Annotated in this window: 53 protein-coding genes and 15 pseudogenes (1 of these 68 only partly in view); 32 read left to right on the forward strand and 36 right to left on the reverse strand. The window is 49.8% G+C overall.

Annotated features, from left to right (window positions below; all coding sequences use genetic code 11):
- Nucleotides 1–2 precede the first annotated feature (2 nt).
- The 3 genes and pseudogenes from KQP84_RS00005 to arsC all read left to right on the forward strand — a co-directional run bounded on the left by KQP84_RS00005 (nt 3) and on the right by arsC (nt 2,197).
- On the forward strand, nt 3–338 hold the full coding sequence (locus KQP84_RS00005) for a metalloregulator ArsR/SmtB family transcription factor (protein WP_252515060.1): 336 nt from the start codon (nt 3–5) through the stop codon (nt 336–338).
- Between the two features lie 98 nt (nt 339–436).
- Nucleotides 437–1,719, forward strand: a pseudogene (locus KQP84_RS00010) (arsenic transporter).
- A gap of 49 nt (nt 1,720–1,768) precedes the next feature.
- A complete protein-coding gene (gene arsC / locus KQP84_RS00015; protein ID WP_069730056.1) occupies nt 1,769–2,197 on the forward strand; it encodes a glutaredoxin-dependent arsenate reductase in 429 nt (142 codons plus the stop codon).
- A gap of 58 nt (nt 2,198–2,255) precedes the next feature.
- Here arsC and arsH read toward each other — a convergent pair.
- From arsH to KQP84_RS00035, 4 genes and pseudogenes are all read right to left on the reverse strand, one after another.
- A pseudogene (gene arsH / locus KQP84_RS00020) lies at nt 2,256–2,977 on the reverse strand (arsenical resistance protein ArsH).
- Nucleotides 2,974–3,309: an ArsR/SmtB family transcription factor gene (locus tag KQP84_RS00025; RefSeq protein ID WP_215844726.1), complete on the reverse strand. Its 336-nt coding sequence runs from the start codon at nt 3,307–3,309 to the stop codon at nt 2,974–2,976. Before KQP84_RS00025 ends, arsH begins: the two are co-directional and overlap by 4 nt.
- A gap of 417 nt (nt 3,310–3,726) precedes the next feature.
- Nucleotides 3,727–4,613: pseudogene (locus KQP84_RS00030) on the reverse strand (EamA family transporter).
- Nucleotides 4,610–5,819: pseudogene (locus KQP84_RS00035) on the reverse strand (MFS transporter). The pseudogenes KQP84_RS00030 and KQP84_RS00035 overlap by 4 nt, the downstream one beginning before the upstream one ends.
- Nucleotides 5,820–5,946: 127 nt before the next feature.
- Between KQP84_RS00035 and KQP84_RS00040 the strand changes: the two are divergent.
- Nucleotides 5,947–6,408 carry a winged helix-turn-helix transcriptional regulator gene (locus KQP84_RS00040; protein WP_215844727.1) on the forward strand — a complete coding sequence of 154 codons (462 nt, stop codon included), beginning with the start codon at nt 5,947–5,949 and terminating at the stop codon, nt 6,406–6,408.
- A gap of 416 nt (nt 6,409–6,824) precedes the next feature.
- A complete protein-coding gene (locus KQP84_RS00045) occupies nt 6,825–7,688 on the forward strand; it encodes an alpha/beta fold hydrolase (RefSeq protein WP_215844728.1) in 864 nt (287 codons plus the stop codon).
- A 204-nt stretch (nt 7,689–7,892) separates the two neighbouring features.
- Here KQP84_RS00045 and KQP84_RS00050 read toward each other — a convergent pair whose 3' ends face one another.
- The 6 genes from KQP84_RS00050 to KQP84_RS00070 form a co-directional block, all read right to left on the reverse strand.
- On the reverse strand, nt 7,893–8,186 hold the full coding sequence (locus KQP84_RS00050) for a YicS family protein (RefSeq protein ID WP_215844729.1): 294 nt from the start codon (nt 8,184–8,186) through the stop codon (nt 7,893–7,895).
- Between the two features lie 111 nt (nt 8,187–8,297).
- Entirely contained in the window at nt 8,298–8,552 is a 255-nt protein-coding gene (locus KQP84_RS24760; RefSeq protein WP_252515061.1) for a hypothetical protein, read from the reverse strand.
- 227 nt (nt 8,553–8,779) lie between these two features.
- Nucleotides 8,780–8,974 (reverse strand): hypothetical protein, encoded by a 195-nt coding sequence (locus tag KQP84_RS24765; protein WP_252515062.1) that lies wholly within the window; start codon nt 8,972–8,974, stop codon nt 8,780–8,782.
- A 182-nt stretch (nt 8,975–9,156) separates the two neighbouring features.
- Nucleotides 9,157–11,133 (reverse strand): alkyl/aryl-sulfatase, encoded by a 1,977-nt coding sequence (locus tag KQP84_RS00060; protein ID WP_215844730.1) that lies wholly within the window; start codon nt 11,131–11,133, stop codon nt 9,157–9,159.
- A gap of 747 nt (nt 11,134–11,880) precedes the next feature.
- On the reverse strand, nt 11,881–12,621 hold the full coding sequence (locus KQP84_RS00065; protein WP_215844731.1) for an SDR family oxidoreductase: 741 nt from the start codon (nt 12,619–12,621) through the stop codon (nt 11,881–11,883).
- 273 nt (nt 12,622–12,894) lie between these two features.
- Complete coding sequence (locus tag KQP84_RS00070) at nt 12,895–13,401, reverse strand: GNAT family N-acetyltransferase (RefSeq protein ID WP_215844732.1); 507 nt, start codon at nt 13,399–13,401, stop codon at nt 12,895–12,897.
- Between the two features lie 115 nt (nt 13,402–13,516).
- Between KQP84_RS00070 and KQP84_RS00075 the strand changes: the two genes are divergently transcribed.
- Nucleotides 13,517–13,798: a hypothetical protein gene (locus KQP84_RS00075; RefSeq protein WP_215844733.1), complete on the forward strand. Its 282-nt coding sequence runs from the start codon at nt 13,517–13,519 to the stop codon at nt 13,796–13,798.
- A gap of 256 nt (nt 13,799–14,054) precedes the next feature.
- Here the strand turns inward: KQP84_RS00075 and KQP84_RS00080 are convergent, their stop codons facing one another.
- Together KQP84_RS00080 and KQP84_RS00085 are read right to left on the reverse strand one after the other, a co-directional pair.
- Nucleotides 14,055–15,173 carry an MFS transporter gene (locus KQP84_RS00080; protein ID WP_252515063.1) on the reverse strand — a complete coding sequence of 373 codons (1,119 nt, stop codon included), beginning with the start codon at nt 15,171–15,173 and terminating at the stop codon, nt 14,055–14,057.
- Nucleotides 15,170–15,697 (reverse strand): GNAT family N-acetyltransferase, encoded by a 528-nt coding sequence (locus KQP84_RS00085; protein ID WP_215844734.1) that lies wholly within the window; start codon nt 15,695–15,697, stop codon nt 15,170–15,172. The genes KQP84_RS00080 and KQP84_RS00085 overlap by 4 nt, the downstream gene beginning before the upstream one ends.
- Before the next feature lie 98 nt (nt 15,698–15,795).
- Between KQP84_RS00085 and KQP84_RS00090 the strand changes: the two genes are divergently transcribed.
- Nucleotides 15,796–16,701 carry a LysR family transcriptional regulator gene (locus tag KQP84_RS00090; protein ID WP_215844735.1) on the forward strand — a complete coding sequence of 302 codons (906 nt, stop codon included), beginning with the start codon at nt 15,796–15,798 and terminating at the stop codon, nt 16,699–16,701.
- Nucleotides 16,702–16,815: 114 nt separating this feature from the next.
- Here the strand turns inward: KQP84_RS00090 and KQP84_RS00095 are convergent.
- Nucleotides 16,816–17,690, reverse strand: a pseudogene (locus KQP84_RS00095) (MBL fold metallo-hydrolase).
- 127 nt (nt 17,691–17,817) lie between these two features.
- Here KQP84_RS00095 and KQP84_RS00100 point away from each other — a divergent pair.
- The gene (locus KQP84_RS00100) at nt 17,818–18,738 is read left to right on the forward strand and encodes a LysR family transcriptional regulator (RefSeq protein WP_252515064.1); all 921 of its coding nucleotides are present in this window, start codon (nt 17,818–17,820) and stop codon (nt 18,736–18,738) included.
- A gap of 456 nt (nt 18,739–19,194) precedes the next feature.
- Entirely contained in the window at nt 19,195–19,644 is a 450-nt protein-coding gene (locus KQP84_RS00105) for a bleomycin resistance protein (protein WP_215844736.1), read from the forward strand.
- Between the two features lie 316 nt (nt 19,645–19,960).
- Here KQP84_RS00105 and KQP84_RS00110 read toward each other — a convergent pair.
- Nucleotides 19,961–20,631, reverse strand: a pseudogene (locus KQP84_RS00110) (DeoR/GlpR family DNA-binding transcription regulator).
- Nucleotides 20,632–20,865: 234 nt separating this feature from the next.
- Between KQP84_RS00110 and KQP84_RS00115 the strand changes: the two are divergent.
- Nucleotides 20,866–22,029 carry an MFS transporter gene (locus tag KQP84_RS00115; RefSeq protein WP_215844737.1) on the forward strand — a complete coding sequence of 388 codons (1,164 nt, stop codon included), beginning with the start codon at nt 20,866–20,868 and terminating at the stop codon, nt 22,027–22,029.
- Nucleotides 22,026–22,409 (forward strand): VOC family protein, encoded by a 384-nt coding sequence (locus tag KQP84_RS00120; protein WP_215844738.1) that lies wholly within the window; start codon nt 22,026–22,028, stop codon nt 22,407–22,409. Before KQP84_RS00115 ends, KQP84_RS00120 begins: the two co-directional genes overlap by 4 nt.
- A gap of 353 nt (nt 22,410–22,762) precedes the next feature.
- Here KQP84_RS00120 and KQP84_RS00125 read toward each other — a convergent pair.
- Nucleotides 22,763–23,631: pseudogene (locus KQP84_RS00125) on the reverse strand (LysR family transcriptional regulator).
- Between the two features lie 129 nt (nt 23,632–23,760).
- On the opposite strand from KQP84_RS00125, the gene KQP84_RS00130 reads away from it, so the two are divergent.
- Complete coding sequence (locus KQP84_RS00130; RefSeq protein WP_215844739.1) at nt 23,761–24,507, forward strand: SDR family NAD(P)-dependent oxidoreductase; 747 nt, start codon at nt 23,761–23,763, stop codon at nt 24,505–24,507.
- Nucleotides 24,508–24,626: 119 nt separating this feature from the next.
- A pseudogene (locus tag KQP84_RS00135) lies at nt 24,627–26,083 on the forward strand (MFS transporter).
- A gap of 93 nt (nt 26,084–26,176) precedes the next feature.
- Here the strand turns inward: KQP84_RS00135 and KQP84_RS00140 are convergent.
- Entirely contained in the window at nt 26,177–27,010 is an 834-nt protein-coding gene (locus tag KQP84_RS00140; RefSeq protein ID WP_215844740.1) for an oxidoreductase, read from the reverse strand.
- Nucleotides 27,011–27,114: 104 nt separating this feature from the next.
- Between KQP84_RS00140 and KQP84_RS00145 the strand changes: the two genes are divergently transcribed.
- The 3 genes from KQP84_RS00145 to KQP84_RS00155 all read left to right on the forward strand — a co-directional run bounded on the left by KQP84_RS00145 (nt 27,115) and on the right by KQP84_RS00155 (nt 29,861).
- Entirely contained in the window at nt 27,115–28,035 is a 921-nt protein-coding gene (locus tag KQP84_RS00145; protein WP_215844969.1) for an AraC family transcriptional regulator, read from the forward strand.
- A gap of 447 nt (nt 28,036–28,482) precedes the next feature.
- Nucleotides 28,483–29,073 (forward strand): TetR/AcrR family transcriptional regulator, encoded by a 591-nt coding sequence (locus tag KQP84_RS00150; RefSeq protein WP_215844741.1) that lies wholly within the window; start codon nt 28,483–28,485, stop codon nt 29,071–29,073.
- Nucleotides 29,074–29,165: 92 nt separating this feature from the next.
- Complete coding sequence (locus KQP84_RS00155) at nt 29,166–29,861, forward strand: aspartate/glutamate racemase family protein (protein WP_309140095.1); 696 nt, start codon at nt 29,166–29,168, stop codon at nt 29,859–29,861.
- Between the two features lie 156 nt (nt 29,862–30,017).
- Here KQP84_RS00155 and KQP84_RS00160 read toward each other — a convergent pair whose 3' ends face one another.
- The 6 genes and pseudogenes from KQP84_RS00160 to KQP84_RS24775 form a co-directional block, all read right to left on the reverse strand.
- On the reverse strand, nt 30,018–30,293 hold the full coding sequence (locus KQP84_RS00160; protein WP_215844742.1) for a hypothetical protein: 276 nt from the start codon (nt 30,291–30,293) through the stop codon (nt 30,018–30,020).
- 74 nt (nt 30,294–30,367) lie between these two features.
- Nucleotides 30,368–30,906: pseudogene (locus KQP84_RS00165) on the reverse strand (cytochrome b).
- Nucleotides 30,903–31,956 (reverse strand): annotated as a pseudogene (locus tag KQP84_RS00170) (catalase family peroxidase). The pseudogenes KQP84_RS00165 and KQP84_RS00170 overlap by 4 nt, the downstream one beginning before the upstream one ends.
- Before the next feature lie 78 nt (nt 31,957–32,034).
- Nucleotides 32,035–32,619, reverse strand: a complete 585-nt coding sequence (locus tag KQP84_RS00175; RefSeq protein ID WP_252515065.1) for a DUF308 domain-containing protein — start codon at nt 32,617–32,619, stop codon at nt 32,035–32,037.
- 352 nt (nt 32,620–32,971) lie between these two features.
- Complete coding sequence (locus KQP84_RS24770) at nt 32,972–33,703, reverse strand: amidase family protein (protein ID WP_252515107.1); 732 nt, start codon at nt 33,701–33,703, stop codon at nt 32,972–32,974.
- Nucleotides 33,586–34,380 carry an amidase gene (locus KQP84_RS24775; protein ID WP_252515066.1) on the reverse strand — a complete coding sequence of 265 codons (795 nt, stop codon included), beginning with the start codon at nt 34,378–34,380 and terminating at the stop codon, nt 33,586–33,588. Before KQP84_RS24775 ends, KQP84_RS24770 begins: the two co-directional genes overlap by 118 nt.
- A 119-nt stretch (nt 34,381–34,499) precedes the next feature.
- On the opposite strand from KQP84_RS24775, the gene KQP84_RS00185 reads away from it, so the two are divergent.
- The 3 genes from KQP84_RS00185 (at nt 34,500) to KQP84_RS00195 (ending at nt 36,426) form a co-directional block, all read left to right on the forward strand.
- Complete coding sequence (locus KQP84_RS00185; protein WP_215844972.1) at nt 34,500–35,072, forward strand: TetR/AcrR family transcriptional regulator; 573 nt, start codon at nt 34,500–34,502, stop codon at nt 35,070–35,072.
- A 470-nt stretch (nt 35,073–35,542) separates the two neighbouring features.
- Nucleotides 35,543–36,046 carry a DUF1543 domain-containing protein gene (locus KQP84_RS00190; RefSeq protein WP_215844743.1) on the forward strand — a complete coding sequence of 168 codons (504 nt, stop codon included), beginning with the start codon at nt 35,543–35,545 and terminating at the stop codon, nt 36,044–36,046.
- Between the two features lie 98 nt (nt 36,047–36,144).
- Nucleotides 36,145–36,426, forward strand: coding sequence for a hypothetical protein (locus KQP84_RS00195; RefSeq protein WP_215844744.1), 282 nt, complete (start codon nt 36,145–36,147; stop codon nt 36,424–36,426).
- Between the two features lie 219 nt (nt 36,427–36,645).
- On the opposite strand, the gene KQP84_RS00200 is transcribed toward KQP84_RS00195, so the two are convergent.
- Nucleotides 36,646–36,939, reverse strand: coding sequence for a YciI family protein (locus KQP84_RS00200; protein WP_215844745.1), 294 nt, complete (start codon nt 36,937–36,939; stop codon nt 36,646–36,648).
- A 211-nt stretch (nt 36,940–37,150) separates the two neighbouring features.
- Here KQP84_RS00200 and KQP84_RS00205 point away from each other — a divergent pair, with 211 nt between their 5' ends.
- Entirely contained in the window at nt 37,151–37,747 is a 597-nt protein-coding gene (locus tag KQP84_RS00205; RefSeq protein WP_215844746.1) for an AraC family ligand binding domain-containing protein, read from the forward strand.
- 44 nt (nt 37,748–37,791) lie between these two features.
- Nucleotides 37,792–38,028, forward strand: coding sequence for a helix-turn-helix transcriptional regulator (locus KQP84_RS00210; protein ID WP_215844747.1), 237 nt, complete (start codon nt 37,792–37,794; stop codon nt 38,026–38,028).
- Here the strand turns inward: KQP84_RS00210 and KQP84_RS24780 are convergent.
- Nucleotides 37,915–38,283, reverse strand: a complete 369-nt coding sequence (locus tag KQP84_RS24780; protein ID WP_252515131.1) for a hypothetical protein — start codon at nt 38,281–38,283, stop codon at nt 37,915–37,917. The two genes, KQP84_RS00210 and KQP84_RS24780, sit on opposite strands and share 114 nt — an antisense overlap.
- Here KQP84_RS24780 and KQP84_RS00215 point away from each other — a divergent pair.
- The 3 genes from KQP84_RS00215 to KQP84_RS00225 all read left to right on the forward strand — a co-directional run bounded on the left by KQP84_RS00215 (nt 38,195) and on the right by KQP84_RS00225 (nt 40,369).
- Complete coding sequence (locus KQP84_RS00215; RefSeq protein ID WP_309140111.1) at nt 38,195–38,758, forward strand: LysE family translocator; 564 nt, start codon at nt 38,195–38,197, stop codon at nt 38,756–38,758. The genes KQP84_RS24780 and KQP84_RS00215 overlap by 89 nt on opposite strands.
- A gap of 232 nt (nt 38,759–38,990) precedes the next feature.
- Nucleotides 38,991–39,731, forward strand: coding sequence for a metallophosphoesterase family protein (locus tag KQP84_RS00220; RefSeq protein ID WP_252515067.1), 741 nt, complete (start codon nt 38,991–38,993; stop codon nt 39,729–39,731).
- A 182-nt stretch (nt 39,732–39,913) separates the two neighbouring features.
- Complete coding sequence (locus tag KQP84_RS00225) at nt 39,914–40,369, forward strand: GNAT family N-acetyltransferase (RefSeq protein ID WP_215844974.1); 456 nt, start codon at nt 39,914–39,916, stop codon at nt 40,367–40,369.
- A gap of 142 nt (nt 40,370–40,511) precedes the next feature.
- Here KQP84_RS00225 and KQP84_RS00230 read toward each other — a convergent pair whose 3' ends face one another.
- Entirely contained in the window at nt 40,512–40,994 is a 483-nt protein-coding gene (locus KQP84_RS00230) for a glutathione peroxidase (protein ID WP_215844749.1), read from the reverse strand.
- 26 nt (nt 40,995–41,020) lie between these two features.
- Nucleotides 41,021–41,185 carry a hypothetical protein gene (locus KQP84_RS00235; protein WP_215844750.1) on the reverse strand — a complete coding sequence of 55 codons (165 nt, stop codon included), beginning with the start codon at nt 41,183–41,185 and terminating at the stop codon, nt 41,021–41,023.
- 386 nt (nt 41,186–41,571) lie between these two features.
- Here KQP84_RS00235 and KQP84_RS00240 point away from each other — a divergent pair, with 386 nt between their 5' ends.
- Nucleotides 41,572–42,636, forward strand: a complete 1,065-nt coding sequence (locus KQP84_RS00240; RefSeq protein ID WP_215844751.1) for a mechanosensitive ion channel family protein — start codon at nt 41,572–41,574, stop codon at nt 42,634–42,636.
- 137 nt (nt 42,637–42,773) lie between these two features.
- Here the strand turns inward: KQP84_RS00240 and KQP84_RS00245 are convergent.
- Nucleotides 42,774–43,561 (reverse strand): annotated as a pseudogene (locus KQP84_RS00245) (sulfite exporter TauE/SafE family protein).
- Between the two features lie 108 nt (nt 43,562–43,669).
- Here KQP84_RS00245 and KQP84_RS00250 point away from each other — a divergent pair.
- Nucleotides 43,670–44,436, forward strand: a pseudogene (locus tag KQP84_RS00250) (AraC family transcriptional regulator).
- Nucleotides 44,437–44,734: 298 nt separating this feature from the next.
- On the opposite strand, the pseudogene KQP84_RS00255 reads toward KQP84_RS00250, so the two are convergent.
- Nucleotides 44,735–45,353, reverse strand: a pseudogene (locus KQP84_RS00255) (LysE family translocator).
- Between the two features lie 466 nt (nt 45,354–45,819).
- Between KQP84_RS00255 and KQP84_RS00260 the strand changes: the two are divergent.
- From KQP84_RS00260 to KQP84_RS00270, 3 genes are read left to right on the forward strand one after another with little or no spacing between them, the layout of a single operon-like run.
- A complete protein-coding gene (locus KQP84_RS00260) occupies nt 45,820–46,653 on the forward strand; it encodes an SUMF1/EgtB/PvdO family nonheme iron enzyme (protein WP_309140096.1) in 834 nt (277 codons plus the stop codon).
- Nucleotides 46,650–47,198, forward strand: coding sequence for a carbapenem self-resistance protein CarG family protein (locus tag KQP84_RS00265; protein WP_215844753.1), 549 nt, complete (start codon nt 46,650–46,652; stop codon nt 47,196–47,198). The genes KQP84_RS00260 and KQP84_RS00265 overlap by 4 nt, the downstream gene beginning before the upstream one ends.
- Nucleotides 47,158–47,739, forward strand: coding sequence for an SEN1982 family lipoprotein (locus KQP84_RS00270; protein WP_252515068.1), 582 nt, complete (start codon nt 47,158–47,160; stop codon nt 47,737–47,739). Before KQP84_RS00265 ends, KQP84_RS00270 begins: the two co-directional genes overlap by 41 nt.
- Nucleotides 47,740–47,947: 208 nt before the next feature.
- On the opposite strand, the gene KQP84_RS00275 is transcribed toward KQP84_RS00270, so the two are convergent.
- On the reverse strand, nt 47,948–48,178 hold the full coding sequence (locus KQP84_RS00275) for a pyridoxal-phosphate dependent enzyme (RefSeq protein WP_243079644.1): 231 nt from the start codon (nt 48,176–48,178) through the stop codon (nt 47,948–47,950).
- A gap of 414 nt (nt 48,179–48,592) precedes the next feature.
- Between KQP84_RS00275 and KQP84_RS00280 the strand changes: the two genes are divergently transcribed.
- Together KQP84_RS00280 and KQP84_RS25870 are read left to right on the forward strand one after the other, a co-directional pair.
- Nucleotides 48,593–49,216: an aspartate/glutamate racemase family protein gene (locus KQP84_RS00280; protein WP_252515069.1), complete on the forward strand. Its 624-nt coding sequence runs from the start codon at nt 48,593–48,595 to the stop codon at nt 49,214–49,216.
- 740 nt (nt 49,217–49,956) lie between these two features.
- Nucleotides 49,957–50,730 (forward strand): helix-turn-helix domain-containing protein, encoded by a 774-nt coding sequence (locus tag KQP84_RS25870; RefSeq protein ID WP_309140112.1) that lies wholly within the window; start codon nt 49,957–49,959, stop codon nt 50,728–50,730.
- A 331-nt stretch (nt 50,731–51,061) separates the two neighbouring features.
- Here KQP84_RS25870 and KQP84_RS00290 read toward each other — a convergent pair.
- Nucleotides 51,062–51,399, reverse strand: a pseudogene (locus KQP84_RS00290) (cupin domain-containing protein).
- Nucleotides 51,400–51,724: 325 nt separating this feature from the next.
- Between KQP84_RS00290 and fos the strand changes: the two are divergent.
- Nucleotides 51,725–52,150, forward strand: a complete 426-nt coding sequence (gene fos / locus KQP84_RS00295) for a fosfomycin resistance glutathione transferase (protein WP_215844754.1) — start codon at nt 51,725–51,727, stop codon at nt 52,148–52,150.
- 269 nt (nt 52,151–52,419) lie between these two features.
- On the opposite strand, the gene KQP84_RS00300 is transcribed toward fos, so the two are convergent.
- The 6 genes and pseudogenes from KQP84_RS00300 to KQP84_RS00325 all read right to left on the reverse strand — a co-directional run.
- The gene (locus KQP84_RS00300; RefSeq protein WP_009089453.1) at nt 52,420–52,710 is read right to left on the reverse strand and encodes a Bor family protein; all 291 of its coding nucleotides are present in this window, start codon (nt 52,708–52,710) and stop codon (nt 52,420–52,422) included.
- Between the two features lie 201 nt (nt 52,711–52,911).
- Nucleotides 52,912–53,046, reverse strand: a pseudogene (locus tag KQP84_RS00305) (molecular chaperone DnaJ); the annotation flags it as partial.
- Between the two features lie 350 nt (nt 53,047–53,396).
- The gene (locus KQP84_RS00310) at nt 53,397–53,774 is read right to left on the reverse strand and encodes a hypothetical protein (RefSeq protein WP_215844755.1); all 378 of its coding nucleotides are present in this window, start codon (nt 53,772–53,774) and stop codon (nt 53,397–53,399) included.
- Between the two features lie 606 nt (nt 53,775–54,380).
- Complete coding sequence (locus KQP84_RS00315) at nt 54,381–54,800, reverse strand: bleomycin resistance protein (RefSeq protein WP_215844756.1); 420 nt, start codon at nt 54,798–54,800, stop codon at nt 54,381–54,383.
- Between the two features lie 287 nt (nt 54,801–55,087).
- Complete coding sequence (locus KQP84_RS00320; RefSeq protein ID WP_215844757.1) at nt 55,088–55,798, reverse strand: ArsR/SmtB family transcription factor; 711 nt, start codon at nt 55,796–55,798, stop codon at nt 55,088–55,090.
- A protein-coding gene (locus KQP84_RS00325; RefSeq protein WP_215844758.1) for an amino acid-binding protein crosses the window boundary here: on the reverse strand, nt 55,795–55,965 show its end. Its footprint extends 222 nt past the window's final position; only the last 171 of its 393 coding nucleotides appear in the window; its start codon lies off the right edge, out of view; it ends in the stop codon at nt 55,795–55,797. Before KQP84_RS00325 ends, KQP84_RS00320 begins: the two co-directional genes overlap by 4 nt.

Raw genomic sequence — 55,965 nt, forward strand, 5'->3', positions numbered from 1 at the left:
CCCTGCAACTTTTCAAAAACCTGTCTGACGAAACCCGGCTCAGCCTTGTGCTGTTACTTCGCGAAAAAGGTGAGCTCTGCGTCTGCGAGCTTTCGTCCACGCTAAAGGAATCACAACCCAAAATTTCCCGACACCTGGCTTTACTGAGAGAAAGCGGCCTGCTTATCGACAGGCGAGACGGCAAGTGGATCCATTACCGTTTGTCTCCGCACATGCCAGCCTGGGCATCAGCAGTAATTGAACAGGCTTACCTGTGCCAGCGAGATGACATCCTTAAGCTCAGCCAGCAGGCTGAACGCGATAACGCAACCACCAACGGCAAGCCTGTCTGCATTTAAAAAATTTCACCATCATATATGCGATTTTTTGAATGTGTTTTGTGCGGGATAATTATCAACCCGGATTAACGGGCAACTTTATTTAAAAAGGAGAAAGTATGTTTCTGGCGGGTGCGATTTTCGTCCTGACGCTGATACTGGTTATCTGGCAGCCGAAGGGCTTCAGTATTGGCTGGAGTGCAGTCATCGGTGCGGCTCTGGCGCTCCTGACCGGCGTAGTACAGATTGGGGATATTCCGGTGGTCTGGCAGATTGTCTGGAACGCTACGGCTACCTTTATTGCCGTCATCATCATCAGCCTGCTGCTCGACGAATCCGGCTTTTTTGAGTGGGCGGCGCTGCACGTTTCCCGCTGGGGAGGCGGAAAAGGCCGGCTGCTGTTCACCTATATCGTTCTGCTGGGTGCGGCGGTAGCCGCCCTGTTCGCTAATGACGGGGCGGCGCTTATTCTGACGCCGATCGTCATCGCCATGCTGCTGGCGCTGGGCTTCAGCCCCGGCGCCACGCTGGCGTTTGTGATGGCAGCAGGTTTCATCGCCGACACCTCCAGCCTGCCGCTCATCGTGTCGAACCTGGTGAACATTGTCACGGCGGACTTCTTTAAGCTGGGTTTCAGCGAGTATGCCTCGGTGATGGTGCCGGTAAATATCGCCTCCGTGGCCGCCACGCTGGTGATGCTGCACCTGTTTTTCCGCAGGGACATCCCGGCCACCTACGACCTGACGAAACTGAAGGCGCCGCGTGAGGCCATTCGCGATGCGCGCACTTTTAGAACCGGCTGGATTGTTCTCATCCTGCTACTGGTCGGCTTCTTTGCTCTCGAACCACTCGGCGTGCCGGTAAGCCTGGTGGCAGCGGTGGCGGCGTGTATTCTCTGGCTGGTTGCCCGCAAAGGACACGTGATTGATACCGGCAAGGTGCTGAAAGGCGCGCCTTGGCAGATTGTTATCTTCTCGCTGGGCATGTATCTGGTGGTGTACGGTCTTCGTAACGCCGGCCTGACTGATTACCTTTCTGCCGCCCTGAACCGGTTTGCAGAGCACGGCGTCTGGGGCGCAACGCTCGGCACCGGTTTCCTGACGGCGGCGCTCTCTTCTGTCATGAACAACATGCCTACCGTGCTCGTTGGTGCGCTTTCGATTGACGGCAGCACCGCACAGGGCGTGGTGAAGGAAGCGATGATTTACGCCAACATCATCGGCTGCGACCTCGGCCCGAAAATCACCCCCATCGGCAGCCTCGCTACCCTGCTGTGGCTGCACGTACTGGCGCAAAAAACATTACTGTCAGCTGGAGCTACTACTTCCGCGTGGGCATCGTGATGACCCTGCCGGTACTTTTTGTGACGCTGGCCGCGCTGGCCCTGCGCCTGTCTGTTTAACCTTAACCCCGGTGTTGCGACTGTGCAGCGCCTTTACGGAGTACCGCTTATGACTGACATCACCATTTATCACAACCCGGCGTGCGGGACGTCCCGCAACACCCTGGCGCTTATCCGCAACAGCGGCACCGAACCCAAGGTTATTCTGTATCTGGAAACACCGCCGTCACGCGACGAGCTGAAGAAGCTGATTGCGGACATGGGCATCAGCGTACGCGCTCTGCTGCGCAAGAATACCGAACCGTACGAGCAGCTCGGCCTGGCAGAAGACCGCTTCAGCGATAACGAACTGCTCGATGCCATGCTGGCTCATCCGATCCTTATTAATCGCCCGGTGGTGGTGACGCCGCTCGGCACGGAGCTCTGCCGTCCGTCCGAAGCAGTTCTCGACATTCTGCCAGATCCGCAGCAGGGAGCGTTCACCAAAGAGGATGGCGAAGTGGTCATTGATGAGCACGGTCACCGCGTCAGCCACTGATTTTTCACCAGGCTGCAGACATAACGAGTGTGAAAAAAGCCGGCATCTGCCGGCTTTTTTATATGCTGCGCTGATTGACCCGCTCTGAGAGCTGAGCGGCACTCTCTTTTCTTTCACTGTAGCGGTCGGTCAGGTAGTTGCTTCGCCCGCGCGTCAGCAGGGTGAACTTCATCAGTTCCTCCATGACGTCCACGATGCGGTCGTAATACGGTGAAGGTTTCATGCGATCGTCCTCATCAAACTCGGCCCAGGCTTTTGCCACGGATGACTGGTTCGGGATGGTGATCATTCGCATCCAGCGCCCGAGAATGCGCATCTGGTTTACGGCGTTGAACGACTGTGAGCCGCCGCTGACCTGCATGACTGCAAGGGTTTTCCCTGCGATGGCCGGACCGCCCCGGACGTCAGGGGTATCCAGTCAATTTGCGTCTTCATGATGCCGGTCATGGCACCGTGACGCTCAGGAGAGCACCAGACCATCCCTTCTGACCAGAGTACCAGTTCGCGCAGCTCTGCAACCTTCGGGTGCGTTTCAGGTACATCATCCGGCAGAGGCAGGCCGGACGGATTAAATATTTTCACCTCCGCGCCCATAGCCGTCAGCAACCGGGCAGCTTCTTCCGTGGTGAGCCGGCTGTAAGAGCGTTCCCGCAACGAACCGTAGAGCATCAGGATGCGGGGCGGGTGCGGCACTTCTGCGGCCTTCAGCTTCTCTTCCGTAAGGGGCGCATCCAGGAGCGTCGGATCGATATTGTTCAAGGCATCATTCACGTTATTCACAATGGAGTCTCTTTAAGGGGGATCGCGGCAGTCAGGCTGCAGTCGCTGCCGCCGGCGCAGCACTCTTCAGTCAGAAAAGCCATCAGCTGCTCAAGCTGTGAATAACAGGGCCTGCAGAACAGGGTTCGGCTCTGACGTTCCTGACTTATGAGGCCAGCAGACATCAGCGCAGAAAGATGATGGCTGAGCGTGGAGGCAGGAATATCAAGGTGCTTCTGTAGTTCGCCAACCGGCAGGCCGTCATGACCCGCCCTGACAAGCTCCCGGTATATGCTGAGACGGGTCGGGTGGCCCAGCTCCCGAAGTGCGTTTGCTGCTGTATGTAAGTCCATACTACCTCCAATAACTATATTTCCAGAATAATGGAAATTTAGTTAGCGTCAAACATTGATTTAATCAACTTGGCACTCTATTGCTGACTTAAAATGACTGGGTTGTTTCTGAATAGGTAATGCATTAACGTCCGCTTCAGGCACACAGCGTCAGGCGCTACTCTGAGTCTGCTGTGAGCGTAAAGCGGACGTTAACTTCACTCGGATATAATCAGTTTGTCGGAAGCGCTTTAAAGGTGAATGATTCGAATTAAAGGAAGACTTCGATTTCAAGTGCAGCAAGAATTGCAGCTTCCATTTTCTCAAGGTAGAGCAAGTAGCCGGGCTTCCGGGCCGCTTTATTTAATTGATCCCTGATGGCTATAAGGACTTTTCAAAATAGTTCTTGTGCCGTCAGCCGGTAAAGAACGTAACGTGTCAAATTGATGCGTTTTCCCGCAAAAAAGAGGTTAGCCGATGACCATACAGTCCTACAGCCAGTCCGGAAATAATCAGCAGCAGGGCGAGAATCTTCACCGACGAGACATCTTCCCCAAATATCACCATGGATCCCAGAATTCCGAACACCGGTACCAACAGCGACAAGGGCGCCACGGTAGAGATCGGGTATTGCTTAAGCAGGGAATTCCACACCCAGTAGCCAAACAGCGTATTGGGATAGACCTGGAACAGTATTGACAGCACAGAGCGAGCGTCAAGGTGGTTGACTAGCGCAGTGTATCCATTGGCACCATTGACCAGCCAGTCCAGCAAGAAAAGTGGTATCGGAGAAAAGGCGCTCGACCAAACCAAAAAGGCAAATATCTGCTTCGTACCCGAATGTTTAATAATGATATTGGCGATACTCCACGCCATCGCACCTGCCAATACCAGCAGCGTACCGAAGAGAGTAACGGAACCATCAGTAATAAAAACAATACTCAGTAAGCCCGTACAAGCGAGAGTGAAGCCTGCGATTTGATAACGGTTGAGACTTTCTTTAAATACCAAACTTCCCAGTAGGATGGTAAAGAAGGCGCTGAATTGCAGCAGAAGTGATGCAATTCCGGCAGAAAGCCCGGTTTTAATCCCCAGGTTGACCAGCCCCCATAAACCAATGCCAAAAACCAGACCATAGCTGATGATATAGCGCCATTTGACGTCAGGTTTTCTTATGAAAAATAATGCAGGCAAGGCGCATAGCATGAAACGTATACCTGCCAGAATTAAGGGATCCACGGCATTCAGCCCCAGCTTGATAACTGAAAAGTTAACCCCCAGATTGCTGTTATTAGAATCGCAAGCAGCAGATGATGTAATTTCATGATTTAGGTAATCCTGACCATAAGATAAAAGCACAGGCACTCACGAATGCACCCGCGAAGCAGACGGGCTGCCACCCCAGAGCGCATAGAGCTGAGTTGCGACAAGCGCGCCAAAGGCGCTGCCCACGGAATAAAAACACATATAAGCTCCGACGAGGCGGCTTGCCTCTGAGGGCATGGCTGAAATGATGATGCTCTGATTGATCACATGGACCGTCTGTACCGCAAAATCCAGCGCGATGACGCCGATAATCAGCCACAGCAGGGATTTTTCGGCATACGCGATGGGTAGCCATGAGAGTGTCAGCAATGCCAGAGCTGATCCGGTTGCGCGCTGCCCCTTGCCTCTGTCTGCCCATAATCCGGCTTTTGATGCCGCCAGCGCACCCGCTATGCCAGCTAAACCAAACATGCCTATTTGAGTATGCGAAAGCGACATAGCAGTGAGTGGCATGACCATCGTGGTCCATAGCATGCTGAAAGCTGCAAAGATAAGCAGAGCAAGGACTCCGCGCTTCCTCAGTTGAGGTTCAGTGATGTACAGACGAAAAATAGAGAGGAGTAGAAAGGCATAGGTTGGTTTTTCGCCTGCGGCGGGGAGGGCGGCATCACTTTCGCAACGATTAATGTGATCAGCAATATCAGGCAGGCAGCAATCAAATAAACAGCCCGCCAACCGGCAAGATCGGCAATGATTCCTGAGACGAAGCGGGCCAGCAGGATCCCCAAAACAATGCCGCTGGTCACCTTGCCTACAACCTCTCCGCGTCTATGGGGAGCTGCCAGTATCGCTGCCCATGCAACCATGAGCTGAACCACTACCGCCATCAAGCCGATCAACAGCATAGCGCAAAGCAGGATCGCCAGATTTTGTGATAATCCCGCCATTATCAAAGCCAGTACTGAAAGTATCAGTTGAGTAACAATGAGGATTTTTCGGTTCACCCGATCTCCGAGCGGAACCAGAAAGAGCAAGCCGGCTAGATAGCCTGTCTGGGTAAGGGTGACTACGCTGCCAATTATACCAGGTTCAACATCCAGGGTGGCTGCCATAGATTCAAGTAAAGGCTGAGCAGAATAGACATTTGCCACCGCCAGGGCACAAGTCACTGAGAACAAAAAAATTATCCAGGGAGAGAGCACCGGGTCATCTGCTAACGATGTCTGTATCGCGACGTCAGAATTCTTGCCTGCTTTACACTGCATACTTGCCTCATCTGGTTTCTTTTTAAAACTATATTGCGAATAGAATCTACAGTGGTGGTTTTTTTTGCAACCTCTTTTAAGAGGGGGTATGGTTGGATCACTAAAAGCAAACTGAGAGATAAAACGGATGGCAAAACAAGAATCACTCAGGACCAGCGAATGTCCCGTTGCCAGGACATTAGAGTCGATTGGTGAACGTTGGTGTTTGATGATTATCCGTGAGGCATTTGATGATGTACGCAGGTTCAGTGAGTTTCAGAAGAATTTAGGACTAGCCAAAAATATTCTGGCTTCCAGGCTAAAACAACTGGTCGATATCGGTGTGTTTGAGATCTGTCCTGCTTCAGATGGCAGCGCGTACAGGGAATATGTCCTTACCGATAAAGGGCGAACCATTTTCCCCATTGTTGTGGCTATACGTCAGTGGGGAGAGCGCTATATGTTTGAGAAGGACGAAATACATTCAGTCCTTGTGGATAACACGCACGGACAGCCTGTCCAAACATTGGAGGTACGTTCATGTGATGGAAACATACTGCAGCCTACCGACTGTCATCGTCGGCGTGTGATTTCAGGCAAAAAGGAGTGACAGGCCTTTTGTTTTGAGCCGCCGGTTTGTTAACCAAGGTCCAGCGTTGTCTGCGGGGAAATGATCCGTGAAGCCCTTATGCTGGTGGGAGCGGTCCCTGTAATGTTAACCCGCTGCCCGCCGATCAGCAGGTTAATGACATGTGAGCTTTCCGGCCTGAAGCTTTATTTGTGAAGTGTCAGAACGGCACAACGCAGTTTGCCACGGACACTCTGTCCTCTATGAGTGAAAAGCGGACGTTAAGCCTGAATATCTTCCCTGACGGATGCCTGTTTCTGTCTTGTAACCCTGAGTGAATTTCTGGTTGCCCTCGGGTGCCATGATTTATCTCAGCCTTCCCGTTGCTTACCCGTCATCGGAACTTTGCGAGCAGAAACTGCCTATAATTTTTACTACTCAACTGGCAGGGGAAAAACATGTTTAAGGGATTTACGCACACAGTAATCAACGTTTCAGAAGCAGAGCTTAATGTACGTTATGGTGGTAATGGCCCTCCGGTTTTGCTGCTGCACGGTCATCCTCGTACTCATGTAACCTGGTCAAAAGTCGCCCCGGAGCTTGCCAAATCATTTACCGTTGTATGTCCTGATTTACGTGGTTTCGGCCGCTCATCTAAACCTGCCGACCGGCCTGATCATGCGGGTTCTTCCAAAAGAGCTAAGGCAAAAGATTGTATTGAGTTGATGAGTCAACTGGGCTTTGAACAGTTTGCACTTGTTGGACATGACAGGGGCAGCTACACGGCTTACAGGGCTGCCCTTGACTATCCGGAACGAATCACCTGTCTTGCCGTTCTGGATTGTATCCCAATACTTGAAGCTCTCAGCCGGTGTAATGAGAAATTTGCCAGACAGTGGTATCACTGGTTCTTCTTTGCTCAGCCAGAGAAACCAGAGCGGGCCATTCTGGCTGACCCGGACAAATGGTACGGAAGCCAGCCGGAATCAATGGGAGATGAAGAATATGTTGAATTCAGGCGAGCCATACACGATCCGGAAACAGTACACGGAATGATAGAAGACTATCGCGCTGGTTTATATATAGATAAAGAGCATGAGCTTCAGGACCGTCAACTCGGCCGGATAATTGAATGCCCGACTCTATGCTTATGGTCAAAATTTGATGATCTGGAAGACATATACGGTGACGTGTTGGGTATCTGGAGAAGCTGGGCGCCAGATGTCACGGGTAAAGCCATAGGTAGCGGTCATCATATGGCTGAAGAGGCGCCAGAAGAAGTTACAGCCGAACTTAGAGATTTTCTTTTACAACATATTTAGCAGTTCAACTTTTCCTTGTTGATTAACTTACCTACGGGCCAGGCGCATCCGTTTCTGGCATGACGCTTTCCACATGTAAGTAGTCCACGTCAGTTATGAGCGAAAATCGGTCATAAAACATGTGACTACTCGCTATTCCGATGTGTCTGGATTGACCCTGGTGAATATGCACAGCGCCTCCGGGACGATATGGCTGTGGCAGGTCTATTTCATGTCGGGACACTGAATCTGCTCTACAGACTCAGTGTAAACCTGCTGATTACCCATCGAGAGCGCGTCAGCTGCAGCCAGAATCAGGTCATGACTGCTTTCATTACTGAGGAATACTGATCGGATTTTTTCATCGGAAATACTGTTCCCCAACGTGCAGTGTGTGCGCAGGTCAGTGATGATTTTCTGCTCCTTCAGCGCGTACTCCAGATTTTTGTACGGAGCCGCCGCTGCCGGTAGCACTGAAATGAGTAGCATAAAGCCGGTAACCACAGTCACAGTGTTCATATTCAGACTCCCTAAGCCGTAAATTATTTCGAACGTTCGTAAAGCAGCAGACCGATTGCGCTAATCCATATGCTACCAAGGTCCGTAAAATTCAGAAAATAGTCTGGTGTATCAGTTCAGGAACTGCAGGTTAAGGCCGGCAAAAATCTGCCAGCGCGGCTGTCCCGGCCCGTCGTCAGCGACGGATGCCTGCGGCTCAATGAAGAAGTTATAGACCGTTTTGCCCTGCTTGATGACCTGGCCCACGCCCAGCCCCAGCGGCACGCCGTAACTGTCATTCTGGAAGTTGTAATTCCAGATAGGTGCAGCGCGCAGGTAAGTCCCGCCGCCCAGCTGATAAAAAACGAACGGCTGAAAAGCGCCCACGTTTACGTCACTGCGGTCATCTTCACCGGCAAAGCTGTGCTGCCAGGACGCCAGATAGCCGTACTGAATTTTGGGCGTACTGGCGTTGAACAGGACGTTAACCAGCCCGGCGGACCATTTTTCGCTACCGAGAGCATTCTCCGTCGCGGTGGGCGCCGTTATTTGCGGGCCAAAACCAAAACTTACTGCCGGGTTGCCGGTATCGATCAGATAAGCGGTAAAAAGGTTCAGGTCGCCCAGTCCGGTCTGATGCCCCCGGTGGGCGGAGAAGGATAGGTATTAACGGGCAGGGAGGCGCGCAGCAGCCACTTACTTTCGCCCAACGAAAAGGGCTGCGCATAGCGGAACCAGAACTGGTTCGCGTCTTTGTTACTTTCGCTGACGTCGCCGATGTAATAGTTCTGCATGTTAAATGCAGTCATGTTCGCCAGCGGGTTGTTGGCCTGTGCCGCGTCTGCCGGCGGGTCTGCCGCAAAAGCATTACTGGCAAGGGTGGAAAAAATAAGCAGGTAAAGGTTTTCTTTACTCTCTTCATCGGCTGTTCCCCGAAAAACGTGGTCCCGGAAATAACAAAGCCGGTAGCGAAAGGCTACCGGCTGCGGGTTTACGGCGTCACCATGTTGAACCAGAAGTCGAACTTATCCATGTAGCCCAGCAGTTCATTCACCTTACCGGCATCACCGGTAATTTTTACCTCGCCTTTATCCTGCGCCTGCTTCAGCGTTTCCTCTTTCAGAATGACCTTGTTGAGAGTTTCACGTGACAGGGTAAGAGTGGCGTCGGCGTTCTGCGCTTCCGAGTTTGCGGTGTGATTAAGCACGCCATTTTCCAGTTCCAGTTTGTACTTACCACCGTCACCGCCAAAATCAACGTTCAGCACGGCTTTCGCATTCGCGGCCTTCTCGCCGTTAATGTGCAGCGCCAGGTAGTCAAAGAACATTTCCGGCGTCATGGCGCGAACAGTATCTGGACTCGCGGTGTTTGGCGTCGGCAGCTGTTTCACGCCGTTACGCAGCTCCTGCGCACCGGTCAAATAGAAGTTACGCCACGGGCCGGACTCGGCCTGATACCCCATCTGCTCCAGCGCATCCGCCTCCAGACTGCGTGCGGCCTTGTTGTCCGGGTTGGCAAACACAACCTTACTGACAACCTGCGCCACCCATCGGTAATTTCCTTTGTCATAATCGGCTTTCGCCTTCTGCAGGATGCTGTCAGCGCCACCCATGTACTCCACGTATTTCTTCGCGGCATCTTCAGGCGGAAGCTCATCAAGCGTCGCCGGATTGCCGTCAAACCATCCGAGGTACAGCACGTAGGTTGCCTTCACGTCATGACTGACCGAGCCGTAGTAGCCGCGGTTCGCCCACATGGTGGCAAGGGACGGCGGCAGCTTAAACTGTGCGGCAATCTCATCGCGGGTCAGACCTTCGTTTGCCATGCGCAGCGTCTGGTCATTAATGTAGCGGTACAAATCGCGCTGGCTCTTCATCAGTTTGTTAACATTGTCATTTCCCCAGGTCGGCCAGTGATGTTGAGCCATCAGCACCTCAGCCTTGTCACCCCAGAGGTTGATGGCGTCATTGATGTACTTAGACCAGGGGAGCGGTTCGCGAATTTTGGCACCGCGCAAGGAATAGGTGTTATGCAGCGTGTGGGTCACGTCTTCTGCCGTCTGAATGACCTTTTTCTCTTCAATAAACCACAGCATCTCTGCCGGCGCTTCGGAGCCAGGCGCCATCATAAAGTCATAAGTTAAACCGTCTATAACGTGCTTTTCACCCGTTTTCGTCACGTAATCAGTTGGCGCAATCAGCGTGACCGTGCCCGCTGAGGTGGTGGTGCCCAGTCCGGCACCGACCTGGCCTTTCGGGTCTGCCTTGAGCAGATTGCCGTACATATAGCTGGCGCGCCGGCTCATGACGTTACCCGCCATGATGTTTTCTGAAACGGCGGATTCCATAAAGCCCGCTGGCGCATAGATTTTTACCTTGCCGGCTTTGACATCTGCTTCATCCACTACGCCGCGAACACCGCCGTAGTGGTCAACGTGACTGTGGGTATAGATAACCGCCACGACAGGTTTTTTGCCGCGATTTTTAAAATAAAGATCCATGCCAACCTTCGCCGTCTCGGCGGAAACCAGCGGATCGACAACGGTGATGCCTTCCTTGCCCTCAATGATGGTCATGTTGGACAGATCAAGATTGCGGACTTGATAGATACCGTCAGTGACTTCAAACAGGCCGCTGATATTGATCAGCTGTGACTGACGCCACAGGCTGGGGTTAACGGTGTCGGGCGCTTTTTCACCCTCTTTTATAAATGCGTACTGTTTAGGGTCCCAGATAACGTTACCCGATTCCCCTTTGATAACGGTATCGGGTAAAGCCGCAATGAAACCTTTATGAGCATCCTCAAAGTCACTTTTATTGTCGAACGGCAGTTGCTGATAAAGCGCATCGTTGGCCTGTTTGGTTGCAGGCGCTGCGTCTTTCGGCGTTTCATCCGCCAGTACGCTTATCGAAAAGGTAGTAAGCAAGCCGGCCAGGGCAAAACTACGGGCCAGGGGTGTTAGTTTCATGTGAGTCCTCAGGGTTTCAGGCTAATGAAAACGAGCTCTGGTATAGCGAAATTTAATTAAGGTGTTTGCCAGGAAAATTTTGTGTGCATGAAAAGGATGAAAAATTAAGAAGGAGTAAGGTTCGTTAACAATTTGATATAACCATAGCGAAAGTCTTACATTTCACCAGTTTGAGTTAAGTCGCGCTTCGAAATTTATACGGGAATGTTGATAGGAGTCAAAAAATCGACATTTAAGGATATTTGTTGAATGATGTAATCGTTTGATTTTTATTACTTTAATAAATAAAAGTGTTACAGGTCACAATTAAATAAAAATATTACATTAATTATTCATTTTAATAATTAGGAATATCCTCATGCCGGATGGTTCTGCCTTGAATACTCCTGTTTCGATTGCGATGAAGAGGCTTTATTAAGAATGCTTAAGATCATTAGTTTTTGCAGCCGCGCTAACGTTACCTCGGAATGAGATGTTTTTAAAAATTCACCGCTGCAGAACAATGCCCATATTAACCAAGAGGGCTGAAACGTTTTGCAGAGTGTATGTCGGCTTAATATAAGGTTGCCCACGTTTAACTAAAAAAACAGACAACAAAAAGGCCGCATGTTTGGATATTAATATCCGCTTCTGGCACAAAGCAGCCCGATGCGAACGAACTGTCCGCCATGTGCGGTCAGCGGACGTTACATGAAAATTTCAGCTGATTATGTTACACCAGCCGCTTTCCTGAATTCTGACTAACAATCAGTAATGTACCAGTCCGCCATCTACGGCGTACTGGCTACCGGTAACATAGGATGCGTCATCGGAAAGGAGGAAAAGCGCAACTGCAGCGGCCTCTTCTGCTTTTCCTGCACGGCCAAGAGTGACCTGACTTACCACAAAATCTTCAAACTGCTGACGCGACTCTTCCGGCATAAAATGCCTGAAGTTTGTTTCAATCGGACCTGGCACCAAAGTGTTGGCGCGTATACCGCGTTCAGCCAGCTCAGTAGCCCAGCTTTTAACCATAGCGACAACGGCACCTTTCGTTGCTGCATAAAGGCTTGTCATTGCCGCACCTTCGTATACAGAAGAGGATGAGGTTACCAGAACAGATGCCCCTGAATTGAGTGACTTAGAAAGGGCTGCCAGCTGCAGCATCGGACCACGTACATTAGCGTTCATCATGCGATTAAAAGCATCTGCCGTTACCGACTCCAGAGAACCTACCTCTGCAAAGCCAGCATTAAGCCACAATCCATCAAGCGAACCCCAACCGCTTATAGCTGTCCGAAGCTCACTTATGTCTGCTTCGCTTGTAGCATCGCTTTTTAGAATGAGAGAAGTCACAGGCAGTGAGCTGCGGGCGCGATCCAGCCTTTCTTCATTGAGCCCTGTAATGGCAACATAACCACCTTCACTGACAATGCGCTGAGCACCAGCCAGTCCCATGCCGCTGGTACCGCCAGTGATCAGTATGCGTTTCCCTTGGAATCTATTCATGAATACTGCCTTTAAGCTTTAAGATCAGCATTTACCTTACGAAAAATAAACATCAGCCGTCATCTGTATCATCATGCAAATATGTCATTACTGCTTCAATGTCCGCTTTGGCACAAAGCAGACAAACACATGGTCAAGTCCGCTTTGAGCGACAAGCGGACGTTAAACCAGTGACTAATAGCTATTCTGATGTGTCTGGATGGATAGAGCGTGGTGATTCATTTGGATTCCCTAACGCCCTTTACGGCCAGCCGGTTTTTCCAGATATCCGGGTCACGAACTGGATTCAGCATCCAGCCTCATAAGAAGTTCGTCATAAAAAACGCCATCAACGCATAATGCAGCGGTATCGGTTGCCCATTCTCTGAATCCAAAGGATCGATAGAGAATCTGGGCTGCATGATTTGTTGTAATCACTGAAAGTTTTATTGTTTTAGCTCCGCTGGCAGCTTCTATTGCCGCTGCCATAAGCGATTTCGAAAGACCCGTGCCTCTCATCTCAGCGCGCACATACATTCCCCAGATAGTGGCAACATGACAAAGTTTTGGTGCGGTACTGCGACTAACGCCTATCATGCCTTGTAAGGAATTTTGAAGATCGAATCCTCCAAATACATTTTCAACACGCAACCTTTCAGCAAAAAACTCTGCAGATTTCTGTTTCCAGTCTTCATAGGAGGCACCAAAGGCATCTGGATGAAGTCGCAGGGCCTCAAGTCTTATTCTTATGAAATCGTCAAGGTCACTGTCGTTAATGCGGCGCACTGTAAATGCTTTCATCCTGAGCTCCTTGCTGTCGTAAATTTTTCAAACACTTAAATATATTGAATTACCTTAACTTCTGACTCACGAACAGAAGAAACACAGATGTGAACAGAATCAAGCCAGATGAGATATGTTATCTCATGAAAAACTGTCTTTTCTCGGGAGCGACAGATGCCGGATTACATTTTTTAGAAAGGGTGAACAAATTGCTGTGCTGGAAAGATCAGAAGCCGAGAAAGCCCCTCTGCTGACCGATCAGGGTTATGAAAAGCAGTATGAAGAGATTGATGCCCCAAATGCTGAGCATGCTCTTGCACGCTATGCTGACATACGCAAAGAAGAACGCACAACTGAACATGCTTTTATAACGGGCACAGTATTCAGCACAATTGTGACAGCAATCCTAAGATAAGACGGCTGAAAGGCGGTTTTTACTCATCTGATAAGGTCCGCTTCTGGCACAAAGCAGACAGGCACACGGTCAAGTCCGCTTTGAGCGACAAGCGGATGCACAATATTTTGATTAATCTGGATAAAATTTTGATGGTATCGCGGACTGTATCAAACGTTTTTCCCGGGAAGGGGAGGCGTTTCTTCATCACGGCTCTGTACTACTGAGCCGGAATGGCGTCGCCAGATCACCACGGAAATCGCCGTAATGAACAGGGTCAGGATAGCGGAAACAAGCAGCGTGCCGGGTATACCGTACCGCTCCAGCAGCATGGCATACGCAGACGGGGCAAGCGCCGCGAGAAAAATCCTGGTGACAGCAGTACGCCTGTTTTGCGGGCGTACTGCTGTGGATCAAACAGCACAAGAGGAAGTACGGCCTTCACAACCGTGCACAGTCCGTTCACGGCCCCATAGCCCAGGACGAAGAGGGCTGTAGCCACAGGCGTAACGCACCCCGCAAGGCCGGCCAGAAAGCAGAGTGGCAGCAGGACACCGATAATAAGGTTTAGGCGTAGCGCGGAGAGGCGTGCGCCGGAGGCCACATCCAGCAGGCGGGCACTCACCTGTCCCACGCCCCAAAGCATGCCAGCCAAGGCGGGCAAGCCATAAGCGGCCAGTATCCGGGGAAAATGCGTGGACACGCCCGTGGAGACAAAGCTGATCAGCGCAATCAGGGCGGCATACCACAGGCCGCTGATGAAACCTTTTCGATCTTCTGCCGTCCCGGCCGCCGGAAGACCGGACCGACCAACCATGGGAGGGTTTACCCGACGGCCTGCCGGAACGGCGGTCAGAAAAAGCAGGCCCACCAGACCCGCACAGCCGTAAACGAGTAAGGCATGCCGCCAGTTGGTAATGTGCAGCAGGGCAGCGCCAGCAGTCCAGAACACGGCTGACGCAAGACCGCCCAGTAGAGTAACCAGAGAGACTGCTCTGCGGGCCCCTGCGCCTGCGGTTTCCACAAGCAGGGCAAACGCAGCGTCATACAGGGCAAGCCGCATGCCGACTCCCGTCAGGACCCAGACCGCAACCCATGCCGTTGTGGAATGAGTAATCGCCATCAGAAAACACCCGATAGTTATGGCGAAGGTTCCCGCCATCATCATCATGCGTCCGCCGGCTCGAGCCATAACGGAACCGGTCAGCGGCGAAACCAGCCCCATAACCAGCATGGCAACGGTCAGGCCAGAGAATGTCACCACGGGAGACCATCCCGTTTCCGCCATGATGGCGGTTCCGAAAACGCCCGGCATGTAGAACGTAATACCCCAGTTGATAAGCTGCGTCATGCCGATGCAGAAAATGCTGCGCCCTGTCAGATGTCCGTCTGTCAATCTGTGCTCTCCGCAAGCGTGGTGTCGCCCAGCCCGAGCGTGCGCTGCAGGATGACCGTATCGAGCCAGCGCCCGTGCTTGAATCCTACCGATCTGAGTGTGCCGGTGATGCTGAAGCCTGCGGCGCGGTGCAGGGCAAGGGAGGCAGTGTTTTCGCTGTTACCCACCACGGCCACGAGCTGGCGGAAGCCACGGGCTTCTGCCCAGGCTATCGCTCGGGATAACAGCATTTTGCCGGTGCCCCGCCCCTGACAAGTGGCGTCAATATAGACGGAGTCTTCCAGGGTAAACCGGTAGGCGCGGCGTTCCCGGTAAAAAGACAGGTAGCAGTATCCCCGCACTTGCCCTTCATCAATCGCCACAAACCAAGGCAGTCCTGCTGAACGCACCTTTTTCAGGCGGGCTGCCATTTCAGCCGCATCCGGCGGTTCGGTTTCAAAAGTGGCAGTGCCATGTAATACGTGATAAGCATAAATCTGCTGGATAGCAGGAATATGTCTTTCATCTGCTTCAGTTATTTCCATCGGTATGGCTCTTTTTCTGGTGAGAAACAAAGACTAACCCGGATGAATAATTTCAGACAGGCCGCGGGACTTATCAGCGGTATAAGGAAAACTTTGGCATGGCAAACCTGAACCTTGATCATCTTGCTACTTTCAGGATGGTCATCAGCCGGGGCAGTTTCTCAGGAGCGGCAGAAGCACTCGGACTATCACAGCCGGCTGTCAGCCTGCAGATAAGACAGCTGGAGCAGGCGCTTCATGTCCGGCTTATTGAGCGAACCAGCCGGGGGATAAGGCCCACTCCTGCCGGGCTGACTTTTTCTGAGCACTGTATGAAAATTGATTCCGTGGTAAATACAGCCATTGAATCGGTGTCTCGGCATTCAGACGAGATAACCGGTACCGTTACTGTCGGCACGGGTGCAACGGCCTGTATTCATCTTCTGCCTCCCTTACTGCAACAGCTGCGACAGGCACATCCTCTGCTGAAAGTGGACGTACGCACAGGCAATACTTCCGATATTGTCCGGAGCGTGGAGGAGAATCGTATAGACATTGGACTTGTAACACTTCCAGCAGCCGGCAAATGCCTGAGCGTAAGCCCGCTGGGTACGGATGAGTTTGTTGTCATCATGGAAAAGGATGCATCAGAGCAGAGCGCGAACCCGCTGCCTCCCGACGCCCTTTTGTCACTGCCGCTGATTATATTTGAACCCGGAAGCGGGACACGCGCCTTGATCGACGAATGGTTCCGGTATGCCGGGCATACTGCCAGCCCCATGATGGAGCTTGGCAGCATTGAAGCCATTAAAAGGATGGTACGTTCCGGTCTGGGCTACAGCATCGTTCCCCGCATGTCCGTTGCGAGTATTGAAGAAAGGCAGGGTCTCAGTCTTTACTCTGTGACGCCCTCGCTTCATCGGACTTTGGGGACAGTAATGCGGGAGGATCGGATTGTCAGCAGGGGCATAAGTGAAGTGCTGAAAAGACTAAACGGCAGTTTTGCAAAAGAGGAAAGCAGATAAATATCAATTATCGTTAGCCCAGGTTCTGTCAATACAGAGTCACTCAGAGCCGCCTTTGGAGAAAATGCCAAAGAAGAGCTTGCTTTCTTACTTCAAAAAGCTCGCCGGGGCGCATTATACCGTTATACCGCGGACGACGTTCTGCTGTTCTGAACATGACGTCAGAAAATACCCCCTTTCAGGAGAACCGGAAACATATGCGAACCCGGGTTCACCGAAGTGCATGCCAGCAACACGTAAATTTTGACGAGCGGCCTGTTCAAGAATGGTTTTTCTTGTTTTCTCTGCCTGGGCTGGATCACAGTCAAATGAAATTGAAACTTCAGGCCGGGCTGACTGAATATGCGGATAATGCACAATATCACCCCAGATCAGCAGGCTTTCATCGCATGAATTTATCAGAAACCCGGTGTGTCCAGGCGTATGTCCCGGCAGACTTACAGCCTTGATCCCCTCACTGATTTCTGCTTCATCAGTAAAACGCAGCACAGGGCCATAAGCTTCCAGCGTGCGACGAACCAGCGACCCGGTCATCTGTATGCGCTCACCCATGAGTTTCAGCTTATTTTCATCCTGCCAGAATGCTGCTTCATCACGACTCAGGAAAAGTTTCGCGTTTCTGTATGCAGGCTGACCATGCTCATTCAGCAAACCGCCGATGTGGTCTGGATGTCCGTGAGTCAGAAGCACGGTATCTATATCGCCTGGATTAACGCCTGCCGAGAAAAGGTTTTTTTAAATTCGCCACCAGCATAATTCAGTCCTCCCATCCCGGAATCCACCAGTATGACGCGTCCCTGTCCGCGTATGAGGTAGCAGTAAATGTGAATATCATCGGGAGCTGTTACTCCTGACTTCTCCTGAATTTTTCCTGCTTCGGTTAAATCAATTCCTGACAGTAAACCCAGGCTGGCTTTCATTCGCCCGTCGCTTATTGCGGTTATCGAGTAATGGCCAATTTTTTGCGAAAGAAAAGGTGACGTATCCATACTGTCCTCGCTTAATGAAAATAAAATTATAATTTGCAGCTTCATTCGGTCCGTGATGTTTAAACCAGCCAGTAACAGTCGCTGGCAAGTCAGTGTTACGGTCACGGCCTAAAGATATTGAAGTTAAATGCCTGATGAGACTATGATAATTTTCGACTCAGTTGAGACCAAAATTGTTGTGGACATAAAATTACTGCGTTCTTTTGCCACCGTTGCCTTATTCGAACATGTCGGACAGGCAGCAGAAAGGCTTCATATTTCTCAATCTCCACTCAGCAGACAGATCCAGCAGCTTGAAAGTGAATTAGGTATTACGCTCTTTCATCGTGATAAAAAGCGGTTAAAGCTAACTGAAGAGGGAAGAAAATTTCTTAATGAGGTAACGCCTTTTTTACAACATCACGATCGCCTGAAAGATTACGGCCGGCATCTCTCGCATGATTATGCAGGGCGACTGGATATAGGCTATGTAGAAGCGGCACTCCATTCCCGGCTTCTTCCTGAGGCAATTGCACGGCTTGGTATGGGGCATGAAGCGGATATCCGCCTACATGCTATGCGTTCAAAGCAACAGATTGAACATCTGAGGGAAAGAGCCATTGATCTGGCCCTGCTGCATACGCCACCTGATGCTAATGGCATGTTCCGTCAGGAGAAAGTTTTGACGGAACCTGTGATACTGGCTATGCCAAAAGAAAGAATGCTACCGGCTCCCGGCCCTGATGATCTCAATGGCCAGCCGTGGATAGCAGATCAGGAAAACCTGAATCCTACGGCGCGGGCGCGATTGCTCGCAGCATGTCAGAAAGGCGGTTTTCGCCCCAATATCTGTCTGGAAGTCAGCGGGCCACTGGCTGCGCTGGCCTGTGTGGAGGCCGGGTTGGGTTTCACATTCATACAGAAAAGCCTTGCGCGGATTGTTCCGGATAATGTCGCTCTAGTATCTCTCCCCTGGCTGCCGCTTGAAATCACCCTTTTTGCCGTATGGCGGAAAGAGGAAACAAGACCGCTGACAAAACGTTTTCTGGCAACGCTGGGGCTGTACTGATGTAAGAATGTGATGTCCGGACGCATAAATGCAACGAAATGACAATTTTTGTGTTCCTGGATAGGTAATAAAACGACCTTTGCCAATTCATTACAATAAAAATCTGACCGGGAAGTTTGCTGTTATATCTAACATTCAGGAGCATGTATTCACCGTTTCGCTTCTTACTCTACCCGCGCGCTTTTTCTCTGTGAGGCTTCTTCCTACTTTCATTTTATCGGGTCAACGATTTTCCATTGCTGGTGGTACACAGCAGTTACACTGGTTGCTGATGATTCAGAACCAGTGGAGGGAAGTCTGAATGGCCCCTCTGGCTTCCCGGCAAGCCGAATTATCAGCGCGATAGCCTAACCGGCAGAGTCGCCAGGTTCTGCCGAACCGCCGGAAGCCAGTTTGCTCAGGCATTCACCTTGGTTCCAGATGATTAACGTTGAGATTGAAAACGGAGTTATAGCCATGAGTAATGCACTTGTACCTGAGTTTTCTGTATCAGATTGGCGCAATTCAAAAAGATTCTACTGCCAAATCCTGGGCTTCGAATGTGTATATGAGCGCGCTGAAGAAGGCTTTTGTTACCTGAAACTGGGGGAAGCTGAACTCATGATCGACCAGATAGGAGAAGGCCGGACATTTGAAGGAGGGCATCAGCCGACTGGTTACCCGTTCGGAAAAGGGATGAATGTTCAGATTTTGGTTCCCTCAGTTACTCCCCTGATAAACTCATTGGCACAGCATGGCATTGGTCTTTTCCTTCCTGTTGAGGACCGCTGGTATCGTGTTGAGGCAGTGGAAAGCGGAAACCGTCAGTTTATTGTTGCCGATCCTGATGGATACTTACTACGGTTTTATCAACATCTTGGAACACGTAAAGTCAAAAATTCCGAGCCGGATACTCCCCATCGATAGTTCGGCCATCACATTAGTCAATTAACCGCCTTTCTAACTCCCCCTTTTGTCCACTTCCGGCACAGAACAGACATTTACGCGGGGCAAGGTCCGCTATGAGCGAGGAGCAGACGCCCGAATGAATAGTAATTATTCATTATTACTTTTATCAACCGAATCAACTTCTCATTGCATTAACTCACTCAAGAAATTAATCCTATTTTCAATAAGGTAACACCGCACCGTTGCAAACTCATCTTTTTTACTTCTGGCATAATATCCTTGTAAGTAGTGATGCAACCCCTTCTTAATATTAATTATTTAATCTAGTTAATAATTAAACGGTCAAGATGGTTATATTCTCCGCGAGGAAAGATGAATGGAAATTTTTATCAAGATTTTCTTCAACCACAAGAATGTCTATATCTTCACAGCTGGCAACAGAGAACCTTGCCACGCCTGGAATTTTCTCTGAGGTCAGCCCGACAATAACTTGGCTACTCTGCGCTATTGCCGCTTTCTTAAACTCACAGTCATCAAAATTAAAACCCGTCAGCCCGGCTTCTGGACTCATGGCACACCCTCCCATGAAAGCCTGATCGAACATGATGTTTCTTAATTGCTCAATTGCTGTGTTCCCCACAGAGCCGCCACTATCTTTCTGAATACGCCCCCAAGCATAATAACTTCTATATTGGGATGTTTTAAAAGCGCAGCAGCGATATCTGGCGCGTTTGTTACCACCGTTATGGTGAGTTCATCAGGCAGAGATTTTGCCATTGCCAGGTTTGTGCTGCCTGCATCAATAAATATGCAGTTCTCACTTGTAATCAAGCTTGCACACCTTTGCGCGATTGTGTTTTTTGCTGATAGATTTTGCTCTTTTCTTGAATCCAGTGTTCCTGCATCTGGAAGCTGCAATACTGCCCCTCCGTAGACTTTTTTGCATACTCCTTCTTTACTTAATTCATGAAGATCACGACGAACTGTGTGCTCTGAAACTCCCATCTGCTGGGCGAGTTCGATACAGACCACTCTCCCTGGTCACGCAATATTTTCCTGATCAAGTCTTGTCGTTGTTTGGGGAAAGCTGCATAATCGAGCATGTAACACCTCTTAAATCATCACAAACGAGCATTGGTGGGCATGGTCGCGCAGGATTAATTCTTTGTCAATCACTTACTGGCTTGTATCAAACGCTCTGCCAGTAAATAACTTCCAGCTTTCAGGATAGGGAATAAAATGAATCAGAAGTCACACAGGATCTCTTCCAGTCGGGCGACACGGCTGGCCTTCTTCATCGCCGGCTTTGTCACGGCGACGTGGGCGGTTCTCGTGCCATATGCTCGTGCAAATACGGGTGTTAATGAAGCAACACTTGGAACCTTACTCCTGTGTCTTGGGGTTGGAGCTTTGATTGCGATGCCAGTAACGGGCTCACTGACCGGCAGGTTTGGCTGCCGTACTGTCATAGTTGCAGCCATTGCGATAGTTGTAGTAAGCACACCTTTACTGGCGGTAATTAGCAATCCTGTACTTCTGGGGCTTACTTTACTGGTCTTTGGCATTGGCGTTGGTGTGACAGACTGCGCCATGAATATCCAGGCAATCCTTGTTGAAAAGGAATCGTCTGTTCCGCTGATGTCCGGTTTTCATGGCATGTACAGCTTTGGCGGTATAGCTGGCGCGGGTTTGATGACCCTGCTTCTGGCTGCAGGTCTTAATATTATTGCTTCCACTGTGCTGATAACGCTGACTGTTATCGTCTTAGCCATATTGAGTTATCCGGGATTACTGACTTACGCCAACCCTAAAGAAGGTTCCGCCTTTGCCGTGCCGCGTGGGATCGTACTGATCTTGGGAATGGTCTGCTTTGCGGTGTTTCTCACCGAAGGTACTGTGCTGGACTGGAGTGCCGTTTATCTGACGCAGGTCAGAAATATGCCTGAAACGCTGGGTGGTCTTGGGTATACGTGCTTTGCTGTGGCTATGACAGCAGCCAGACTGATGGGTGATCGGATTGTCGGAAATCTTGGTCGTTTAACCGTAGTTGTTGGCGGATCACTGACTACGGCAGTCGGTCTGGCTTTGATTACTTTCATTCCTTCATGGCATCTGTCGCTTCTTGGTTACATTTTGATGGGGGCTGGGTGCGCGAATATCGTCCCGGTGATGTTTTCGGCGGTGGGCCAGCAAAGCGTCATGCCTCAGTCCGTTGCTGTTCCTGCAATTACTACGATGGGTTATCTCGGCGTATTAAGCGGCCCGGCTATTATTGGATATGTCGCTCATTTCAGTTCGCTAGCACTAGCTTTTTCACTGATTATGGCATTAATGCTGTTTGTCGGTGCGATATCATTCTCTCTTAATCTTAGACAGAATAATTCGGCGAAGGAAAATGCATGAAAATTTCACATGTAGCTTTGTGGACGACAAATATTGAAGCACAAAAAGAATTCTGGCGTGATTATTTTGGTGGAACATCTAATGAATTATATATCAGTACAAACAGGCCTGGTTTTTCCTCTTATTTTGTCAGCTTATGTGATGGGCCGACTATTGAGTTAATGAGCCTGGATGGTTTGGAAAAGGGGCTGCATGGTAAAGAGCTTACGGGATGGGCGCATATCGCTATCAAACTGAACTCTCGTCAGCAGGTTGATGAGATGGTCATTAAAGCATTAAATAATGAAATTTTAGTGAGCCCAGCCCGCGTTACGGGAGATGGCTATTATGAGGCGATTATTCATGACCCTGACGGTAATTTAATTGAAATAGTAGGTTGAGTGTAATAGTCAGTGTTTTGATTACTGTGCATCTATACACGCTAAGGATTTCTATGTCCGCTATTGGCACAAAGCGGAAGTTCACGCCTACTGGCCTGTTTGAGTACAGGCAGTTTTTTATTTGTGGTAGGAGTGGGGTACAGCACATCCAAAAGTAAGGGGAAACGAAACTGGCAAAGTTTGTTGGTAAGGGACGCAAACAAGCCAGAAGGTTACGACGCGAGTAACCTTAAAGTCGTTTTAAGCAGTGATCACGCGATACCGGAAGGTTTTTAGGCGTAATTGCCCCTCCTTCTGCTGCCACATGAACTCCTTCAGAACATCAGCATAAGTGAACGGGTGGGGGAACAGGCTCACGGAGCCACCATTGTGGGATCCGTAAGCAACGCATCGGCGATATCCAGCATGGCGCGTAAGCGATCCATGTGCCGAAGATCTTGATGGTAGCCTACCCAGATATCTCTTGAGGGGGGAAATCAGGCGTTGCAATGCGCTGCAGCCCAGTGGTGGCATCGCCCAACGGTTGTGGTAGCACGGCGATCCCCATCCCGCGCAGACACATTTGCGCCTGAATCGCCCGACTCGTGCTTTTGAAGGCACATCTGGAGTGCGGAAACCGCTCGAGCAGCCATGAGACGTCAGGAAAGTGTGATTGCTCGGTATTCATCAAAATTAGCCCCACCGAAGAGGGATCGGTGAGCATTGTCTGTGCATTTTCAGGCGTGCCATAGAGGGCGTAGGGCATGCTCATCAGACGTCGCTGGACAATGTCCGGCTCGGTAAAGGGCACAATGCGAAACGCTATGTCGGCATCACGGCGCGCCAGATTGATCAAGCGATAGCTTGCGATGACTTCCGGCACAATTGCCGGATGGCGGCGCGTCAGTTCGCCCAGAATAGGGGCCAGAACATAGTTAGCAAACCACTCTGCTGAAGATATCCGCAATATCCCTTCAAGACGTTCGTGATTACCTGCCAAGCGGCGTTCCATCGCCAGCGCGGAGTTTTCCATCGCTTCGGCCAGCTTCATAACCCCGTCGCCGGCGTCCGTCAACACCAGCCCCTCCCTGGTCCGGCGAAACAGCGCTTGCTGCGCCTCATCCTCAAGCGCCTTTATGCGCCGCCCGACCGTCGGATGGCTCACGCCAAGCCTTCGGGCCGCCTCCCCGAAAGAACCGTTACGAATGACTGCAAGAAATACCCGGACGTCACCCCACTCCATGTCATCGCCTCACCGTTCAAAAATGAACATTGAATATACAAAAGTGGCAGTTCCCAAACAATGATGTTGGTATCACCATAGCCTCCACCACCAGACCGCGCCAGGCGGCCCTATCAGGAAGCTGAAAATATGAACAAATTGAAAGGTAAAGTTGCCATCGTAACTGGCGGCTCCAAAGGTATCGGAGCAGGCATTGCCCGCCAGCTGGCGGCTGACGGTGCGAAGGTCATCGTTAATTATGCCACAGGCAGAAGCGGTGCCGATAAGGTCGTTGCCGATATTGAAGCCGCCGGTGGGCAGGCCTTAGCGGTAGCGGCGGATGTCACCAACCAGGCAGAGGTTGAAGCGTTGATCAACGCGGCCATCGGCAATTTCGGGCGGCTGGACATTGTGGTGAACAACGCCGGTGTTTACCAGTTCGTCAAAATTGAAGAGAGCACCGAAGCGCTCTACCGCAGGCAATTCGACATCAATGTTCTGGGACCGCTGTTAGTGAGCGCTGCCGCCACGCCGCACCTGGGTAAAGGCAGCAGCATTATTAATATCAGTTCGTTCGTCACCCGCGTCTTTATTGCTGAGAGCGCCATCTACAGCGGCGCCAAAGGCGCGATTGACGCCATCACCGGCGTACTATCACGAGAACTCGGCCCTCGAGGAATTCGTGTCAACGCCGTCAACCCCGGGCTGATCGAAACGGAAGGAAGCCACAGCGCTGGCGCGATGAACTCGGACTTCCAGACATGGAATGAAGAGCAGACGCCGCTCGGCCGCATCGGTCAGGTGAAGGATGTTGCCCCGATCGTTTCATTTCTCGCATCAGACGAGGCGGGGTGGGTCACAGGTGAGGTAATTCTGGCCTCCGGCGGCATGCGCTGACACCCAGCGCAGTCGGAATCCCTCGGGGTGACGCGCCCCGTCCTGACAGGTTAACTGCACATTTTGCCATCACAAAACGCCCCTTACCGGGGATTGTACCGTTTCATAAGGAGTGCTTTATGTCGGCACATAGCATCCCGCAAGCCGAGCCACGTCGCTGGGCAATGTTTGTCATTTTACTGGTTGGGGCATTTTTGCCGCCGCTCGATTTTTTATCGTTAACGTGGCGCTGCCTGCCATTCAGAACGAGCTGGGGGCATCATCTTCCGCTGACCAGCTGGTCATTTCATCCTATGCTGCCGTGTATGCGGTAACATTAATTACCGGCGGCCGCCTGGGCGATATTTATGGTCGTGGAAAGATGTTTTTTCTTGGGCTTATCGGGTTTGCCGCTGCATCGTTGCTGTGCGGGTTAGCCTGGTCACCTTGGGTACTGATTACCGGACGCATGTTACAGGGTGCCACCGCCGCCATTATGGCCCCTCAGGCGCTGGCTTCCGTGCAGGCCATTTTTCCCGAAGCGGAGAGACCGTTAGCGCTGAGTATCTATGGTGCAGTGTTTGGTCTGGCCTCCGTTATCGGACAGGTACTGGGCGGCATCCTGATTTCAGCGGACCTGTTTCACTTGGGATGGCGGGCTATTTTTCTCGTTAACCTGCCTGCGGCGCTGCTGGTCATTCTTTTTGGCCTGCCATTGCTGAAAGAAACGCGGGTGCAATCTGCACAGCGACTGGACCCCGTCGGCATGCTGCTAGCAACAGCCACGCTGTGCACGCTGATAGTGCCGTTGATTGAAGGCCGTGAGGCGGGATGGCCCTGGTGGACGTGGCTGTTGTTTCTTACTGTCCCGCTGCTGGCCTCGTTGTTATGGCGTTATGAGCGTCGCCTGAGTCAGAAGGGAGGTTCGCCATTGCTTAATCCGACCGTGTTACGCGCGCCAGGGCTGGGCCAGGGACTTGTGATTATTTTACTGTTTTATTCGATCGGCGCGTTCTTTCTTCTGTTTTCTGTTTATCTGCAAGGTGCGTTGCATTTTAACGCCCTGAACGCGGGCACGCTTTTTCTGCCCTTTGGCATCGGCTTTCTGATTGGTCCGTTACTGACACCTTACCTGAGGCGCTTTGTCGGAAATTACCTTAGCGCAATCGGGATGGGATGCGAAACCGTAGGGCTGGCGGGCATGGCATGGTTGATCGCCACGACGCTGACGGGCAGACCTCCCGCCATGCTGCCGCTCGCAGTTCTCCTTTTTGTTACTGGTCTTGGCCAGGGGCTGGCGATGCCAACCCTGGTGCGGATGGTGACAGGCCGGGTTGCGCCACAGTTTTCAGGTATGATTGCTGGCGTAACCAGCTCGGTATTACAAATTAGCACTGCGCTGAGCGTCGCCGTCATCGGCGGTATTTTTTACAGCATGTTGGGCAAGGGTGACAGCGGAGCAGTCATTACACATGCCTTTATCGTCGCGCTTCTGGTGATGGCAGTCTGCCTGGCTACTGGGGCAGGGTTAAGTATCCGGTTAATCCGGCGCTCCTTCGATCGCTCTACAGCCCCAGCCAGCTTTTCCCTCAAGTAACACAACAAATCTCAGTTGGCTGCGAACTTCCGCGTGATTCGGCAGCCAGCTGAGAACCCGTTATTTTTCACTTCAGCTCTCCTTACAGGCCGCTCAGTCATCCGTTGAACGAGTGAGTTGTTCCCACTGTTCTATTTCATTATTTAATGCAATCAGCTTTTGCCGCACTAAGCTCAGTGCATCACTGCCTAACAACAAATGCACGGGGGGACTCTGGCTTTCAATCAATGCCAGCATGGCATGGGCGGCTTTAACGGGATTACCGAGTTGCTTACCGCTTTTTTCCTCACGAGCCCGGCGAATGGGGTCGAATAAAACGTCATAGTCCGGGATACTGCGAGCACTGCGTACCATTGAGCGCCCGGCCCAGTCCGTGCGAAACGAGCCGGGTGCTACTGCGGTCACGTGTATGTTGAACGGGGCAAGCTCTTTGCTTAACGTCTCTGATATCCCCTCCAGTGCAAATTTGCTGCCGCAGTAATAGCTGATGCCTGGCAAGGTAATGAAACTGCCCATCGAAGTGATATTAATAATGTGCCCACGACGGCGTTGGCGCATGCCCGGTAGCACGGCTTTGATCATCGCCACCGCGCCAAACACGTTCACGTCAAACTGGCGGCGCATCTCTTCGAGGGACGATTCTTCAAGAATGCCTTCATGGCCATAACCGGCGTTGTTCACCAGCACATCAACCGGACCGACGGTTGACTCAATCTCCTCAACTACCTCATCAATATGCTCAAAGTCCGTGACATCAAGCAGTCGGCCAAAAGCCCGCTGCGCATTGAGCGCCTCGAAAGCCTGCTGCGCTTCACGGTTGCGTACGGTTCCAACGACCCGATGGCCTGCGGCGAGGGCTTCCTGTGCAAGCGCACGACCCATGCCGCTGCTGACGCCGGTGATTAAAATCGTTTTTGCAGATGTCATAAAAGAACTCCCATGAACAGTGAGGGTTGCATGGTATTCTCTGTTCTGCTGCATTTTTAGGCCTTATCTTCTCTTTTTCTTGCCTGATTTTATGAGGTGTTATGATGACCGTAATGATTGCCTTGATGAAGGCACTTGCGGTGCAGGAGGGGTACAACCTTACTGCCTTGCCTGATGTGCGAATTTTGCGTTCCGATCGTCCGCTTGCCAGAACGCCTGTGCTTTACGATCCGGGGATCGTGATTGTCTGTCAGGGCAGCAAGCGCGGCTATTTTGGTCAGCAAACTTATTTATATGATGAACAGCACTATCTGGCGGTTTCGGTACCGGTGCCGTTTGTGATGGAAACCGACGCGTCGGCAGAACATCCGTTGCTGGCGATTTATATGCATCTGGATCTTCAGCTGGCCGCTGAACTGATGTTGCAAATTGAACAGCATGACGCCCCGCATCCTCCCGCTGCTCCACAAAGCATGATGTCGAGCCCGATGGACGACGCAGTAAAAACGGCCGTGCTGCGCTTGCTTGAAGTTCTGATCAATCCGCTTGAAGTCGCTATCCTCGGCCCTGCGCGGGTACGTGAGCTCTATTTCCGCGTATTGACGGGCGCACAGGGCAACGCAATGCGTGCCGCGCTGGCCTTGCAGGGGCAATTCGGCAAGATAGGCAAAGTGCTTCAGCGCATCCATGCCACCTATGCTGAGCCGTTAACGCTGACGCAACTGGCTATGGAAGCCGGCATGAGCGTGCCGACGTTTCACAGCCATTTCAAAGCGATAACCCGGATGCCGCCGATGCAGTATGTGAAATCGGTACGCCTGCACCAGGCGCGAATGTTGATGGTGCGCCAGCAGATCACTGCCGCCGCCGCGAGTTACGCTGTTGGCTATGAAAGCCCATCGCAATTTAATCGCGAGTTCAAACGCCTGTTTGGTCTGCCGCCGGCTGAGGAGATAAAACGCATGCAGCGTAACTTCGCCGTTCCGCCTGTGCAGCAAGCGTCGGTATTTGTTTCATCGCATTGAGGTTTATTCGGCATAGCTGAATAGGCCGTGAGGTATGTAATGTCCGCTTCTGGCACAAAGCCGCTTGCCGTGGCCCCCATGTTCGCTATCAGCGAAAAGCGGATATCTGCGAGTAAGCTGTTGCATATTTTCGTAGCCCAACGCACATGCACGCTGCACAACTGAAAGAAACGCGAAGTTATATATGCAGGTTCAAGAGGCTGGCTCACTATTCTGTCGTACGGAATCGGAAAGAATCTTATCTTCTGACCCGGTTACCGTTTCGGAAGCCACAGGAAGGTAGAGAGCATAGAGCTATAGACAGACTTTTAAGGCTGTAAAGGCGTGAACCACATGAAAAGCGCTGCCTTGACAAACTGACTACCTACAGATAGGTTGGATGATGCAATATTTACACTCGATACAAGGGCTATCCTTTTCTTTCGTATCGGTAATCCGAGACTATTTATGACTGAACTTTCACAGAAAGCTAACGAAATTGTTGCCCATACGCGTCGCCTGCTGACCACCGGCGGCTATAAGAGCTTCAGCTATGCTGATATTGCCGAAGTCGTGCAGATTCGTAAGGCCAGCATTCACCATCACTTTCCCGGTAAGGCGGATCTCGTGCGCACTGTGGTGGCGCAGTATTGTGAAGAAGCGCGTGCGGGTATGTCAGCTCTTGATCGTCAGCTCAACGACCCACTGGCTGAGCTTAAAGCATATATTGGCTACTGGTCCCAGTGTATCAAGGATGGTTCTTCCTCATTCTGTATATGCGTGATGCTTGCTGTGGAGTTACCTACCTTACCAGCCGAAGTGGCTGCTGAAGTCTCCCGTCACTTCCACGACCTTTCCAACTGGTTAACCTCGCTGCTCGAGAAGGGGCAAAGCGAAGGCACATTTCAGCTACAAGAAACGCCAGCCGTAGAGGCGAAAGCCCTGATGGCCACGGTACATGGTGCCATGCTGGCGGCTCGAGCTTTTGATAATGCCGATATGTTTCAACAAATTATAGAGCCTGTTTTTAATCGTCTTATTGCTGAAAATTCGCCATAACGGTAAATGGAGATGCAGCATTTTATGTCTCCTCCTTTTTAATTACTTCAGCTGTTTATCCTCGAAATATTCCTCTATAACTGAGTGGAAATATGATGCAAACGATTGGAATCCTGGGGGGCATGTCTGCGGCCTCAACGCAAATTTATTACCGAAAAATGTGTGAGTTGGTTCGTCAGCGCTTGGGTGGCTTGCATTCTCCTGAGCTGCTGATTCGTTCGCTAAATTTTGCAATCATCGAAGATTTACAGATCAGAGGCCAATGGGACGAAGCCGGTTCACTTTTGAACACCGAGGCAAAGGCGCTGGAACGCGGAGGCGCTGATTTTATCGTTCTGGCAACAAACACAATGCATAAACTGGCTGAGCAAATGATGGACGGTATCAGCATCCCGCTGCTGCACATTGCGGATGCAACGGCCGCCCGGGTTGTCAAAGAAGGTCTGCAAGCGCCAGGTCTGATGGCGACCGCTTTTACAATGGAGCAGTCCTTTTATCTTGATCGTCTCAGGGCGGCTTCACTTCAGCCTGTTGTTCCCGATACTGCCGATCGGGCAGAAGTGCATCGCATCATCTATGAGGAGTTGTGCAAGGATATAATAGTCCCAGCCAGTCGCTCTGTTTATGAAGGCATAGCGCAGCGTTTAGCTGAAAAGGGTGCAGATTGCGTGATTCTTGGATGTACGGAAGTGGGTATGTTACTAAATCAGGACAACGTCCCCGTGCCCGTTTTTGATACCACGCTGATTCATTGCGAAGCAGCGGTTGAGATGGCGTTACATCCCTGATTACACACATCCTGATTCTATTAATGCATTATCCCGGTCTTGCCAGCTTCATGCATGAGTCAGGAGTATGAAGTGTTGGCCATCATACCGGCAAAGCTCATAAATAATGCATTCGCAAAGCTCGCAGAAACTCTGTTCTTGCGAGCTTTGCCCTCGTTAAGGTTTATCCTGTATATAACAAGATTCATTAACCAGCATCCTGACAATTGTATCCACCAGGAATGGTGCAGCATGGTTAAGTTCTCTGTCTTCTAATAGTTTTTCAGCTATTGTCAGCGCGAAATGGCGAACCGCTTCCTTTTCACCAGCGATTACAGACTGAGAAGGCTTTTCAACCGCCTGCGAGTTTGGGGCGCCGGATTCATTCGGCATACAGGCCGGACATGCATAAATTTCAAACAATTTCCTGTCAGGAAAACGGATAACCGTCATTGCCTTTCTCCATCAATGGGATTGCGTTCATGGTGGCAACCTTTTTCAGCAAGGTTGCGCCATAAACCGGACAGTCAGGGTTTACGCATGCCGGTCATACTGCGGAACACGCCATCTCGCAGTACAAAAGCATGGAGCAGCGCAGCGGCCAGATGCAGCATTACCGTAGCGAATAGCGCGAGCGCAAACCAGGTATGCAGGGGCGCAGTAGCGCATACAAGTCATTATTCACGGGCACAACAGGCGGCAGGACAATTCCGGCACCGAGAGTAACAGGATAACCCGCCGCTGAAAGCATCGCCCAGCCAATAAGAGGCTGGGCCAGCATCATAAAATAAAGTATCCAGTGTGAAAGATGCGCCACGCCACGCTGCCATGCGGGTAATGTCGCTGGCAAAGCGGGCGTTACGGTTGCAAAACGCAGCCACAAGCGAACCACGACTAAAACCAATATCATCACGCCGAGCGGCTTATGTATCGCCACCAGTAAACTATGCAGGGATGATACGCTGGCAACCATGGCTACGCCGATAAACAGCATTGTTAAAATCGCTGCGGCCATAAGCCAGTGCAGGAAGCGCATAGCTGGATGAAAATATTCGACATGCTTCATAATTTCGCTCCTGCTTGTTGAGCTTGTTCCCGAGTGCGCAAATTGTACGACCTGGCATAGGCCGACGAACGCGCATTCAATATCGGATCGTCAGAGGCGGCTATACCATCGGGCAAAATCAAAGGATCAAAATTGATGTCATTGCAGGGGCCTTGCTGCTGAGGAGTGGCCTGGTTTATCACCAGCGTGCCGGCATTAATCGTTTGACGATCGGCTGGCCATGCTTTAGTGGCATCATTACTTTTATCGCCAGCCTGAGCCAGTGTGATGACTAAATTCCACCTGAGCGCGCCCTGACCAAGGCGTTGTATAAGATCTTTCTGCAAAAAATCGCTGTCATGTTTATTGGCATCGCTGACAGGGTCTGCCTTGATGGTCGGAACCACACTCCAGCGGACCAGATGTGAGTTGCCCGATTTATCAATCAAGCGGAAGGCATTGAGACTGTTAAAGCGATCGCTGGCCCAACTGGAGGACGGCGTATACTGCTTAGCCCATGCAAAAAAGGTTTTACTTCCGGATGATTCGTTATGAAAGCGTTGAGTTTATTCGGGTTTACTTTTCCGGTACTGGTATCAGGCAGTGTAGCCGTCTGAAGTTGATAAAACGCTTCAACCGAAGAGACAGGAAAGAAGGGCATGGCATTCATACCCGTGCGCCACTGTTCACCATTGGCTTGTTGAAAAAGCAGAGCCATGCTGCGTACCGGCACAGCGTAATCGGGTGCGAGGGATTACCACCCGCAATGGCGAAACGTCCCGTTACGGCTGTTTCTCCTCGGGAAAACAGTGACGCACGCGATAAAACGCTGGCATTACCATTTGAGATAAAACTGCCAAGCACGCAAATGCCTTTAGCATGATTCCGACGATAGGTCGGATGCACGCCAGATGACTTTTCTAATACATTTACAAGCTTGTCTGAGGTAAGACGTTCAGGTGCCAGCCAGCCGCCAGTCCAGAGAAATAACAACGTTACAGTTACCGGAATAACACCAGCCAGCGCAAGACGCAGCAATATTCTTCCGGTGAAAATTGATTGCATTTTCATATTTCACTTAGCGTTTACATAATGGATTCAATGTAATTTATCGAAATTTAAATCTGAATCGATAAAACCCCTCTTTGATTAAGAAAAGCTAACCGGTTTATTTTTTCTGATGATCGCCGTGAGTGATACGGCTGAAACAAGAAAATAGAAAGCGCCAAAGGCCGCATAACCAGCAATGTTAATAATGGAAGGTGGAACAGGCATTTGAGCCTGAAAAATAAAAAATGTCCCGGCCAGTGCGGACTGCGCACCACTGAGAGCCATACTCCACTGAGCGTTATTATTTTTCCAGCGTTGAATCGCCGCCCCAAGCTGCAATAGTCCTGATAAAATTGCCCATCCGCCAAATACAGCGATGACTGCATTCATGCTTTTTGTGATTGTTAATATCACTGCCAACGTAGTGATTATGCTGACAATAATATTGCTGGTCTGCATGAGATTTTTTCCGAAGCCGCCGCTCTTAGTTGAATCAATATAATTGGCTAACGCATCCCAGGCAGGATAGATAACCAGTAAAATGGCGGCAAAACCAAATGAGTGCTGACCAACAGTAAAAGCGGCTGCAACCCACATTAATGAAAATCCGGTACGTAAATAATAATATTTTTTTAGCCAGTAATGAGAGGGTATATTTTGCATCGGCTTAATATTTAGTGACATTTTATTCTCCAGCATGTACGTATGCTTCAAACACATTATTAACACAGAATTAACCAGAAATGCCATCCTACTAGTAGGATGGCATTTCTGTCAACGCGGTTATCTTTTTTCCAGAGGCTTTGCCACAAAAGGATAAAAAGCATGCTATTTATGCTGTTTGGTGCCGGCTATCTGATTGGGCCGTTGCTGGCGCATTATCTGAGGTGCTTTGTAGGAAATTACCTGAATTCAGTTGGAATGAGATGTGAAACCGTTGGGTTAGCTATGAGCGAAAAGCGGACCTTGATTGATAGCGTCTCTGTGAGCATGAGCAGATTAGGCCCCACGATACTTCGCGAGGCCTTTAGCCATTTTACAGCGACGGATGTGCCCCTTTTACCGGGCTGACTTCTTCAAGCAGGGATGCGATATGTAAAATGGTTCTCTCTGCATGCCATTTGCCAACAATCTGAACGTTAACTGGCATTCCCTCGCGACTTTTTCCAAACGGAAGCGCTATACCGGGTAATCCCGTTACGTTAAGTGGGACCGTGGCACCCTGAAGATAAGTTGCATCAACTTCTTTGCCGTCAATAACAAATCGGTCAACGCCATGTTTGTGTGCCGGAATGGGAAGGACATGCGTTATAAGCGCATCATACTGAGAAAAATACTCTGCAAAACCATCCCGCAGTCTTTCTGCTGCCTGCTCCGCATCAATAAAATCAGACATGGAAGTGTCTGGCAGTGACAGCATAGTTTTGGCCATCTTATAAAGCTCATCAGGGCTACGACCTGCTGTTGCTGCCGCAAATGCAGGCTTCATTTCCATGACGTGTATCCGGTTGAAGACATCCAGCGCAAAATCCTGCTCCAGCGCCGGGATACTCACGTGCTCCACAACCACGCCGGGTCCCTGTAACGCTTCAGCTGCTGACCTGACTATTGCTGCCACTTCAGGGTCAACAGGACCAAAGCCCGGCCCGGTCATCCAGCCAATACGAAGCGGACGTAATGATGCAAACGACAGTCCATCTGGGTAAACCGGCGCATTGCTGGAAAAAGCATCGTGCCCGTCCGGCCCAGACAGTTGTGAGAAGGCCAGGGCAATATCGCGCACAGAACGGGCCATTGGACCCACATGCCAGAACCGGCGGGGGCACGCGGCCAAATGCCCGTCATGGGCACGCTACCGTGCGTTGCTTTCATGGACGTGATTCCAGTCTGCGCAGCCGGTCCGCGCACTGAAATGGCCAGGTCTGTACCCAGCCCAAGCGGAGACATTCCTGCAGCAATAGCGGCTGATTCACCCCCGCTGGAGCCACCGGGCGTGCGTGTCAGGTCCCATGGGTTATTGGATCGACCGGAAAGCAGATTATCGCTCTCAATCCAGTATGAAAATTCCGGCAGGTTGGTTTTCGCAAGCAGGATGCCACCTGCATTTTTGAGACGCGCCACGCTGGTAGCATCCTTATCAGGAAGACGATTTTTAAAAATAGGGGAGCCACGCTGTGTCAGTACGTCGGCCGTATCTATCGAATCTTTCACCGTGAAGGGAACGCCATGCAGGGGACCGAGAGCGTCTCCTCTTATCACTGCGGCTTCCGCTGCAACAGCATGTTTCATTGCATCATTTGCCATTGTCACAATGGCATTAACGTCTGGGTTTATCGCTTCGATACGGTCAATGTGCGCCTGCATAACTTCAACAGGTGAGATTTCACGACTGCGAATCATTGCGGCCAGTTGGGTTGCGTCTGAATAAAAAATATCTTTGCTCATGATGATCATTGCCTTATCTAACTAACGTTTGGTAGGTAAACAGTAGGCGCATAAATTTACCCTGTCAACACCTACCTAACACATGTTAGAATTAAGGCGTATTCTTCAGGAGAGACATGATGAGCAAGACATCTAAAGACGAAATATTAAAAGCAGCCCGTCTGGCGGCACAGGCTCATGGTTACACCGGGCTGAATATTCGCGGCCTGGCTGATGAGGTCGGTATCAAAGCCGCAAGCATTTATTATCATTTCCCCGGCAAGGCGGAGTTAGGTGCGGCAGTTGCACAGCGCTACTGGGAAGACACGGCGCACGACCTCGAAGCAATACGTGAAGCAGAGGGCAATGCGCTTAAAAGTCTGAGCCGTTATCCGCATATATTTCGCCGCTCGCTTGAAAGCCAGAACCGGCTATGTATGGGCAGCTTTATGGCTGCTGAGTATGATGATCTGCCGGAGCCGGTGAAAAAAGAGATACAGAAATTCGCTGACGTGAATGTGGTGTGGTTGAATACGCAGCTTCAGGAAGCAGGTATCGCCAGTGCTGAAGACGGGGAAAAACGCGCGCGTGCTATTTTTTCCGCTATTGCCGGCGCACAGCTAATGGCCAGAAGCCGGAACGATATTCACCTCTTTGACGAAATTATTGAAGGATATGCACAATCGGGCTTGCTGCCTTCCGTTACGAAATGAATATGATAATGCGGGGATGAGGAGTTTAAATCAGGCATCTGGCCGATTGGCAGTTCCTTAACCGGCAGAACCGGTAAGCTCCGCCAGAAGCGGAGTTTCGGGCCTAACGGCTGGGGGCTGATGGCAACGGCAAGTACCAGCCCTGAATCTGGCCGCGCCAGTTAGTCTTATAACCTCAAATAAGGTCGAAAAAAGGGAAAGCGAGGGACCTGCTGAAGATAGCGGAAGAGGGGTTAGGTAACCGTTAAGTCTGGGAAAGGTGCGCTATGAGCGAAAAGCGGACGTTCTGCCTGCAAAATTTATTACGATGCCGGTGGTTGGCAGTGCTAAAGCAGTAGTAACGAAAGGCAGTCTTCATCCACTTGTCAATGTCAGTGTTCATAAACGCGGCAATATCCTTTATGAGATTGCAATACAAATCGTTATATATTCAAATGCATAACGATACTCATGCTTGAAAAGGATGTTAAATGAATCTGTATATGTTCTATATCGGTGGCAATGCTGGGAAATCCAACATAGAAGTGCACGACATTCAATTTGTTGCGGCAAACAGACCAGAAGATGCCTGGCCCGCTCTTCGTGATGTATGGTTCGGGGATAAGGATAAAATTCATATTGACGGCTACAGCCGTGTCACCTGGGCTGACGGATATTCTGTTACCCTCTCCGCTAAACCTTCCCCTTCAGCAAACAGGTTATTTTTCGTCAATGCAGGCGGCTACCGACCTGATACGCTCGCTGAGTTACATGAATTCGATTTATTTGTGGCCGAAAATGCGCAGCAGGCTAAGAAAAAAGCGTTACAGACGCTGCTCTGTGGCACCGACCATCAGCATAAAGATAATTTGAAGGACGTGGATGATTGCCTGTTACTTGAAAAGGTAGGTGAGTTCTTTATTCATTTGGTTCCCTGTGATTCCGGACGTCGTGATCAACCAGAATGGCAGGGCTATCAACCCATAGGTATCTGACATTGGCCAGACTGCAGGTGCGGCAGTAATGGCTAAACATTTGTTAATCCGGCAGGTTATATTTATTCCTGCGGAATCAACGGAATAAGGACAATACCGTGAAAATCTACTGGACCCTGAAAAGCATTCCTGAACTCGCCGATTTATCCCTGCGGGAACGCGGAAGGCGCTGGAGGAGCGCATATAAGTCCGCTTTCCGGCACCGGGAAACCTGGTGCGGGATGGCGCTATGCGGTAGCTGTGCGGGCGCGGGCGTCTATTTCTTCGGTATGGTGGGCGGCGTACTGATGGCCGCACTGGGCGGTTTCCTGTACGGCCAAATAGTGACATACGTTGCTCTTAAATATTGCCGCCACCAGCTGCGCGGCGAAGCCGGCTGATTTTTGGAGATACAGCTTTCCCGCTATGTGACTTCGCAATTGCATGCGGTTTGGCTATCCGGTCGTATTTTACTTGACCATCGGCAACCAACAATCCAGGCAAAGTTGACGGGCAGTGACCTGCCCGCAGGTTAATATATTTCAGTGTTAGCAATGTCCGCTTCTGGCACAAAGCGGACATTGAGTAGGGCAAGGTCCGCTATGAGTGAAAAGCGGACATCAATCTTTAAGCATGTCCTCAAATGCCAGGTTCCACGATAAAACCTCAACTGATGCTCGCAAGCCATGGACCCAAAAAGGATCATCGGAAAATATGGATAAGGCCTCTTCTTCATGCTCAGCCTTCACGACCCATAGCGCTCCGACAGGTTGATCGTTATGCTTTTCACGTAATGAACCGGCAGCAAGAACCACACCTCGTTTTTGCTTTAACCAGTCTAAATGAGGATTGAGATAGTGTTTTCTGACATCGTATTCACTTGGGTGATCGGTGAACCTTATTGCGAAAAGCATTTCTTCCCCTTTTCTAGCATTCTAGTTGGCGATTTCTGGAAGTTAATAAAGATCAGAGCCTGATTTCATTGAATGTTAAAACCCGCGGCAACACATCTGTGCAAACTAAGTGCAGGCTGCATAGTTCTCTCTCCTTAAATTAATGACATCATGGATGACTTTACGCCATGCTGGCATGACCCGGTCCACTGGCATCAGGAAGGAAACAGCCATGATCATCAGACCCAGGCACACCGCTAAGGATTCGAGCCACAGCAGTAACGATAACGTCAGCACAGACAGCCGGACAGAATTCTGGCGCGATCCGTCCGTTAACTATGTAGAAAGTCGCCGCGCCTGTAACAGCCGCGCGTGCTATAAGCCACACAGTCATCCGACTTTTTCTATAGGCGCGGTTGATGCAGGCGGTAGTACTTTCACTGGCGCGACATCTGGCCCGTGCTCGTTGCGGCCCGGAATGATGGTTTTTATTCCGGGTGGCTGTGTTCATGCCTGTAATCCTCTGCCTGACCAGAGCTGGAGCTATCAGATGCTGCACCTGGATGCCGGCTGGTTAAGTGCTTTAGTTGCAGAAATGAGCAATTTGTCGGGTGGGTTCATCAGTGAAAGTGAAATTCGACTGGTTGATAAAGACGTTGTCTATCGTCGCTTCTGTGAACTGAATAACCTCCTGTTTTCAACCGCCAGTAATGAAGATAAAAATGCTGCGCTGATAGAGTTTATTGGCGATTGTGACTGCGGCGAAAATATGGTTGAAACATTCCCGGCCGTGTCGCCCTGTGCCAGCCTGGCAGTAAAAGCGTTATAGATGCACTGCAACAGACCGAGCGGCAGCCATGGGGGTTAACAGAGTTGGCAAACCTCTCAGGGCTGAGTCGTTATCAGCTGATAAGGGCGGTTCGCGTTGCGACCGGAATGACGCCGCACTCTTACCAACTGAATGTTCGCATTAATCAGGCGCGCAGCTGGCTTCAGTCAGGCCATGAAATAACCGATATTGCCTACCGACTGGGTTTTGCCGATCAAAGCCACTTCCAGCGTGTATTTAAGGCTCATACTGGTGTAACGCCGGGCTGCTATCGGGCTTGAGCAAAATGCAATTTTATTCAATACAATGCTGTTCCAGTTTTGCATCCTGTTAAAAATTTTTTTAAGAGGATCATACTGTGATGCAACAATTTTTTTCGTGGCAGCGGCACATTTTCTGGCGCTGCTGTCGCCCGGTCCGGATTTTTTCCTGGTTGCGCGTACCTCAATAAGAGCCGGTTGGCGGCGTGCAGCAAATGTATGTCTGGGAATAGCGATCGCGAACGGCGTATTTATTCTCGCCGCTTTCAGCGGCATAACGCTTTTCCGACCGGACAGCATCAGCTTTATTGCTATTCAGCTCGCAGGCTGTGCCTATTTACTGTACATCGGTCAACTTTTTATCCGCTTTGCTGGCAGGAATTCCATTGCTGAACACAATGTCGAAGTAGATGCTCGTATGACAGAATCTGCGGACGTAATGAGTCCTTACCGTGAATCAGGCATGGGCTTTTTGTCTGGTATTCTCAATCCTAAAAACGCGCTGTTTTACGTCAGTCTGGCCACGCTGCTCGGCGGGACCCATACGGCGATGAGTCTTAAAGTCGCCTATGGCGTGTGGATGTTTAGTATCGTGCTGCTGTGGGATTTGCTGGTGGCAATATTCATTGGCAATCGCTTGTTCCTGAGGTACTTTTCGCAAATGTTGCCCTGGCTGGAACGTATCTCAGGTGTCATCCTGATTGGCCTGGCCGTGAGTGTTATCGCGGTCAATGTTATCAAACTTTCCTGATAGTCCTCATGCCTTTAACTTCTGCTTTGGATTAAATGCAGGCATGCGTATATCCCTCTGGAAAACATCCCCATGGCACAATTTTGAGTGGCTATGAGCGAGAAGCTGACCAAAATATAGGAGCCTGTTAATCAAACAGGATGGGCCAGCGGAAGCCCATCTTAACCCCTTGATGCAAGGGTAAAAAGCGATTAGAGAAAATTAGGTATCTGATTAAGAAAACAGGAGCTTGATGATGAAAATGGCAGCGATTTCGGACATTCATGGAAATATTTTCGCGCTAAATGCCGTGCTGCAGGATATCGAAACCCGGGGAGTAGATTTTGTTGTCAATCTTGGCGATGTTTTTTCTGGTGGTCTTTGCCCGGCAGAAACGGCCGAGAGGCTTTTACCGCTGAATTTCCCCACGATAAAAGGTAATCACGAACGGCAGTTGCTTGAAACGCAACCTGAAAGAATGGGGCTGTCCGACAGCCATGCGTGCAGGCATCTCAGACAGGAACACTGGAACTGGCTGCGAAATATGCCTGCTGAGCTAACCCTTCATGATGAGATCCTAATGGTTCATGGGGTTCCGGGTGATGACAGTATTTATCTTCTTGAAGAGGTGACGGAGTCAGGCGTCAAAGTCTCTTCTCACGCAAGGGTGAATGAGTATGTGGAACATCAGACCGCTTCTCTTATCCTCTGTGGTCACACTCATATCCCCCGACGTCTTGAACTGAGCTCAGGATGCCTTATCGTGAATCCCGGCAGTGTTGGTTTACAGGCCTATGAAGATGATCAGCCCTATTATCATAAAATGGAAAGCGGTTCACCGCATGCCCGCTATGCGATTCTGGAAAAGTGCAACGATAAATGGTCCGTAGCGTTTCATAAGGTAGCCTATAACTGGGAAAAAGCCGCCGAGGTTGCATTGGCTAACCATCGCCCTGACTGGGTTAACGCGCTCACAACAGGAAGAATGGAATAGGGTGTAGTGGTAAGAAACCTGCCTCCATAAAAATCCCGGTCGGCTTTGTGCGAAAAGCGGACGTAGTGACATCGGTGACGGCGGTATGTTGCAGTCTGGCGATTCACTATCATCCATTGAAGGATGATGCACTTACCATCAGCATTTTCTATCCTGCGGATACTTATACGAAAGGTAACGGCATGATCACAGTAGAAAAATCAGATCCACATTCTCCAGATTCTCATTATTTAACAGAAAAACTGTCAGCAGAGCTTGCCACCATTACCGGTGATAGTGGCAAAAGCAACTTCACATCAGACTCCATGAATGGGGACAGATCACTGTGGGTACTGGCAAGAAACATAAAGGGAGAAGCGATAGGATGTGGCGCTATCCGACCGCTAACAGGGAATATAGCGGAACTTAAAAGGATGTTTTCAGACCGGAGCTCTCCGGGTATTGGTAATGCTTTACTTACTTTCCTCGAAACTTCCGCGAAGAGCATGGGATATACCGAACTCTGGCTTGAAACCCGGCTTGTTAACCACAGGGCAGTACATTTTTATAAGAAAAATGGCTACGTGCGCATTGAGAATTACGGACCATACATAGGCCGGGAAGAGGCTGTATGTTTCTCTAAGCCATTACAAGACTGACATAAAGCTTACTCAACCTGAGCCCCTGTTTGTGCAGCGTGCGCATGTCAGCTATGAGCGAGAAACGGACGATAACCTCTTACGGTTGTAATTAGTTTTCCGGAAGCTCCCTCAAAGGAAATAGTGTGATTTACAGGAAGCATTAGATTTCAAGTGCAGCAAGGATCGCGGCTTCCATTTTTTCCGGGGTGGAGATTGGTGCGAAACGCTTGAGCGGTTTGCCATCGCGTCCGATCAGGAACTTAGTGAAGTTCCACTTGATCCGCCCACCCAGCACGCCGGGCAATTCGTCTTTCAGATAACGAAACACCGGGTGCGTTAAGGCGCCGTTGACCTCCACTTTCTCGAACATCGGGAAGCTTACACCATAGTTAATGTGGCAGGTCTGCGCGATTTCGTCAGCACCGCCGGGTTCCTGCTTACCGAACTGGTTGCAGGGAAAACCTAGCACCACCAGACCCTGGGCGGCGTACTTCTTGTAAAGCGATTCAAGGCCTGCGTATTGTGGCGTAAATCCACAATGGCTGGCGGTATTAACGACGAGAACCAGCTTGCCAGCATAGTCGGCCATAGGGATGAGCTGGCCACGCAAACTGGTGGCAGTAAATTGATGAAAGGTGGTCACGTCGGAATCCTCAAAGCAGAATCAGTTCAACATTGAAATTGCCACGTAGCCCGGAGCTGCAAGGGCACACGGCGTGGTTTGTGGCGAGGCTTAGGTCGGCAATCCGCTTCTTCAAGCGAACTCTCCTGCTCCAGCTCTGCCTGCTTCACGGCAAAGACAATCTGCGCTTCGGTAAATCGTGACTTTTTCATCGGCACAACCACCGCTCAGAAAAGTGAATATCATGCCGAAATTCTGTTTCTGAATGGAGCAGTATTTCGGGGCAGGGCCAACCTGACACTGATATCCGCTTCTGGCACTTCTCGGCTAGTCTGTCCGTTTTGTGCCAAAAGCTGACTTTAACACGTTGAAAAAGCAAAAACGGTGAACAGAACCCATACTGAACTCATCGTACGCAGGAAGTGTTAACCAGGAATTACCCGATGTTTTTCATGTTCTGAGGAGGCCAGTTTATTATATTTTTCATATACTCATGCGCGTGAATTAGCTAATCCGCAGATGACCAGGAAGAGAATGGTTACTGTTTTTTTGACTTGACTGACAACGTAAAGTTGTTGGCTGAATATAAGGGAAAATAATGCCATCGTTATTTGGTGAGTTATCTGGCACTCCATCATGGGTGCCTGCTGTATTGCTCGTCACTCTCTCACTCGCACTCGGTTTTCTGGCGCGATTTATCCTTCTCAGATTCATCCGCTACTGGCAGAGTCGTGATAAGAAGCTATTCAAATCACTTGAAAAGCACCTTCGTGGATCAATGTTTCTTTTCATTCCCTTACTGTTAATAAGCGTAGGGGTTAATTACGTTAACATTCAACCTGACTCACTTAATTTTATTACAACAACCACTCATGTATTTATTATATTATCCTTCTGCTCCGTTTTGATTCGATTGACTAATGTTGCGCAGGATATGCTTTTTATACGTTATGACATTAATCTTTCGAATAATCTTCGCGCCCGTAAAATTCGCACCCAGATAATCTATGTTAAAAAAGTCGCTATCGTCGTACTCGTGACATTCTGTGTTTCTCTGATTTTACTCAGTTTTCCTGGTGTTCGAAAATTCGGCACTACAATTCTGGCAGGTGCCGGGGTTGCCGGAATAATCATTGGTTTTGCCTTACAGAAATCCCTTGTTAACTTGTTTGCCGGAATTCAGATAGCCTTTACGCAGCCGATAAAAATCGATGATGCTGTGGTCGTTGAAAAAGAATGGGGCTGGATTGAAGAGATAAACCTGACCTATGTTGTGGTGCGTCTCTGGGACCTGCGCCGACTAGTGTTACCCATTACATACTTTACAGAAAATGCGTTCCAGAACTGGACACGTAATAACGCACAAATTTTAGGTTCTGTTTTTCTTTATGTTGATTATTCCATGCCGTTAGATCCTCTCCGAGCGCATTTTGAAAAAGTTCTCAGTGAAACAAAGCTCTGGGATCAACAAACTCAGGTGCTCCAGGTTACGGATACGAGTGAAAAAACCATGACTATCAGATTATTGATGACCGCTCAGAATTCCCCCATCGCCTGGGATTTACGCTGTCACGTTCGGGAAAAAATGATTGAGTTTATTCAGCAAAATTATCCCCAGAGTCTTCCTCACGTGAGGGCTACCCTGACCGATTCCGGTATTTGACAGTTTGAGAGTTCAGTAATTAAGCGCTCTCGTTTTTATAGGGTGGAACGTACAGCGTCTATAAGCATGCGGCACAAGCATCAGGACCGCTGTACCTCCGCTCTTCCCTCATAGTGCCAGCTGCTTAAACGTTATGCTTACAACAGCATAGCCAGCAGCACGACGCACAACAGCAGCACATAGATTCGCGCATGCCAGACATCAGGGACGGCTGGGATCACCCGGCGGGTAAAAAGAATGCCCATCCAGCCCGTGAGCACCAGTAAGCCCATAATTTTCAGGCTGATGAAACCCAGGAAGCCCTCTGCCGGGATTTTTTGCCAGCCGCTCACCGTATAAGTTACGGTGCCGCACAGCGCCACCGGCAGCGAAAGGGGATTGGCCGCGCTGGTGCAGTCTCGCATCGCATAGCCGTGTCGCCGCAGCAGCGGCACCGTCATAACGCTGCCGCCGACACCCAGCAATGCGGCAATGACACCAATCACTATCCCGCCGCCAGTCACTGTTGCCAGCGATAAACGGCGCGGCGCGCTGCCGCTGAAGAAACCTTTGCGCAGCAGGCAGTCGCCAATCGTCAACAGCATATAAAGGATAAACAGTACGCGAACCCATTCTTCGCTCAACAACCCTGCCAGCCACGAGCCAGCCACTGCGCCCGTGGCGATGAACCACAGCAGCGGCAGACATGCCTGCGCTGAGATACTGCCCGCACGCCAGTTTCGATAGCTGACCCAGCCTGCGTTGAATATCATGACCGCCGTCGAGGTGGCGACGGCGATATGTAATGCATTCCCTGTCATATCAGGCTGATGGCGCAGCAGCTGATAGACAAAGGCACCACAACGAAGCCGCCGCCGAAGCCAAACAGCACCGTTGTGATGCCAGTGGTAAACCCTGCCAGAGCAATAATAAGGATGTCGTTCAAAGAAATGTTCCGCTATGAAATTGAACCCGCAGCTTATCCCCCTTACGCGCCACTTCCCATTTGCGCAGCGCTCAACTACCCTTGCAAACCGGTCAGAAGGAGGCAAAAGTGCGCAACGTGAGCATTGACAATGTTGATAGTCTGGCGCGTGACGTGGTCGCGATCGGCAACGATTATGCGCAGGGTTTTTACTGCCTCTCCATCGGCATCGCCGCGCGCAGCTGTTGTATGGCGCAACCGGTCAGATGCATGTATCTACCCGTGACGGGGAGTGGGTAGTGCCGCCACAGCATGCGGTGTGGATCCCGCCTGAAACTCTGCATGCAGTAAAGTTTGTCGGCGTGACGACGCGGAGCCTGTATATCGCGCCCGAATGCGCGGCGCGCCTGATCCACCGTAACCGCTGCGACGTTATCAGCGTCTCGCCACTGTTGCGTCAGTTACTGCTTGAGGCTGTCGATTTGCCTCCGCTCTATGAGAGCGAGCACGAATGCGCGCTGATGAACCTGTTGCTACTGGAACTGGCAGCCATGCCAGCGCGCGCGTTCGATATTCCATTGCCGCGGCAGCCTGCGCTGCTGGCGTTGTGTCAGACATTTCTACTCGCGCCAACTGTCCACGATCCTGCTGAACGCTGGGCCAGGGCGATGTTTATGAGTGCCAGCACCTTTCGCCGCCATTTCCTGCAGCAGACCGGCATGTCATTTTCCGCCTGGCGCCAGCGGGCCTGCGTGGTCAGCGCGCTGGCGATGCTGATAACGGGCAAGCCGGTGAATGAAGTGGCATTGTCGCTTGGCTATGATAATGGTTCATCCTTTGCGACTATGTTTCGCCGCGTGACGGGCCAGCCTCCTTCATTCTATCATCCGGCTTAAGGCTGCCAACACGGCGTAAAGCCTGCATACAAAGCGCCTGTATTATTCCTGCCCTCTACAGCCGCGCCAGGCTCTGCCGATTCTCTGAATATGCGCATGATCATTTTTGTATTGGCGGCAAGATGCGTGTTGCGCGGAGCAGCGTAGGGATGCGACCGTCCGCTTTGTGCCAGAAGCGGACGCCCACAGGTCCCTTAAATTTGTTAAATCTCGCTTAGCCAGGCGAGCAGGTTATTATCGATGCAACTCAGAATTTATGACAATCCCTTGATTTTCATAATTAGACTAAACATAGCTATTATCGGGTGCTAAAAGCCAGCCTGGCTGCAAAGCATAAAAAGAGCCCTCCGGTTGCACGATCCATTGCTCTGATGACGCGGCTTTTTTTAGTATGCCGGATGCAAAGTGTGTGGACATGATAAGAGTAACTGACCACAGTGTGCCGATAAGGACATGAATGCTGACGAGGATAAATGTCCAGATTAAGGGTGAGTGCCCGGCTGGTATGAACTGAGGTAAAAACGACACATAAAAAATGCCCATCTTTGGATTGAGTACATTTCCAAGCATCCCTTTTACAAACCAGTTTCCCTGAGAAGATGTATTGCCATCATTTTCACTGAATGACGAGCGGGGACGCCTGAGCAACTGTAAGCCCAGCCAGCACAGGTAGCCTGCTCCGCAGATTTTCAGAATCGTGTAAGCAAGCTCTGAAACCGTCAGCAGGGCCCCAAGCCCGAGTGCGACAAGTGCCCCCAGATGATACAGCCGGTATCGATTCCCATGGCGGCCTGAAAAGCTTTCTTCCCACCTTCGGCGCAGGCAGTTCGAAGGATCAGTGCTGTATCAAGACCGGGAGTGAGGGTAAGCAACAGTGCAGCTAAAGAGAAAGCGAGAAGTGAATCGGTGACTGACATTTTCTTTATCCGAAAAAGCGGATGCTACCTATTAATTTCCGGTTTATCAATAGCTTGAAAAACAGCTCTGGAAAAAATAACAAAAAAACCGACAGCGTGTGGATCAGGTCACAGCAAACACGTTGAGGCCGTATTCAGGTTGTCTTGAGGTATGATGCCGCTTTTCGCTCATAGCGACTTTTCCCCGTGAGCATGCCTGCTTTGTGCCAAAAACTGATACTGGCAGAACTCCTGCGGCACACATTTCATGGCAACTTTAAGCTGTGAGTGAAGACGCTGTTAAATTGCAGCGTACTGCCTGTACCGGTCAGTCAGTACAAGGAGGCTGAAAATCCGGCATTGTCGTATGAAATTTCAGAACTTACCTGCTTAATATTCTTAACTTTAAACCCATACCGTTGCTATAGTCTGGCGACGTTAGAAACCAGCCATGTGAATGGCCATATCAAGCAGCCAGGATGGCTCTGTGAAAAATAAACTCCTCTGCCTGCTGTCTGCCTTTTCCGCCTTTGCCGCTGCAACACAGTCACCTGAAGAAGTCGTGGTTGCCGGTGGCAGGTATTATGCCGGTAACGTTTTTGGCCAGCATGACTATGCATCACACGCCAACATCACGCTGAATGCCTTCAGGATCATGCGTACTGAAGTCACCTACCGGCTTTATACAGACGTTCACGAATGGGCTCTTGAGCATGGTTATGCATTCGGTGTCGGGTGTAACGGAGCCGCTTATGAGGACTGCCGGCCGGCTGATACAGACAATGGCGCACATCCGGTTACCAGTATTGAGTGGTCAGATGCGGTGATTTTTGCAAATGCCCTGAGTGAAAAAGCGGGGCTGAGACCGGTCTATCTCAATAAGAAGGGCATCCCGGCGCGTGACAGTTCCCGTTACGAATTTACACAGGATGCCCGGGCTAATGGTTACCGCTTACCCACGGCTGAGGAATGGCAGGTTGCCGCCCGTGGAGGAAAGGCCGGGCTGGGGAATGACGCTTATGGTTTCAGATTCGCTGGCAGCGACAACGCAAAGGATGTCGCCTGGTTTCCTGACTTCAACGATCCGAATGTCGGCACTGCCCGCGTGAAAAGCCTGCAGCCTAATGCGCTCGGTCTGTATGACATGAGCGGTAACGTTTCGGAATGGGTAGATGCTTTCGACACCCTTTCCGGCGTGAAAATGTATTATTTTTGCGGCGGCAGCTTCCTGTTGCATACGCGCAGCCTCGCTGGCTGCGACACGCACAGCGCCGGCTACGCCCTGCCGGATACCGGCTTCAGACTGGTGCGAAAATTTTGAACCTGAAGATTCCTTTTATTATGTTGACGACCATTCTGATAAGCCTTCCGGCTTCATCACAGGCAGACACCCGCGTTCACCTGAATAAGGGGCTGAACAGCATTGATTTGAATGATGACGGTATAGCTGACACCATCTTTTCCGCCACTTATGACAATAACACTTCTCATCCCAGTGAGACCCTCAACGTCTTTATCAGACAGGGAAAAAACTGGTTTATCGTACCGGTTCCGGACGACGATGGCTTTACGTGGGCAGATTTAAGACTGTCAGCATCTGCCCTGAAGGTAAGCGGCACAGAACTTCACCGCTATAAAGGGCGGGTTTACCTTATCAGGGCTGTCAAATATGCCGGCAGCGCCGGTGGCGAAGACCTTACCGATAAATCGCGAGTCAGGTTTTCACGATTCCGGCTGGAGGAAAATAACGACGATCCCGGGACGTCTGTTTTTTACTGGGATCCGGCAGGAATTTATCTCACTGAACACACTTTTGATGAAGTGAATGAAGCTTTTCAAACTCTGGACATGGAGAAATTTCGTTGAAACGTATCACAGGGATTTTGCTTTTTTTCTGCCGTTCTGCTGCTATGCGGGGGACAAAAGTCAGTATCGTGAGCTCATACAGCAGTCACTTAATCAGCAGTCTCTTTGCCTGGGTGAGAAGCAGTGGCCGGTTTCAATAAGAACAGGCACTGACCAGTGGATTAATGCAAAAATGGAGGCGCTTGTCGATGCCGGCCTGATTACTTCGCATGTGAAAGCAGGAAGGAAAATCTGGGAGCTGACCCCGTACGGACAGGCTTCATTCATAAAACATCATGATTTCTGCTATGGAACGCTGCGCGTCAGAACCATAAAGGCAGTTTCGACAGATAACGCAGGCGTTACTGATGTGACCTTTACTTATTATATCCATGCTCTGCCCGCCTGGGCGAAGAATCACTCAGTGCGCGTTGCCAATACCGATCTCGATAATCTGGTCATGGGGATTGATTCAGTACGCTATCAGGCCCTCTTTGATACAAACAGTCAGGGAACTCCGCGGCTTATCAGTGAACCTGAACAGCTTGACTTACTGTATTAACTGACGGGCCTGAAACAGGTTTTTTGGGCTTAAAGTTTAACAGGCGACTTCTTTTAAGAGTGTAAAGACTGACTTTCCAGCAATGAACTTCCACGCCGGAGCCGTCTGTTCCTGACAGCTTCAGCATCGGATATGTTTTCAAAGCCAGCGTCCGCTGTCAGCCAGGAGCAAACCGCACGCTCCTGGCCGCCTGGTGCCAGAAGCAGACTTACCCCAGTTTGCGACCGCTGTGAGCCACCGCAATTCCGGCATTTCCGCCCGATGAACTGACAAATGCTGTAGCGCCCTTACTGGCGTAATGGCAACAGGCATGCCCCGCGCTCCGGAGTTTAAAAGAGCCGGTGGGCTGGGAAGACTCCATCTTCAGCCAGACATTGCATCCGCTGTGTTGACTTAAAGAAAGGGAATGTATCAAAGGGGTCCGAATGCTTATTTCCATTTATTTAATTCCTTATGAATTCATCTATCAGCGTAACTGCTGTTCTGCCCGAAGCCTTTTCAGAAGGACATCATAAAATTTATTAGCAAAACGCGGTGGATACACCTCTTACTGATTGGGGGTTAAAGTTTCATCTCTGTGTTCGAACGATGTGTTCTTACCCATGACATTTTCACTGACGGGAAGCAGCTCGCAAATTATACTCAACCCTCTTAAATAACCAGAAAAATCAAAAACCTGTAATTCTGCAGTCAACTTAGCGATAATATGTTAACCGGAAAAAGGATCTTGAAAAGAGGCACTGGCGATGACTGTTTCTATAGGTGTACTTGCAGGTATGGGACCCCGTTCCACAGCCCCTTTGTTGATATGCTGGTGGCAGACTGCCAGATCGGGTACGGAGCGAAATATGATATGGATTTTCCCAAAATGCATATTATCTCGTTGCCTACACCTTTCTGGCCGGGCAAGAAAATTGATGATGATGCGATGATCGCTGCCCTGCAGCAGGGGATTGCCGAATTCGTCAGGGCAAAAGTGAGTTTGATAGCTGTTCCCTGTAACCTTGCGCACTGTTACTTTGCCGAAATGAAGGCGGTGAGCTCTGGTATTCCACTTCTGCATATCGCAGACAGTGCACTTGAGTCACTGCCTGCAGAAGTAACCAGGATAGCTGTACTGGCTACAGAACCTACGCTGGAAGCGGGCTTCTATCAGGCGCGGATTGAAGCTACTGGCAAAAAGATTATTGATTCACCTCTGCTTCGTGAAATGACCACCTCGCTGATTGGTCGGGTTAAAACAAAAGGCTTTCACGAGCCTGATGTACAGGCAGAGTGGCAGAACTTAATGTCTGTAGTGGCAAGTTATAAGGTGGAAGCTCTTCTTATTGCATGTACAGATCTTAGTCCCCTGATAACTGACAATTCTTTCAGCTTTGTCATTGTGGATACGGCAGCAAGCCTTTCCAGAGCGACCATTAAAAACTACAGCCGACTGTCCGGGAAAATTAAAGGCGATATCACTAACACCGGCTAACCGGATAGCGGTTCATGAGCATCAGCCTGCACCTCTTTTAAAGCATAATGAAACCAGACTCGCTGATGCTCATAATAAAGTTGGTTAATCTGTTTAAGTCAAAAGTTAGCCGCTGAGTGTTTTCTGGGTACGCGTTTGACATGACTGGCACTTTTTGCCTTTGATTCAGGGAGAGGTATTCTGGATGAACGCGTATCAGGTTTACTCCCTGTACTTACAGACTTAATTTCAGGCTTCATCGTAACGGGCACATCAGTGTCGCGCTGGAATTTCATACAGACCGAACACTGGTCTGTTTCAGCGTAACGCTGCTTAGCCACAGCCATAGCCTGAGAATAATCATAAAATGAACCCAGGAAAGCTTGTTCCTTTTTAAGAAGATACTTACACCCTTTGCGATGTACAACTATTCCCAAAAAGCAATTATTACAAGCATAATAATAGCTCGTTTTTACCACAGTGATGTCCTTGAATTTCTGCTTATATCGTAAGCGTCTCACTAAAAATAGCCAGTGAGTTGACTTACGAAGATGTAATCATTTTTTCATTATTACTTAAGTCGGCTACATCAAAAATATATGAATTTTAAACCAACCTGTTAAATTAGCAGGTTGCGCCATAGTACCACTTGGTAAATATCACCCTTGTTAAATGCTTTAAACAGGAACTTATTTACCTTTAGTTAAGTAATAAGTTGCTATAAACAGATCGCTTTATAAATTTCGAAGTCAGTCCTTATTATTCCTGGCTGGCGTAATCGCGACGAAAGACCACCTCAGGAGTTACTGGACGCATTGTGTGACGCCTGTCATCGCGGAGCAGGCATCCTATCGATATGTTCAGGTGTCTTTGTTCTCGCCGCAGCAGGACTGTTGGACGGGAAGCGCGCAACAACACACTGGAGGTATACGGATGAACTGGCAGAGCGCTATCCCAACATAACTGTTGATCCCAATGTTCTCTATGTCGACAGTGGCCAACTCATCACATCAGCGGGTAGCGCGGCGGGTATCGATGCTTGCCTTCATTTGATTAGTCGTGATTACGGCATGCATGTTGCCAACATTGTTGCACGACGTCTGGTAATGGCTCCTCAACGTTCTGGCGGGCAAATCCAATTCATACCTTCTCCTGTTGCACAGAAGCCTCGCGATGAAATTGCACCTGTACTTGAGTGGGTACTTCAAAATCTGGACAGTGCACTGTCAGTCAGTCAAATGGTGAAGAGAGCATTGATGTCAGAACGAACTTTTTTGAGGCGTTTCAGGGATGCGATAGGTAATACGCCTAAAGCATGGTTGCTGCAAATGCGAATGAACCTTGCGCGTGAATTACTGGAAAGCAATTATTATGATAATGAGCAAATTATGGAACGCTGCGGGTTCGGATCCATGGAAAGTTTCCGTGCTGCGTTTCGTAAATCTGTTGGGATCTCACCTTCTTCCTACCGTAAAAATTTTGGAGGGGCAAGCACGGATCGGGTTAGTTCATCGGGTTCGTCCCTCTCTGACTAACCTTCCAGCGTTTTTAATCTGTAGGTCCGCTTTTCGCTCATAGCGAACACCGCACCTGTCCCAGGCGACTCGATGCCAGAAACGGACAGTAAGCTTCCACCATATGCGTTAATTAACCGGGCATATCGTCAGCGCCCTTTTGCGCATGAATTCTGGAAAAGAGATGATGGAAAGTGCAACCATTTAATTATGCTGGCAATTCATCTATCAGACACGAATAAAAGTGTCTGACAGACAGATTATTGACTCACAGCGGCTTCGTGAAATGACCACGTTACTGATTGGACGGGTTAAAACAAAAGGCTTTCACGATCCCGATGTGCAGGCAGAATTAAGGGAGGTCAGAACGATCACCTCGTGTCGTTGGATGCGAAATCACAATAAATTCTACGGGAGACTCCGTGTCGTTTCTGGCTTGATGCTTTGACTTCGGGGAATTTCTAATCCCTGCAGGGCCTTAATATCATGCATTTCACCTTCTAACTCCATTGAAAGAACGCCATTGAGCACAAAGAAAAACTGTCTGGAGACGGCGTGACAGTGTCGCTTTTCAGAAGTACCCGGAGGCATTTTTTCATGAATGACCAGCATGTCTTGACGGTTTATCAGATACCAACCGTCGCAATTTTCGCCCCAGACATAATGCTCGGCATTATCCTTTGAAATCATCATCCTTCTCCTGGTTGCACGTGTTTTACAAGAACTTAAGAAAGTTATACTCAGAGATACCATTGATTCGCAACAAGTTATGTTATTAATTACTTCATTAAGCAGCTAAACTGCATGGTTCAACATATTGGACAGTCATGGATTTATTGGCATAGCAGCTTTTAAACGGGATCAAAGTCCGCTTTTCGCTCATAGCGGACATCAGCATACGTGTCAGTCCGCTCAGTGCCAGAAGCGGACATTGCGAAGCGACTTTCATCCAACTGAGGGGAGTAAAGATTTATGGTAGCCTGTAACTTCCTAGGACTTGCTTAAGAGACAGTAAATGCTTACTGGGCTGAACCATATAACAATCGCTGTAAACGATATTTCCAGAAGTTTTGATTTTTATGTGGAGACACTAGGTTTTACACCTAAGGCCAGATGGGCCTCTGGAGCTTACCTTTGTCTGGGTGATTTGTGGCTGTGTCTTTCCGCTGACGAGGTTAGCCCTCGGCAGGATTACACTCACTACGCCTTCAGCATTCGAAGTAAAGATTTTGATATGTTTGCTAATCACTTGAAATCATTTGGCGTTAAGGAATGGAAATCGAACAAGAGTGAAGGAAAGTCCATCTACCTTCTGGATCCGGATGGGCACAAGCTAGAAATTCATGATGGGGATTTAAACAGTCGCCTTAATGCATGTTTGAAGCATCCCTACAAGGATATGGTGTTTTTCAACGGCATGAATGGAGCTGAACAAAAGTGATTTGGTAACCCAGAAAATCGGCAAGGTTAATCCAGATGCTTTCCTGCTTCAGTGCATTCTAAGGTTTTATGTCCGCTTCTCGCTCAAAGCGGACTGACATGCCTCAACAGCTTACCACTGCTTTTACCAGGCTGGACGACGTTGCCTGAACTCGTTTCGAGTAACGTCGTCAGCAGGCAAGCCGCGCAGCGGTACGACAGCAGAATTTAATAGTTACAATATTTAATAACAGGCGCAGGATTAGGCCGGCGAACCGGCCTGAGGCATTATCAGATGGCGCAATAAACGCGCGCTTCACGTGGCGTGTAGATACCAAACGTCACCACGCTCAGTAAGCCATTAACAAACGTCTGCTGCACTTCAACCCGACTAACTTTTTCCTGGCCGCCGCACACCTGCGCCGCATCAATGCTCTTACGCTGACCGATACCTGAAACAAAGAACGGCTGGCTAGTGGTTTTCGTCGCCGCGCCAACTTGATTCTGTTTCATTACGAAAGTCTGCTGCGCACAGCCGGTTAAACTCAGAGCCAACAACGCCGCAACACAAAGCTTGTTCATAAATATTTTTATCGCCTGAAATGAAAAAATAAATGCTGAGTGAAATCATCACTCAGCCAGCAATCAGGTTATCGACAACGAAAGCGGAAACATGAGAAAGATTTTTAAGTACGCCTAACGGATACGTTTTGCTGAATAGTACAGCAATAAAAAAAGCCCCTGCACAGCAGGGGCTTTTTATGTTTACCGCAGCGTTTCCGCTTAGCGAGTCAAATCGTAGAAGAACTTTTTGACGCCATCGAGAAAGCTTTTTGAATGCGGACTGTTCTTCTCGCCCGCCGCACCACCAAAGCTCTATTCCAGCTCACGCAGCAGCGACTTATGCTTCTCGCTCATAGCGGACCCTGGCCTGCCGTCAGTCCGCTTTGTGCCAGAAGCGGACGTTGCGAACATTGTGCTATGTTGTTTTACGGGTAGCAGGATCAATGATCCGGAATGGCACATCACGATTAAAAGCAGAACCAGCCCAAGTTCCGTCCCTGCGGTATCCGGTAAAGTAGAAGAGGCAAACAGTCCGGTTAAGCCAAGACCCGGTATATCCCGGAAGGATATACTAAAGAAATAATTCAAATGACTGTATCATTTAAATAAAAACCCTGATTATTCTCAGGAAATTAAAACTAAACTGGCAGGGGTTATATTGCACCTGATAATCATGAGCAAAATCACAACTTAATTATCAAACGTTAATGTAGATGCAGATTATTGTCGTTGCGCTCAGGTATACCATTTTGATGAAGTTGTCTTGGGCAAGTCTTAATTGCACAACGGTGCGCATAACCACATTGGCCTTTTTTCAAAAATTTCTCGCAGCCCGTATAGGCTTTCAGAGAGTTCCAGGCGGTTTTCGTATAAAAATCTGTCTTTAACGCCCTGATAAGCTTGATTGTTTCTCTGCCTTCAAACATAAACTTACCCTTGCTTAAAAGAATATATTTTCCCGGCGTCAGGTCCTCATCGTACTCATGCCAGATAATACGGCACACTTTGTTATGATTCATAATCAATGAAAAAGATGTGGCTGTTTCGGGACTGATGAGCGTTTCCAGTAAAAACCATTCCATATTGCCTCCTCGGTCAGTGGGAGGTGTAATTTATATCAATATGAACAGGCTGTAAGATTTGAAAAGTAAAAAATTACTAAGAGATCAGCATTATTTTGTTTAACAGTCTTGAAAAAATTTTGTTACCTGATAGTTCCCACTGTAAGAAAATGGAGTCATTTATTTTAAACTTCATGCATGTGTAAATATACAGTACCTCATACACTTAACGTAAAACATTACGCATGGCTTTTCTTTAATCTTGATTAATCAACACAAGGAAAAGTCGATAACTTTCTTGATTCAGATCAAATTAAGTTTGAAAGTTATGTTATGTATAATATGACCTGTAACAAACAAATTGTGCATTTGTTATCCGGAAGACACAGTTTTAAAAAATATATTCATCCGGAAATATCTTCATTAATACTGATTAACTGAAGACAGAATACTTGCTTCTGGTACTGTTAACAGTCAGGCAGGGTGTCAATATCAGTGACTTGCATTGTCAGCTTAACTTTCTCTTCAGCTTTTTGTACGGGCAAACGTTTAAATCAGCAATGTTATACCATTGCATATTCCGTTCAGTCGCAGTTGCTTAAACAGGCCGGAGGAAAAGCAGGAAAATCACTCAATATATTGGCTGAAACGCAGAAGATATCCATCCGGATCCTGCACCAGAAACTCTCTCTGGCAGGCTATCGTTTCTCCGGTACTGTAGTGGTTATCGCGTAAAGCCCGATATAGCGATATGCCATGTGCGAGTAAACGCGCAAGTATTTGCTCAATATCGTCCACTTCTATCTGGAAATTAACGCCACGACCTAACGGTTTGACGAGTTCTGATGTGTTCCATCCTTCAGCATGATACTGCTCAAGCATGATTTGCGCCTCACCGAGGCTGACATAAGCAAAATCAGGATCGCTACGTTTTATCACAACGTTGAAGCCAAGCACATCAACATAGAAGTACAGGGAAGCAGGAAAATCCGTTACGGTCAGTTCGGGAACCATACGGTTCCAGTAGGGGTCTTTCAGGTCAGCCATTGATATCATCTTTTTTGACTGGCATAGCATACATCAGGCGGCTTTGTGTAAGACGATGTTATGGGGATAGTCCGATGGCCAAATTGTCTGACTTACAGTGTTAATGTCCGCTCTTCGCTCAACGCGGGCTGTTTCCGCACTGTGTCCGCTTTGTGCCAGGAGCGGACACAGTGCGAAAGTTTATGCTGTGTTTGTCAGGCTGCATTAAAGCCCGACTGAAATCAGAACAGGTGAATCAGAGTAAAGCGGAATAACTGGCGAAAAAGCAGCCTGTACACGATCAAGGATCAGGGTAAATCTAAACTGAACAGGCGAGACAGGGCAGTTCTGCCGCTGTCGGTCACGTTCACTTCGCGATATCCCGGCGTGCGGGCTACCCATTCTTTCTGCAGAAAAAGCGTCATCAGCGCCGAGCCGGCATCGCCTCCCAGATGAAAGCGTCTTTCGCTCCAGTCGAGGCAGGGGCAGCAGGATTTGCGACGCGGGTGTGAGTTGAGCACTGCGCCAAGATTCTGGAAATGAGATTTTCCGTCTGGTGTCAGCGCAGTGCCGTCAGTCTCAAGCCATTTATCCTTCAGCATAAACTCATAAATATTGACAGCAAGTTCTCCCGCTAAATGGTCATAACAGGTGCGTGCATAACGTAAATAGGCGGGCGTGCGAGGCACCGGAGAACTGAACGTGTGCATGGAAATCCCCATCAGGTTTTCCAGCAGTCCGGCGATATGGCGGCCCGCAAGGCTGTAATAGCGGTGACGGCCCTGAGTCAGGCAAATAATCAGCCCGTTGCTGAGAAGCCGGCTGAGATGACCGCTGGTTGTCGATGCGGCAATGTCAGCTACAGCGCTGAGTTCAGTGGCTGTCCATGCGCGCCCATCCATCAGGGCGCACAGAATACTGACCCTCGACGGATCAGATAGGGCAGAAGCAACCTGTGCCATTGATTTTTGCAGAGAATCATCCGGCTCACTGTCGCGTTCAGTTTTTAGACGTTTCATTCAGGGAGTATTGCCCATTGTTGGGTTACTTCAGCTGCCCGAGTATTGTCATCCGTAATCAGAATAAGCCTGTTACTGTGATCGCTGTACTGTACCAGAATGTTAATGCCGTTCCTGGCAATTACTTCAGCTATGTCTCCAAGCTCACCCGGGCGTTTCTGAGGTAA

Origin of the sequence: Candidatus Pantoea bituminis (assembly GCF_018842675.1) — a bacterium.
Lineage (GTDB): Bacteria > Pseudomonadota > Gammaproteobacteria > Enterobacterales > Enterobacteriaceae > Pantoea > Pantoea phytostimulans.

Bases quoted from the DNA above. Each gene is read 5' to 3' on its own strand.
- arsC (WP_069730056.1), top strand. From the start codon at position 1,769: ATGACTGACATCACCATTTATCACAACCCGGCGTGCGGGACGTCCCGC.
- KQP84_RS00025 (WP_215844726.1), bottom strand. From the start codon at position 3,309: ATGGACTTACATACAGCAGCAAACGCACTTCGGGAGCTGGGCCACCCG.
- KQP84_RS00040 (WP_215844727.1), top strand. From the start codon at position 5,947: ATGGCAAAACAAGAATCACTCAGGACCAGCGAATGTCCCGTTGCCAGG.
- KQP84_RS00045 (WP_215844728.1), top strand. From the start codon at position 6,825: ATGTTTAAGGGATTTACGCACACAGTAATCAACGTTTCAGAAGCAGAG.
- KQP84_RS00050 (WP_215844729.1), bottom strand. From the start codon at position 8,186: ATGAACACTGTGACTGTGGTTACCGGCTTTATGCTACTCATTTCAGTG.
- KQP84_RS24765 (WP_252515062.1), bottom strand. From the start codon at position 8,974: ATGACTGCATTTAACATGCAGAACTATTACATCGGCGACGTCAGCGAA.
- KQP84_RS00060 (WP_215844730.1), bottom strand. From the start codon at position 11,133: ATGAAACTAACACCCCTGGCCCGTAGTTTTGCCCTGGCCGGCTTGCTT.
- KQP84_RS00065 (WP_215844731.1), bottom strand. From the start codon at position 12,621: ATGAATAGATTCCAAGGGAAACGCATACTGATCACTGGCGGTACCAGC.
- KQP84_RS00070 (WP_215844732.1), bottom strand. From the start codon at position 13,401: ATGAAAGCATTTACAGTGCGCCGCATTAACGACAGTGACCTTGACGAT.
- KQP84_RS00075 (WP_215844733.1), top strand. From the start codon at position 13,517: ATGTTATCTCATGAAAAACTGTCTTTTCTCGGGAGCGACAGATGCCGG.
- KQP84_RS00085 (WP_215844734.1), bottom strand. From the start codon at position 15,697: ATGGAAATAACTGAAGCAGATGAAAGACATATTCCTGCTATCCAGCAG.
- KQP84_RS00090 (WP_215844735.1), top strand. From the start codon at position 15,796: ATGGCAAACCTGAACCTTGATCATCTTGCTACTTTCAGGATGGTCATC.
- KQP84_RS00100 (WP_252515064.1), top strand. From the start codon at position 17,818: ATGCCTGATGAGACTATGATAATTTTCGACTCAGTTGAGACCAAAATT.
- KQP84_RS00105 (WP_215844736.1), top strand. From the start codon at position 19,195: ATGAGTAATGCACTTGTACCTGAGTTTTCTGTATCAGATTGGCGCAAT.
- KQP84_RS00115 (WP_215844737.1), top strand. From the start codon at position 20,866: ATGAATCAGAAGTCACACAGGATCTCTTCCAGTCGGGCGACACGGCTG.
- KQP84_RS00120 (WP_215844738.1), top strand. From the start codon at position 22,026: ATGAAAATTTCACATGTAGCTTTGTGGACGACAAATATTGAAGCACAA.
- KQP84_RS00130 (WP_215844739.1), top strand. From the start codon at position 23,761: ATGAACAAATTGAAAGGTAAAGTTGCCATCGTAACTGGCGGCTCCAAA.
- KQP84_RS00140 (WP_215844740.1), bottom strand. From the start codon at position 27,010: ATGACATCTGCAAAAACGATTTTAATCACCGGCGTCAGCAGCGGCATG.
- KQP84_RS00145 (WP_215844969.1), top strand. From the start codon at position 27,115: ATGACCGTAATGATTGCCTTGATGAAGGCACTTGCGGTGCAGGAGGGG.
- KQP84_RS00150 (WP_215844741.1), top strand. From the start codon at position 28,483: ATGACTGAACTTTCACAGAAAGCTAACGAAATTGTTGCCCATACGCGT.
- KQP84_RS00155 (WP_309140095.1), top strand. From the start codon at position 29,166: ATGATGCAAACGATTGGAATCCTGGGGGGCATGTCTGCGGCCTCAACG.
- KQP84_RS00160 (WP_215844742.1), bottom strand. From the start codon at position 30,293: ATGACGGTTATCCGTTTTCCTGACAGGAAATTGTTTGAAATTTATGCA.
- KQP84_RS00175 (WP_252515065.1), bottom strand. From the start codon at position 32,619: ATGTCACTAAATATTAAGCCGATGCAAAATATACCCTCTCATTACTGG.
- KQP84_RS24775 (WP_252515066.1), bottom strand. From the start codon at position 34,380: ATGAGCAAAGATATTTTTTATTCAGACGCAACCCAACTGGCCGCAATG.
- KQP84_RS00185 (WP_215844972.1), top strand. From the start codon at position 34,500: ATGAGCAAGACATCTAAAGACGAAATATTAAAAGCAGCCCGTCTGGCG.
- KQP84_RS00190 (WP_215844743.1), top strand. From the start codon at position 35,543: ATGAATCTGTATATGTTCTATATCGGTGGCAATGCTGGGAAATCCAAC.
- KQP84_RS00200 (WP_215844745.1), bottom strand. From the start codon at position 36,939: ATGCTTTTCGCAATAAGGTTCACCGATCACCCAAGTGAATACGATGTC.
- KQP84_RS00205 (WP_215844746.1), top strand. From the start codon at position 37,151: ATGATCATCAGACCCAGGCACACCGCTAAGGATTCGAGCCACAGCAGT.
- KQP84_RS24780 (WP_252515131.1), bottom strand. From the start codon at position 38,283: ATGCCGCTGAAAGCGGCGAGAATAAATACGCCGTTCGCGATCGCTATT.
- KQP84_RS00220 (WP_252515067.1), top strand. From the start codon at position 38,991: ATGATGAAAATGGCAGCGATTTCGGACATTCATGGAAATATTTTCGCG.
- KQP84_RS00225 (WP_215844974.1), top strand. From the start codon at position 39,914: ATGATCACAGTAGAAAAATCAGATCCACATTCTCCAGATTCTCATTAT.
- KQP84_RS00235 (WP_215844750.1), bottom strand. From the start codon at position 41,185: ATGAAAAAGTCACGATTTACCGAAGCGCAGATTGTCTTTGCCGTGAAG.
- KQP84_RS00240 (WP_215844751.1), top strand. From the start codon at position 41,572: ATGCCATCGTTATTTGGTGAGTTATCTGGCACTCCATCATGGGTGCCT.
- KQP84_RS00270 (WP_252515068.1), top strand. From the start codon at position 47,158: ATGAAGCTTTTCAAACTCTGGACATGGAGAAATTTCGTTGAAACGTAT.
- KQP84_RS00275 (WP_243079644.1), bottom strand. From the start codon at position 48,178: ATGGAAATAAGCATTCGGACCCCTTTGATACATTCCCTTTCTTTAAGT.
- KQP84_RS00280 (WP_252515069.1), top strand. From the start codon at position 48,593: ATGGATTTTCCCAAAATGCATATTATCTCGTTGCCTACACCTTTCTGG.
- fos (WP_215844754.1), top strand. From the start codon at position 51,725: ATGCTTACTGGGCTGAACCATATAACAATCGCTGTAAACGATATTTCC.
- KQP84_RS00300 (WP_009089453.1), bottom strand. From the start codon at position 52,710: ATGAACAAGCTTTGTGTTGCGGCGTTGTTGGCTCTGAGTTTAACCGGC.
- KQP84_RS00310 (WP_215844755.1), bottom strand. From the start codon at position 53,774: ATGGAATGGTTTTTACTGGAAACGCTCATCAGTCCCGAAACAGCCACA.
- KQP84_RS00315 (WP_215844756.1), bottom strand. From the start codon at position 54,800: ATGGCTGACCTGAAAGACCCCTACTGGAACCGTATGGTTCCCGAACTG.
- KQP84_RS00320 (WP_215844757.1), bottom strand. From the start codon at position 55,798: ATGAAACGTCTAAAAACTGAACGCGACAGTGAGCCGGATGATTCTCTG.